The following is a 56,819-nucleotide window of genomic DNA, read 5'->3' as shown; positions in this document are numbered from 1 at the left end:
ACTTGACCTCGACCTTGTCCTGGAACCAGCGGCGCTGCTCCGGATCCTGGATGTGCATGTACTCGATGCCGATCGTGCGGCAGTAGGAGTCGCGGAGCACACCGAGGATCTCGCGCAGCTTCAGCTGACGGTGACCACCGAAGCCGTTCGTGACGAACTCGCGGTCCAGATCCCAGAACGTCAGTCCGTGGGTCTCGATCTCGAGGTCGGGGTGTGTGCGCTGCACGTACTCGAGCGGGTCGATGTCGGCCATGAGGTGGCCGCGCACGCGGTAGGAGTTGATCAACTCCTGCACGCGGGCGGTCTTGTCGATGCGCTCGGCGAGGTCGACCGCGATGTCCTTGTTCCAGTGGATCGGGGCGTACGGGATCCGGAGGGCACGGAAGATGCCCTCGTAGAAGCCGCGCTCGCCGATCAGCAGCTCGTGCACCTTCTTCAGGAACTCGCCCGAGCCCGCGCCCTGGATGACCCGGTGGTCATAGGTCGAGGTGAGCGTGATCGTCTTGCCGATGCCGAGCACGTCCAGCGTCTTCTGGCTGGAGCCCTGGAACTCGGCCGGGTACTCGAGGGCGCCGGCGCCGATGATGCAGCCCTGGCCCTTCATCAGGCGCGGCACGGAGTGCACGGTGCCGATGCCGCCCGGGTTCGTCAGGGACAGCGTGGTGCCCTGGAAGTCCGCGGCGGTGAGCTTGTTCCCGCGCGCGCGGCCGATGAGGTCCTCGTACGCGGAGAGGTACTCGCTGAACGTGAGCGACTCGGCACGCTTGATGCTCGGCACGAGCAGGGCGCGGGTGCCGTCGGGCTTGGGGATGTCGATGGCGATGCCGAGGTTCACGTGCGCGGGGGCGACGACGCTGGGCTTGCCGTCGACCTCGGCGTAGAACACATTCTGGCTCGGGAACTCCTTCAGCGCCTGGATCAGCGCCCAGCCGATGAGGTGCGTGAAGGAGACCTTGCCGCCGCGGGTGCGGGACATGTGGTTGTTGATGACGATGCGGTTGTCGATCATCAGCTTCGCCGGGACGGTGCGCACGCTCGTCGCGGTGGGGACGGTGAGCGACTCGTCCATGTTCGCGGCGAGGGTCTTCGGCATGCCGCGCAGCGGCGTGACGACGTCCTCGTGCTGCTCGGCGCCGGGTTCCGCGGTGGCGCGATCCTGCGCCTGGGCGGGGATCGGGGCCTGGCGGGCCGGCTTCGTCGTGGTGCGTGCCACGGGCTGCTGGCCGATCACCGGGACCGGAGCGGTCACGGGGTGCGTGTCCGGGGCGGTGGCGGGAGCGGCCGGCGGCGCGGCAGCAGCGGGGGCGGCCGGAGCCGTCGCAGGCTCGGAGGGGCGATAGTTCTCGAGGACCGGCCACCACTCCTTGTCGACGGAGTTGCGGTCGACCTTGAACTGTTCGTACAGCTCGTCGACGAGCCAGGAATTGGCCCCGAACTCTCCATCTCCAGAAGTCCCGACGCCGGTCACCTGGCTCGACACGCTCGATCGCCCTCTTTCATCGCTGAATCTGGTGGGATCCGTCCCCGGTGGTCTCCGGGTATGGCCACTCATCCGGGTGTCAAGCCTAACGTGTCACAGCCCCGGTGCGGGCCTGGATCGCAGGGCGCGGCGAGACCTTCCGCACGCGGGTCGCCCGGGGTCACGACGCCGAGTCCGGAAGGACGCGGCGCCGAGGCGTTCCGGGCGGGGGAGGCATACCCTGTGTGCATGCAGTTCTCCGGCGAAGGACCCATGGTCGACCTCACCTACTCCGACGTGTTCCTGGTGCCGCGTCACTCGGACGTGACCAGCAGGCTCCAGGTCGATCTTGCGCCGCAGGACGGCACCCCGGCGACCATCCCGCTGGTGTCCTCGAACATGAACTCGGTGACCGGCCCGCGGCTCGCCGCGACCCTCGCCCGCCGCGGCGGGATCGGCGTGCTGCCGCAGGACATGCCGCTGCAGGAGCTGGACGAGGCGATCCGCTGGGTCAAGCGCCAGCCGGTGTCCTGGGACACCCCGCTCGTGCTCTCGCCGCGAGCGACCGTGGAGGACGCGCTCCGGCTGCTGCCGGCCACCGACGGTCACGGCATCGTGGTCGCGGACGCGCCGCGCGGCCCGGACGGCCTCCACGTCGACGCGATCCACGGAATACTGCCCGCCGTCCGCCTCGCGTCCGCGTTGCGGGACGCTCAGCTCGGCGACCTGGTCCGCGCCGACTCCCCGTCGCTCGACGCCGAGGACGTCGCCGACCCGCGTGCGGCGTTCGACGCGATCACCGCCGTCGAGGCCGAGATGGTGTGCGTGCTGCAGCACGGTCACCTGGTGGGCACGCAGACCGCGCGCGGAGCGCTGCGCTCCACGCTGTACCGGCCCGCGGTCGACGCCGCAGGGCGTCTGGCCGTGGCCGCCGCGGTCGGGATCAACGGCGACGTCGCAGCCAAGGCCACCGCCCTGGCGGCGGCCGGGGTGGACGTGCTGGTGGTCGACACCGCGCACGGTCATCAGGAGGGGATGCTGCGGGCTCTGCGCACGGTCGCGGCACTCGAGCTCGGCATTCCGATCGTGGCCGGCAACATCGTCACGGCCGATGGCGTGCGGGACCTCGTCGACGCCGGCGCATCGATCCTGAAGGTCGGGGTCGGACCCGGCGCGATGTGCACCACCCGCATGATGACGGCGGTGGGGCGCCCGCAGTTCTCCGCCGTGCTGGAGACGGCGCAGGCCGCCGCCGAGCTCGGCGCGCACGTGTGGGCGGACGGGGGAGTGCGCTACCCGCGCGACGTCGCCCTCGCCCTCGCCGCGGGGGCCGCATCGGTGATGGTCGGCTCCTGGTTCGCCGGCACGATCGAGGCTCCGGGTGAGCTGCAGAGCGACGCGGAGGGGCGCATCTATAAGGAGTCGTGGGGCATGGCCTCGACCAAGGCGGTGCAGGCGCGCTTCGGCCGTCTCGGCGCGTACGAGCGTGCCCGCAAGGAGCTGTTCGCCGAAGGCATCTCGTCTTCCAGGATCTACCTGGATCCGCTCCGTCCCGGTGTCGAGGATCTGCTCGACATGATCACCTCGGGTGTGCGCTCCTCGTTCACCTACGCAGGCGCATCCTCCGTGCCGGAGTTCCACGAGCGGGCGCTTGTCGGGCTGCAATCCGCGGCAGGCTACGAAGAGGGCAAGGCGCTGCCGGTCAGCTGGTGATCACGCCGACGACCGTGCATCCGGTCGCATCACCCGCGCCGAGGGAAAGTAGAGCCGAGGGACGATAGAATCGTTCGCACCATGGACGACCCTCCCTCGTGTAGTACATCGCCCCACTGCCCGCTCTCCGCTTCGTCGGAGGTGACACCGTGATGGATTACATCTGGTTGGGCGTGGGGCTTCTGCTCATCGTGGGGACGGGCCTGTTCGTCGCCAGCGAGTTCGCCCTGGTCAACCTCGACCGCGCCGATCTGGAGGCGCGACGGGATCGCGGCGAGAGCCGTCTGGGCATGACCATCGCGGCGCTGAAGATCACCTCGACGCACCTGTCCTCGGCGCAGCTCGGCATCACGCTGACCACCCTGCTGACCGGTTTCACGATGGAGCCGGCGCTGTCGAACCTGCTCCGTCCGTTGCTCAGCTCGTGGGGGATCCCCGAGCCCGTCACCGTCACGATCGCCGTGATCGTCGCGATGACGGTCGCCACGATGCTGTCGATGATTCTCGGCGAGCTCGTGCCGAAGAACTTCGCGATGGCGCTGCCGGTCGCGACCGCCAAGGTCGTCATCCCTTTCCAGACCGTGTTCACGATGGTGTTCCGCCCCGTCGTCGCGCTGCTGAACGGCAGCGCCAATGGCGTGCTCCGTGCCATCGGCATCGAGCCCAAGGAGGAGCTCAGCGGTGCGCGCTCGGCGGAAGAGCTCAGTTCGCTGGTGCGCCGTTCCGCGAGCGCCGGTGTGCTCGAGGAGGACACCGCGACGCTGCTGGATCGCAGCCTCGGCTTCGCGCGGCTCACGGCGGGCGACGTGATGACCCCGCGCCCGAGCATGCACGCGATCTCGGCGGCGGATTCCGCCGACGGCGTGATCGGGCTGGCCCGGCGCACCGGCCACAGCCGTTTCCCGGTTTTCGACGAGGACCTCGACGACATCACCGGCGTGGTGCATCTGAAGGCGGCCGTGTCGGTGCCGCGCGACCGCCGCACCGAGGTGCCGGTGGGTGCGCTCTCCTCCGAGCCGCTGCGCGTGCCGGAGACCGTGCACCTGGATGCGCTCGTGGCCGAGCTGCGCGGCGGTGGCTACCAGCTCGCAATCGTCGTGGACGAGTACGGCGGCACCGCGGGGATCGTGACCCTCGAGGACCTCGTCGAGGAGATCGTCGGCGAGGTGTCCGACGAGCACGACCGCAGCAGGGCCGGCGTCGTGAAGAGCCGCGACGGGATCACCTTCCCCGCGGAGCTGCGCCCCGACGAACTGCGTGCGAGCACCGGCATCGAGGTGCCGGAGGGCGACGTGTACGACACGGTCGGCGGCTACGTGATGAGCGTGCTGGAGCGGCTGCCCAAGGCCGGCGACGAAGTGCCCGTGCCGGGCGGCACCCTGCACGTCGTGCGCATGCAGGGGCGAAGGGTGGATCGGATCCGCTTCATGCCCGAGGCCACGACGGAGGAGGGGGGCGAGCGATGAGCGACTGGGCCGGAATCGCATGGCTGTTCGTGCTGCTCGCCTTCAACGCGTTCTTCGTCGCGGCGGAGTTCGCGGTGATCTCCGCGCGCCGGTCGCAGATCGAGCCGCTCGCCGAACGCGGATCCCGTTCCGCGCGCACCGCGCTGTACGCGATGGAGCACGCCACGCTCATGCTGGCGACCTCGCAGCTCGGCATCACCGTGTGCTCGCTGCTGATCCTGAACGTGTCGGAGCCCGCGATGCACCACCTGCTCGCCGCGCCCCTGGGCGCACTCGGGCTGGCCGAGGGGGCGGTGGACGCCATCGCGTTCATCATCACCCTGGTCATCGTGTCGTTCCTGCACGTGGTGTTCGGCGAGATGGTGCCGAAGAACCTCGCGTTCTCGGTGCCGGACCGGGCGGTGCTGATCCTCGCGGCGCCGCTGGTGTGGATCTCCAAGGTGTTCTATCCGGTGATCCGCGCGCTGAACGCCACCGCCAATGGCGTCGTGCGGCTTTTCGGTGTGGAGCCGAAGGACGAAGCCGCATCGACGTTCACGCTCGACGAGGTCGCCACGATCGTGGATCAGTCCCGTCGTGAGGGCATGCTCACCGACTCCGCGGGCACCGTGAGCGCGGTGGTCGAGTTCACGGACAAGGACGCACGCGACGTCGCCGTGCCGCTCGCCGGCCTCGTCACGCTGCCGCTCGGCGCGACTCCGGACGATGTGGAGCGGGCCGTCGCCAAGCACGGCTTCTCGCGCTACGTCATGGTCGACACCGAAGGGGCACCGGTGGGCTACGTGCACCTGAAGGACGTGATCCGCTCGGCCGAAGGGCCGGATGCAGCGGTGCGCGCGGCTGCGCCGATCCCCGCGAAGCGCGTCCACCAGATGGTGCCGATGCAGGAGGACACCGATCTCGAGGATGCGCTCGCGATCATGCGGCGCGCGGGGCGACACCTCGCGCAGGTGCGCAACGCGGCGGGTGAGACGACGGCGATCCTGTTCCTGGAGGACATCATCGAGGAGCTCGTCGGCGAGGTGCGCGACATCACCCGTCGCGGCTTCGGGCGCTGAGTCTCGCCTCAAGGGGTCGTTGAGCGAGCGATGCGCTCGACGACCCCTTGCTGCTCAGTGCCAGCGGGCGCGCAGATACTGGTCGGGCCAGGCGACCTCTTCGCCGAGTTCGTGCGCGGCGCGCAGCCCGAAATGCGGATCGCGCAGCCACTCCCGTCCGGCGAAGATCGCGTCCGCCGCACCCTCGGCGAGCACGGACTCGGCTTGGGCGCCGCTCGTCAGCAGCCCCACGGCGGAGGAGGGGATCCTGCCGCCCTGGCGCACGGCCGCGGCGAGCGGCACCTGGTAGCCCGGGTGGACTTCGATGCGCTGGTGGGCGACGAGCCCGCCGCTGGAGACGTCGATGAGATCCGCGCCGTGCTCGACCGCCCATTCCGCCACCACGGCGGCCTCGTCCGGCGTGAAGCCGCCCGGGGCGTGGTCGGTGGCGGAGATCCGCATGAACACCGGTACCTCGTCGCCCGCGACCCGGCGCACCGCGTCGGTGACCTCGAGCAGGAGCCGGGCGCGGTTCTCGAGCGAKCCGCCRTACGCGTCSTCGCGGTGGTTGCTGAGCGGCGAGAGGAACTGGTGCAGCAGGTACCCATGCGCGCCGTGGATCTCCAGCACGTCGAAGCCCGCGTCGAGGGCGCGGCGTGCGGCCACCGCGAACGCGTCGACGACGCCGGCAATGCCCGACGCGTCGAGGGCCTCGGGCGCGTCGAAGCCTTCGAACGCGATCGCCGAGGGTGCGACCGTGGTCCAGCCGCCCTGGGCTGCGGGGACGGATCCGCGCTCCTCGGCCCACGGCCACCAGGTCGAGGCCTTGCGGCCGGCATGTGCGAGCTGCACCCCGATCCGGGCGCCGCGCGCGTGCACCGCGTCGACGATCGACGCCCAGGCGTCGCGCTGCGCGTCGTTCCACAGACCGGTGTCGCGCGGGCTGATCCGGCCCTCCGGCACGACAGCGGTGGCTTCGGCCACGATGAGGCCCGCACCGCCGGAGGCGAACTGCGCGAGATGGGCGTGGTGCCATTCCTGCGGCACGCCGTCGACGGCGCTGTACATGCACATGGGCGAGACCCACAGGCGGTTGCTCAAGGTGACGGATCGGATGGTCAGCGGGGAGAACAGGTGGCTCACGGTCCGACGCTACCGGTCGCCGGACAGGTCGGGGGGCGGATCCGCGGATCCGCATCATCCGGATCCCTCGGCGGCGCGCACAGCCGCGGCCCAGTACCGTTGACGCATGCCTTTCTTCGCCGGTCCGGTGCGCCCGTGGTCGGACGACCGCACCCGCGCACTGCTGCGCGCGCCGAGCGCCGACTCCGACAAGCGCAGCCGCGGCGTCGTCGCGCTGCGCACCGGATCCGACGCGTACCCGGGCGCGGCCGTGCTCGGCGTGGAGGGCGCGTGGCGCGCCGGCTGCGGCTACGTGCGCTACGTCGGCCCGCGGCGGGCCGCGGACCTCGTGCTCGCGCGACGCCCCGAGACCGTCGCGACCGAGCCCGGCTCCGCCGCCATCCGGGCCGAGGCCTGGGTCATCGGCTCCGGCACCGATGCCGCGACCCGCTCGGAGTCGGAGACGACCGCGCTGCGTGCGCTGCTGGACGGTGCGGCCCCCGTCGTCGTCGACGCGGGAGCGCTGGATCTGCTTCCTGCAGCGAACGCCCCGGTCATCGCCACGCCGCACGCGGAGGAGTTCGTGCGGCTGCGGGCGCAGCTGGGACTCGGCGAGCTCGTCCCTGATGCCCTGCGGGATCCGTCAGCGCGCGCGAACGCGGTGAACGAGACCGCCGAGGCGCTGGGCGGCGCGGTGCTGCTCAAGGGCGCGACCACGTTGATCGCCGACGCCACCGGCGTGTTCGCCGTCGATGCGGGGACGCCGTGGCTGGCCACGGCCGGCACCGGCGACGTGCTGGCAGGCGTGATCGGCGCGCTCGTCGCCGCCGACCGTGCGGTGGGCGGGACCACGGCGCTCGCCGAGCTGGCTGCCGCCGCGGCGTGGCTGCACGGGCTTGCCGGGCGGATCGCATCGGGCACCGCATCGGGCGGCCCCGGGCGCCCGATCGTCGCACTCCAGGTAGCGGAAGGGCTGCCGGCGGCCATCGCGCTGGTCTGCAACGGCGACGAGCGGGGGCGCGTCGACGACGAACACGACGAAGAGACCCAGGAGGACCGCTCGTGACCGGTGCCGAGCCGACGGGCGCGATCCGCGCCGAACCGAGCCGTCGCGACGATTCGCCGAAGGCGTCCGCAGTGCGTCGCGCGAGCCTGCCGCTCACCGTGCTGTGGCTGGCATTCGTCATCGCGCATCTGTACGTCTCGATGATCGGGTGGCGGATGCCCGCGCTGCCGATGGGCGACACCGTCTTCGTGTACGAGCCGTGGGCGCGCAACGCTCTCGGCGGCGGCGCGATCGTCGGCATCACGGAGAGCTGGGTCTACCCTCAGCTCGCCCTCGTGCCCATGCTCATCGCCCAAGGGCTGTCGCAGCTCATCCATCCGCTGTTCCCCGGGTCCTACGCCGTCGGATCCGCGAGCTACGTCGTCGCCTGGTCGATCCTGGTGACTGCGCTCGACGCCGTCGGATTCGCATTCCTGCTGCGCGGCACCAGGGCGCGCCGCAGCCGGATCCGCCGCGGCGCCGCCCTGCTCTGGATGGTCGCGCTCGTCCTGCTCGGCCCCATCGCGATGTTCCGGATCGACGCGATCACCGTGCCGCTCGCGATCATCGGCGGTCTGTGGCTGTTCTCCCGCCCCGCGGTGGCGAGCGCGCTGTTCACGATCGGAGCCTGGATCAAGATCTGGCCCGGTGCCCTGTTCGTCGCGGCTCTTGCACTGCTGCGTGGCCGGATTCGCATGCTCGCCTCGGCGGCGATCGTCACGTTCGCGGTCGTGCTCGGGCTCGTGCTGCTGGGCGGATCCAGGAACCTCCTCGGCTTCCTCAGCCAGATGAGCGGCCGCGGGCTGCAGATCGAGGCGGTCGGCGCGACGCCGCTGCTGTGGCTCACCCAGGTCGGGGTCACTCGGATCCAGTACGACCGCCAGATCCTCACGTTCCAGCTCGCAGGTCCCGGCGTCGACGTCGTCGCTGCGCTGCTCACCCCGCTCATGGTGCTGGGCGTGGTCGCCGTGGCGGCGCTCGCCCTATGGAAGCTGCGCGCCGGCGCCTCGGCGAGGCGTCTGCTGCCGGCGACCATGCTCGCCCTCGTCGCCGTCCTGATCGCGTGCAACAAGGTCGGTTCGCCGCAGTTCCAGGTGTGGATGCTCGCCCCGCTCGTGCTGTGGTGCCTCCTCGACGGTCCTCGCGTGCGGATCCCGGCGATCCTCGTGCTCCTCGACTACGCGCTCACCCAGGCGGTCTACCCTGTCGTGTACGACCAGCTGCTGGCGGCGCAGGCCCTGCCGATCGCGCTGCTGAGCGCCCGCAACATCCTCGTCGTCGTCATCTGCGTGATCGCGATCCGCGCGATCGTGCGCACCCCGGTGCGCCGCAGAGCGTTCCTCGTCGCCGAACTCCCCGAAACCCGGAGGTCCTGATGCTCGTCGCCTTCTCCGTCGCCCCGTCCGGTTCGCCGCAGGGCGGATCCGCACCTGATCGCCCCGAGAGCGCAGACGCCTCGGTGCACGACGCCGTCGCCGCCGCGGTGGCCGTGGTCCGCGCCTCCGGACTCGCGCACCGCACCACGAGCATGTTCACCGAGATCGAAGGCCCCGACTGGGACACCGTCATGGACGTCGTCAAGCGCGCCACCGCGGCCGTCATGCCGTTCGGATCCCGGGTSTCCCTCGTGCTCAAGGCCGACATCCGCCCCGGCTACACCGGTGAGATCGACGGCAAGATCGCGCGTCTCGAGCAGGCCATCGAGGAGTCCGGCAGCCTCTAGGCTGGACGGATGAAACCCTCGAGCCCCTCGAGGGGTGCGGCGAAGCGGGCGCTCCTCTCCCTCGCCATCGGCAGCTTCGGCATCGGCATGACCGAGTTCGTCGCGATGGGCCTGCTGCCCAACATCGCGCAGGACCTGCTGCCCGAGCTCTGGGCGCAGAACCCGGATGAGGCCATCGGCCGCGCCGGCATCCTGGTGTCGCTGTACGCGCTGGGCGTCGTGCTCGGCGCGCCCACCATCGCCGGCCTCGTCGCGCGCTTTCCCCGCCACAAGGTGATGATCGGTCTTGCGATCGCGCTGACTCTCGGCAACGGCCTCGCCGTCGTGCTGCCGACGTTCGAGACGGTCGGGCTCGCCCGCTTCATCGCGGGCCTCCCGCATGGCGCCTACTTCGGGATCGGCGCGCTCGTCGCCTCCGACGTGCTCGGCCCGGGCAAGCGCGCCAAGGGCGTGGCCTTCATCCTGACCGGTCTCACCATCGCGAACGTGGTCGGCGTGCCCGCGGGAACCTACCTCGGGCAGCACGTCGGATGGCGCAGCGCGTTCCTCGTCGTCACGATCGTGTTCGCGCTCGCCACGGTCTGCATCGCCCTCTTCGTGCCGGAGCACGAGGGCGACCCCGGACGCACGTTCCGCGCGGAGCTGCGCGTGTTCCGCCGCCCCCAGGTCTGGTTCGCACTTGCGACCGGCGCCATCGGTTTCGGCGGGTTCTTCGCGGTCTACAGCTACATCGCTCCCGTCGTCACGGAGCGGGCGGGCGCGCCGGAATGGATGGTGCCGGTCACGCTGGTGGTGTTCGGGCTCGGCATGACCATCGGCAACCTGCTCGGCGGCGTCTTCGGCGACCGCAACCTCAGGCTTACCCTGCTGGTGGGGCTCGGCGCGATGGCCGTGGTGCTCGTGCTGCTCGCGATCCTGTCCTTCTCGATCTGGCTGCTCGTGCCGCTCTCGTTCGTGATGGCGCTGCTCTCGTCGATCCTGAGCCCGGCGATCCAGACCCGCCTCATGGAGGTCGCGGGCGACAACCAATCCATCGCGGCGGCGTTGAACCACTCCGCGCTGAACATCGGCAACAGCCTGGGCGCGTTCCTCGGCGGACTCGTGATCGCGTGGGGCTGGGGCTTCGCCGCTCCGTCCTGGGTGGGGGCCGGCCTCGCCGTCGTCGGCCTCGGAATCGCGATCGCGTCCTACGCCGTGCAGCGCCGTTTCCACACCGAGACCGGATCGGTGCGCGCGCGCGACCTGGCCTGAACAAGCCCCGATCGCCGAGCCGCCAGGGGAGCGAACCCCGGCGCGTCCTAGCATGGGCGGATGAGCTCCGCCCCTGATCGTGATGCGGCCGTCGAGGACCTGCCCGTCGCAGGCACCGCGGTGATCCTCCGTGACGCAGCGGAGGGCATGGAGGTGCTGATGCTGCGCCGCCCCGACCGCGGTTCGTTCCCGGGCGCGTGGGTGTTCCCCGGCGGCATGATCGAGCCGGGTGATCGGATCCCGGGAGCCGACGAGCTCGAGGACGCCTGCCGCGCCGCCGTGCGCGAGACGGCTGAGGAGGTGGGCCTGGAGCTCGAACGGCTGGTGCCACTGTCCTGCTGGGTGCCGCCGGCCGGGATCCCGAAACGTGTGCGGACCTGGTTCTTCCTCGCGGCGGATCCGGGCGGCGTGATCCGTCCGGCTGTGCACGAGGTGGTAACGACGCGGTGGCTGGCACCGGAGGCCGCGCTCGCCGCGCGGGACGCCGGAGAGATCGCGCTGATGCCGCCGACCTGGCGCACCCTGGACGCGCTGTGCGGTGCGACCGGCGTGGAGGAGGCTCTGACCCGCATTCAGGATCCGGCCGTCTTCCGCACCCGGATGCAGGCGACCGCGGCAGGCACCCTCTTCTTCTGGGACGGCGACGAGCTCGCCGGTGCGGCGACGGGCGCCAGGGAGCGCCTGGTCGCAGAGGATCCGGTCTGGCGGTTCGAGCGCCTCTGATCGATGGCGGCGCCCGTCGACGACGCGCCCCGTCGCGGGCGCGGGCGCCGGAAATCGCCGCCGGACAGTCGCATCGCGGCTGTGTCGAGCGGGCCATGGCGTCAGGAGCCGAGCAGCCGCTCCAGGTGCCGGCCGACACCGTCGGTCTCGATGAGGAAGCCGTCATGGCCGAAGTCGCTCGCGAGGACGATCGCCTCGTTGCCGTCCAGCGTGTGCGGGATGCCCCGGGCGATGCGGTGCTGACCGTCGACCGGGAACAGCCGGTCGGTGTCGATGCCGAGCACGAGCGTCCTCGCCGTCACCCGCTTGAGGGCATCCTCGACGCCCCCGCGGTCGCGCCCGATGTCGTGCGAGTTCATCGCCTCCACGAGCGTGAGGTAGCTGTTCGCGTCGAAGCGCCGGGTGAACTTGTTGCCGTGGAAGTCGAGGTAGCTCTCCACGGCGTAGCGACCGCCCTGGCCGAGCGGCGACACATCGGACTGCCAGGAGCGCTGGAATCGCTGGTTCAGTTCGATCGGGCTGCGATAGTTCAGCAGCGCCATCCGCCGCGCCAGCGCGAGACCGCGGTGCGGGCCCTCCCCGACGGGCGCGTCGTAGTACTCGCCGCCCGCGAAGCGCGGATCCATCCGCACCGTCTCCAGCTGTACGAAGTTCAGCGCGAGCTGGTCGGCGGTCGTCACCGGGGGAGAGGACAGGATCGCGAGGCGCTCGACTCGGTCGGGCTGGCCGACCGCCCACTCCAGGGCGTGCATGCCGCCCATGGATCCGCCGATCACCGCGCCCCAGCGCTCGATGCCGAGCGCGTCCGCGAGCAGCACCTGGGCGGCGACCTGGTCGCGGATCGTGAGGTAGGGGAAGCGTGAGGCCCATTCGTAGCCGTCGGGGGCGATGCTCGCCGGCCCGGTGGAGCCCTGGCACCCGCCGAGCATGTTCGGGGCGATCACGAACCACTCGTCGGTGTCGATGGCGCAGCCCGGGCCGACGATCTCGCCCCACCAGCCGCTCGTCGCGTGTCCGCGGCCCGCCTCGCCGACGACGTGGCTGTCTCCGGTGAGCGCGTGCAGGATGAGGATCGCGTTGTCGCGCGCCTCGTTCAGCGTGCCCCAGGACTCGTACGCGATGCGGATCAGCGGAAGCTCCGCGCCTCCCTCGGTGCGGAACGGCCCGAAGGCCTCGAACCGGCGATCGCCCGCCGGATCGCCGTCGCGCCAGGCGCCGGTGGACGGCGGGCGGGCGCGCAGCAGGCGGGCGTCCGCCTCCGACACGCGTGCCGAGGGCACCGTGTCCTCCGAGGTCGTCTGCCAGTCCATGGATCCATTCTCCCGGGTGCGGCCGGGTGGGTGCGGAAGGTTACGGATCGGGGCGCGGAGGGGCGGGGTGGCGCCCCCTCTGCGCCCCTCTGCGCGTCGGCGCCTCCTTTGCGCATCCGCGCCCCCTCTGAGCATCCGCGCCCCCTTGCAGCGGCGCCCATCCGCGGGGGCGTGGATGCCACGAGGGGGCGCCGACGGTGTGTCTCACGCGGGGGGACGGACGCCGAAGGCGTTCAAGCGGGCCGAGAGCGTGTCGGGCGTGCGGATGTGGCGGTCCTCCCAGCGGGCGAATCGCCATCCAGTGACACCGCGGACGTCGTCCTCGCGGCGTTTCTCCGCAATGACCGCATCCTCGGCGGTGCGGGCGCCACGGACCTCCGGATCCATGTACTTGCCCTGACCGTCGAACTCTCCGAACACCCTGTTGCGCGGGAATCCGAAATCGAGCCAGTAGTCGTCCCCCTCCGCCCCGGTGACGTGCACCTGGAGATCAAGGCCGGAGAAGCCGATGCGGTGCAGTTGCAGGCGGCTCACGCTTTCTCCCGGCAGCTGTGCGCGGCCGTCCGCGAAGTCGAGGATCCTGCGTGCCTGGCGGACGCCGCGGGCGTGGACAGCGGCAGCGCGATGAGACATCCGTTCATGCCACGCGACGGCACGAGCCGCATCGTATCGATGCCCTTCCACGGCGACGCGCCGCAGCGCAGCGTCGGCTGCGGAGAGACTCGCGTCGGCTGTCGCCGTGCAGGCGAGGTCAAGCACGGTGCGCTCGACAGAGGTGCATCTGATCCCCCCGATCTCGACGATGTCGGAATCGTCGATCGCGACGTAGTGCTGTGCGATGCCGGATCGGGTGCGACCGTGCCGGTTCCCGAGGATGACGGTGTGCACGTTCTTCGGCGCGAGGCGGTACACCGGCAGTCCATGCACGACAGCGGCCGATGGACCCCAGAACACGGGACCCGGCGGGTCCGCGTTGAGGTGGGCGGCGATCACGGCGACGAGGTGCTTGCCTTCGTCCCAGAGGCCGTCATACCCGACGGCGTCGATGTAGCGGTCGCGCCGCACTCGGAGCACCAGACCGGTGCGGACCAGCTCACGGATTTCGCGATCGGTGCGCCCGGAGCTCAGGAGATCCGCACGGGTCTGCAGAAGGTCGTGCGCCTGCGCCAGGCCGATGGAGGTCTTCATCGTCCCAGCGTGACCGGCGTCGCACACCGGTGGGATGTGCTGCACGCATCCGGTGGCAAGACCGCATCGCCCGGGGAATGTGTGGACCGGATGCGGCTGCGTCATCCGAGGCTGTATCGGCCGCGATTCGCGGGGCGCCGTTCGCATCGGCGCCCCCGTGCAGTATCCGCACCCCCACGCAGTGGGGGCGTGGATGCCCACGGGGGCGTGGATGCCCAGCGGGGGGCGTGGACACCCGGGAGGGGGCGTGGATGCCCAGCGGGGGCGTGGACACCCGGAGGGGGCGTGGACGCCCAGCGCCGCGGGTGAGAGGGGGCACCGACGTACAAGACGATGGGATGCACAGGGCCCCGGGAACACGGGAGCGCCCCGGATCCGAAGATCCGGGGCGCTCCCGTCTCTGAGGAGGAGTCGTCAGGCGCGTGCGGCCTCGGAGACCTTGCGCGCCGCGGCGAGGGCCTGATCCAGGTCCGCCTTGAGGTCCTCGATGTTCTCGAGACCGACCGACAGGCGCACGAGGCCCGGGGTCACGCCCGTGGTGAGCTGCTGCTCGGGGGTGAGCTGGGCGTGCGTGGTGGAGGCCGGGTGGATCACCAGCGACCGGACGTCGCCGATGTTGGCGAGGTGGCTGAACAGGGTGAGGCTGTTCACGAACTCGCGGCCGGCGTCCACGCCGCCCTTCAGCTCGAACGAGAGGACCGCGCCGACGCCCTTCGGGGCGTAGGTGTTCGCGGCGGCGTACCACGGCGACGTGGGCAGCCCCGAGTAGTTCACGCTGGCGACGTCGTCGCGGCCGTCCAGCCACTCGGCGATCTCCTGGGCGTTCTGCACGTGGCGCTCGATGCGCAGCGACAGCGTCTCGATGCCCTGGATGAGGTTCCAGGCGCTCTGCGGCGCGATCGCGGATCCGAGGTCACGGAGCAGCTGCACGCGGGCCTTGATGATGTAGGCGAGGCCATCGCCGACGGCCGCCGTGTAGCTGGCGCCGTGGTACGACGGGTCCGGCTCGGTGAGACCCGGGAACTTCTCCACGTTCTGCGACCAGGCGAAGGAGCCGCCGTCGATGATCGCGCCGCCGATCGTCGTGCCGTGGCCGCCGAGGAACTTGGTGACCGAGTGCACGACGATGTCGGCGCCGTGCTCGAACGGGCGGATCAGGTACGGGGTTGCGATCGTGTTGTCGACGATGAGCGGCACGCCCGCCTCGTGCGCGGCGCCGGCGACGCCCTTGATGTCGAGGACGTTGATCTGCGGGTTGCCGATGGTCTCCGCGAAGAACAGCTTGGTGTTGGGACGGACCGCGCGGCGCCACTCTTCGATGTCGTCCTGGTTCTCGACGAACGTGACCTCGATGCCGAGCTTGGCGAGCGTGTACTTGAAGAGGTTGTAGGTGCCGCCGTAGATCGAGGAACTCGAGACGAAGTGGTCACCGGCCTGGGCGATGTTGAGGATCGCGAAGGTCGAGGCGGCCTGACCCGACGCGAGCACGAGGGCGCCGGTGCCGCCCTCGAGAGCGGCGAGGCGCTGCTCGAGCACATCCTGCGTCGGGTTCTGGATGCGGGTGTAGATGTTGCCGAACTCGGCCAGTGCGAACAGGTTCGCCGCGTGGTCCGCGTTGTCGAACACGTACGACGTGGTCTGGTAGATCGGCGTGGCGCGGGCCTTGGTGACGGGATCCGGGGCAGCGCCGGAGTGGATCTGCTTGGTCTCGAAGCGCCAGTTCTCTGCAGCGGTCATGAGTGTCTCCTTCAGGATCAGCGACACCGAACCGCGTCGCAGGGCAGTGGGCCGTGGCTTCGACGGGCGCGAGAACCGGTGGCGTTGTATCGAGAGTACGAACCCGCGGCCGCTGTCAACAAGGCCGCGGAAATGTGACGTAACAGGGATCGGCCGCATGATTCCGCGGATCCGGAGGTCGCATCGACGATGGGCTGTCGTCGATGCGCGCGCGTGGATCCCGTAGCGTTGACGCATGGCGAACAGCGCGATGAACGACAGTCCCCACAACAGCAGACGTGCGGTGGTGACGGGGGCGAGCACCGGGATCGGCGAAGCGACGGTGCGGGCGCTGCGGGCGAGTGGCTGGGACGTCGTCGGCGTCGCGCGCCGCGAGGACCGCCTGCAGGCGCTCGCCGCGGAGACCGGATCGACGGCGTACGCCGCCGACCTCACCGACGCGGAACAGATCGCGGGTCTCGCGGAGCACCTGGCGCAGACCGGACCGCTGCACGCGGTCGTGCACGTCGCGGGTGGCGCCCGCGGCACGGAGCGGGTCGAGGACGGATCCGCGGAGAAGTGGCGGTGGATGTTCGAGGCGAACGTGCTCGCGGTGCAGCAGCTCACCGCGGCCCTGCTGCCGCAACTGCGTGCCGCCGCGTCGCACGGCGGTCACGCCGACCTGCTGTTCCTCACCTCGACCGCGGCCCGCCAGTCGTATCCGGGCGGATCCGGATACAACGCGGCGAAGGCGGCGGAGTCGATGATCCCGCAGGTGCTGCGCCAGGAGCTCAACGGCGAGCCGATCCGGGTCACCGAGATCGCACCGGGTCTCGTGCACACCGAGGAGTTCGCCCTGCGCCGCCTCGGCGGCGATGAGGTCGCCGCGGAGGCCGTCTATTCGGGCGTCGAGGCGCCGCTGGTCGCTGCGGATGTGGCCGACCTGATCGCCTACGCCTTGAACGCGCCGGGGCACGTGAACCTCGACCTCGTCGTGATCCGCCCGGTGGCCCAGGCCGCGGCGCACCTGCTCGCGCGCGGGCCGCTGCGCCCGCGCGGGGAGGACTGACCATGGGCGTGCACCTGATCGGCGGCGGCTTCGGCCGCGCCGCCTTCGCGCCGTTCACCGCCGAGGTGCAGGCCGTCGCGGCCGCGAAGGGGGTCGACGTGCCGCGCGTGGCCGTCGTCACCGTGCGCGAGGACGCTCATCCGGGTCACGCCGGTGATCTCGTCGAAGCGCTCACCGGCGACGGCGCGATCGCTCTCGACACCCGCGTGACGACCGTCGGACTGACGGATCTGGTGGATCCGGGTGTCTTCGACGATGTCGACGCGATCGTGATCGGGGGCGGGCTGACCCCGGCCTACCACGCGGCCCTCGAAGCCGGATATGACGTGATCCGCACCGCGGTGCAGGGCGGCACACCGTATCTCGGCTTTTCGGCCGGTGCCATGATCGCCGCCGAGCGCGCGATCCTCGGCGGCTGGCGGATCGGAGAGGTCGCGATCGCCCCGGAGGAGACCGCCGAGGATCTCGACGAGATCACCGTCGTGCCTGGGATCGGCCTGGTCGACGTGTCGATCGACGTGCACGTCGCGCAGTGGGGCACGCTCAGTCGCCTCATCGCCGCCACCGAGGCCGGCGCCGTCGACGGCGGGCTGGGGATCGACGAGAGCACCGTGCTCATCGCCGACGCGGAGGGCCTGCGGATCGCGGGGGAGGGCAGCGTCTGGCGGGTGTTCCCCGGAACCGAGGGCGTGACCGTCTCGAGCGATCGGGCGGCGCTCTGATGCCCAGGACGCTCGCCGATCTCGCCGCGGACGGCCAGCTCGATGCCGGCTGGGCCGAGGCCCTGGCACCTGTCGCCCCGCTCGTCGCCGAGCTCGGAGACCGGCTGCGCGCTGAGACGGCCGCCGGACGTGGCTATCTCCCGGCCGGGCAGAACGTGCTGCGCGCGTTCGCCMGCCCGCTGGCCGATGTCAAGGTGCTGATCGTGGGTCAGGATCCGTATCCCACCCCCGGGCATCCGATCGGCCTGTCCTTCGCCGTGGACAAGGCGGTGCGCCCGTTGCCGCGCAGCCTCGGCAACATCTACCGCGAGCTGGAGACCGACCTCGGAATCGCGCCGGCCGTGCACGGCGATCTCTCTGCGTGGAGCGATCAGGGCGTCATGCTGCTGAACAGGGTGCTCACGGTGCGCCCCGGCACACCCGCCTCGCACCGCGGCTGGGGCTGGGAGAAGGTCACCGAGCTCGCGATCCGCAGCCTCGTCGCCCGCGACGCCCCGCTCGTTGCGGTGCTCTGGGGCCGCGATGCCGAAGGGCTGCGCCCCCTGCTGGGTTCGACCCCGGTCATCGCCTCCGCGCACCCGTCGCCGCTGTCCGCGAGCCGCGGGTTCTTCGGATCCCGGCCGTTCTCGCGGGTCAACACCTTGCTCGAGGAGCAGGGCGCGGACCCCGTCGACTGGAGGATCGCATGAGCGACACCCCGGCCGCGCCGCAGGCCCGCACGGATGCGTCGAGCGCGCCCGCGCGGATCCGGCCGGTGCAGGATTCGAATCTCCCCGCGATCAGGGACATCTACAACCACTACGTGCGCACGAGCACCGTCACCTTCGACGAGGAGGAGACGGATCTGGCGGTCTGGGAGCACAAGCGCGAGCTCCTCGCGGAGACGGGGCTGCCGTTCCTCGTCGCGGCGGACGCCGACGGCGGGGTGCTCGGCTTCGCATACGCCCAGCACTGGCGCGCGAAATCCGCCTATCGGTTCAGCGCCGAGAACACGATCTACCTGAGCCCGGACGCTGCAGGACGCGGATTGGGCAAGGCGCTGCTGGAGGCTCTGCTGGACGCGTCAGCCCGGGCCGGGCTGCACGAGCTCATCGCCGTGATCGAGCCCACGGCGGCCGGGGCGTCGATCGCGCTGCACCGTCGCTACGGGTTCGTGGATGCCGGGCACCTGAAGGGCGTCGGCGTGAAGTTCGGCCGCACCCTGGACGTGCTGTTCCTGCAGAAGTCGCTCTAGGGCCGCGGATCAGCTCAGCAGTTCGCCCTCGCGCATGCGCTCCCACAGGGCGAGACGCGTGTGCGCCGGCTCGCCGATCCTGTYGAGCACCAGATTGAGCAGCTGCTCGTTCAGCATGAACGCCGCCGAGTCGCTCTGAAAGGCGTGATCGGTCGAGCCCGCGACGTCGAGCACGACGTCGGCGCGGGGTGCGATCGGGCACTCGAGGCCGTCGGTGACGAGCAGGAGCGCGACCCCGCGGCGCTTCGCGGCCGCAGCGAGGTCGGCCGCGCTGCGCTGGTAGCGGTGGAAGTCGAACAGCACCAGAACGTCGCGCGGGGTCATGTCGACGACGGCACCGAGGTCGTGCCCCGAGGGGTCGTTGAACATGCGCACCCCCGCGCGCAGCTCCTGCAGGTGCGTGCCGAGGTGGAACGCGGCGAGATACGTGAAACGGCCGCCAGTGAGCAGAATGCGCCGAGCGGGATCCGCGAGCAGGTCGACGGCGGCCGCGTACGAGGCATCGGGGATCCGAGCGAACGACTCGAGGGTGCGCTCGGCCTGCACGGTCGCATCACGCACCACGACCTCGCGCGGCGTGCCGGCCTCGGCCGGGGCGCTCAGCCGCACGAGCGGACCGGAGGAGCGTCGGGTCAGCTCGTCGCGCAGCGCACGCTGGAACTCCGTGAATCCGCCGAAGCCCAGGCTCTGCGCGAAGCGCAGCACCGTGGGAGGGCTCACTCCGGCACGCTCCGCCAGGTCGGCCAAGGTGGACAGGCCCGCACTCGGGTAGTCGGCGAGCAGCACGCGGCCGACCTGGCGCCCCGCACGGCTGAGCGCGGGCAAGGATGCGGCGACCAGGTCGGAGAGGGTCTCGTCGTCGGCCATAGGGCTCAGTCTGTCACGCGGGGCTCGCGTGCCGGGCGTCGAGGGACTCCGTGCGCATCGTCCCGTCGGCCAGCCGCACCGTCGTGACCGATTCGGCGGGCAGGGGCGTCCAGCCGGTGCCGGCCACGCCGGTCGAACTGATCAGCACGGCGCCGTCGGCGGAGCGCTTCCATCGCAACGCGAAGTAGTCCTCGTTGTGCTCGTCGGGCAGGCCCCCGAGCTGGGCGATCTCGTCGAGGTCGTCGTCGGGCAGCACGCTGCGGGCGCTCGCGTGGACCACCACGAGCTGCTCGCGGTCGAGCAGGATCGCGTTGAGGCTGGACAGGGGGAACGCCTCGCGCAAGCGCCGCACCACCCGCAGGGTGGCGCCGGGCAGGTCGAGGCCGGCATCGAGCTGTTCCTGGATGAGCACGAAGTACATCTCGCTGTCGGTGTCGCCGGTCATGCGGGCGAGGGCCTCGGGCGAGAGCATCGCGCGGGCCCGGCCGATCGGCTTGAGGGATCCGTTGTGCTCGAAGGAGACGTCACCGAGCCGGAACGGGTGGGCGTTGCACAGCTCGACGGGCAGGCCGAGGGTCGCCCAGCGCAGGTGCATCATCGCGGCGTGGCCGGCCGTGCCGATCGTGCGCCGGAAATCGGGGTCGGCGGCGGCGGACAGAGGAGACTTGCGGACGACGGGTGCGTCGCCGAGGTGCTCCACACCGGCCCAGCCCCAGCCGTCTCCGTGCAGCCGCGCCAGAGAGAGGAAACTCTCGATGCCGTCCTCGCCGAGCTCGCGGTCGGCGGTGGACGTGCCGGGGGACACGTACGCGAACAGGCGACACATGGGAGACCTCCGCTCCGGGCGGTCGCCCTCATCGCTGCGACCGCGTCGTTCCGAGTGATTCTGGTTCAAACGTAACAGAATCTGTAAAGTGTGCAACACTGTAACAGGCATGACATCAGCTCGTAACAGGCTGCTGCCACGATGCCTCACAACGAAGTGAACCCCGAAGAAGGGATGTCCCCGTGACCGACGGCGACCCGAACGACCGAGATCCGGCAGCCGCCGCGCTCGAAGACAGCGCGCTCGATGACACGGTCCGCGCCCTCCGCGACCATGGTGTCGAGTTGCTCGTCGGCACGGCCCTCGACTTCGCGGGCGTGACCCGCAGCAAGGCCGTCCCGCTGCGCCGGCTGCCGAGCTTCGTGAACTCCGGGATGGGGGCCTCGCCCTCCTGGGTGGTGTTCTGCGCCGACAACGGCATCGCGTTCACCGGCGACATCGGCGTCTCCGGCGACCTGCGTCTGCGCCTCGACGCCGCCGCCGTCCGTCCGATCGGTGACGGGATGGCGTGGGGTCCCACCTGCTATCACGAGCAGAGCGGCGCGCGATCCGCGCTGTGCGCCCGCGGCCGCCTCATCGACCAGGAGCAGCGGGTCGCCGCCGCAGGACTGACTGCGCTCATGGGCGCCGAGCTCGAGTTCACCCTCGTGAACGTCGACGGCTCGCAGCTCGAGGACGGATCCTGGGCCGCGTACGGGATGCGTTCGGTCGTGGCCCGCCGCGCCTTCCTCACCGACCTCACCCGCACGCTCGAGGACGCGAACGTGGGCACCGAGCAGATCCACGCCGAGTACGGCACCGACCAGTTCGAGGTCTCCCTCGCGCCGCTGCCGCCCGTGCAGATGGCCGACACCGCTGTGCTCACCCGGATCCTGATCGGCCTCGTCGCCGCCCGGCACGGACTTGCGCCGTCGTTCTCGCCGCTCACGTTCGTCGGCGGATCCGGCAACGGCATGCACCTGCACCTCTCGCTCGCCCGCGATGGGCGGAACCTGTTCGGCACCGGCGACGGCCCGCACGGCATCTCCGATGAGGGCGGCAGCGCGATCGGCGGMGTGCTCGACGGGCTGTCCGAGCTGCTCGCGGTCTACGCCGGATCCGTCGTCTCGTCGCTGCGACTCAAGCCCGGATCCTGGTCGGGAGCTGCGGTGTGCTGGGGCCTGGAGAACCGCGAGGCCGCACTGCGGTTCCTCGCCGGCACTCCGGGCAACCCGCACGGCGCGAACATCGAGCTCAAGATCGTCGACCCGAGCGCGAATCTCTACCTCGCTGCCGCGGCCTTCCTCGGATCCGCCCTGGGCGGCATCGAGCGCGAGCTGCCGCTGCCCGAGGAGGTCGTCGGCAACCCCGCCGAGACGCCCGAGTCCGCTCGGCTCCGGCTCGACGCCGAGCCGTCTGCCGCACTCGACCGGCTCGCTTCCTCCGCGCTCGCCGAGGAGCTCTTCGGCCCCGGCATCGTCGAGGGCGCGGTCGCCGTGCGGCGGCACGAGCTCTCCGCTTACGCCGACGCCTCGCCCGAGGAGATCACGGCGGCCTTCCGCCTCGCCTGGAGCTGAGCCTCCGCCTCGGTCCCTGAGCCTGTCGAAGGGACTCCCACCTGATCGGCCACTTCGACAGGTTCAGCGACCGAAGACACCCGACCCGCGGCCCGAACCGCACCATCCCTCATCCATCCCCCACGGAGGAGACCCGAATGTCCGCCACCGAACCCGGCTCCGCGCCCGCCGCGGCGCCTGAATCCGCGCCGCGCCGCGCCCTGCCGCTCTGGGCCGCACTCGCCCTGTCGCTCGCCACCGTCGGTCCGACCCTCGCCATGTCCGGCAACGGCCAGGGTCTGGTCGCGATCGTCGGCAAGTCCGTGCCGCTCGTCTTCGTGATCGGCGCGATCGGCGTCGCGCTCGTCGGCTACGGCTTCATGCGCCTGACCCGCCACCTCAACCACGCCGGATCCGCCTACGGGCTGATCGGCGGCACCGTCGGTCCCCGCACCGGCTTCTTCTCCGGCTGGGCCATGCTCGGCGCCTACGTCGGCTTCTCGATCGGCACGCTCGCCCTCACCGCGGCGTTCGTGAACGCGCTGATCGCGGCGTTCCAGCCCGGCGTCGAGCACCCGATCCAGCTGCCGTGGCCACTCATCATGATCGTCGGAGCCGCACTCTCCTTCCTCCTCGCGGGGCGCGATGTGGCGCTCATCGCCAAGGTGCTGCTGATCATCGAGGGTGTCGGCATCATCGCGATGATCATCCTCGTGATCGCGATCTTCGGGCACGGCGGCGCGCACACCACCGGCATCGACTTCTCCAGCTTCAGCTTCACCGGCATCGACGTCGGCCAGGTGCTCTCGGGCGTCGTCGCGGCGTTCCTGTCCTGGGCCGGATTCGAGGCCTGCGCGTCGCTCGGCGAGGAGACGAACAACCCCAAGCGCAACATCCCGCGAGCGCTGTTCGGCACCCTGATCATCACCGGCGTGCTCTTCGTCGTGGTGATGTTCGCCCAGACCATCGGCTTCGGCACCGACGAGGCTGGTCTCAAGGCCTTCGGCACCTCCGGCAACACCCTGGGCGACCTCGGCACGCAGTACATCGGGCCGTGGTTCGGCGTGATCGCGATCTTCACCGCGACCTGTGCCGCGTTCGGCTCACACATGGCGACGGTCGCGACCGCGAGCCGCATGCTCTACGCGTTCGCCCGCGACGGCTTCGGCCCGCGCTCGCTCGGCGTGCTGCACCCCAAGGGCGGCCCGCGTCGCGCGGCCTGGCTCGTGCTCGCCGTGGTCGTCGTCACGCTGCTGATCTGCGCCGCGACCGGCTGGCCCGTGATGGGCACCGGCAACGCCGCGATCGACGCGTACTTCTACTTCGCGGTCGCCGGCACGGTCTGCCTCATGGTCGCGTACCTGATGGTCGAGGTCGCCGCGGTGTACTTCGTCAACCACGGCCGGTTCCAGGCCGTGCACGGCGGCGGCGGACGCGTGCTCGGTACGGTGCTGCCGGTGCTCGGCGCGATCGTGATCGTCATCGTGATCTGGTTCAACGTGAAGGACTCGGCGGATCCGTCCGCGGCCGGCGTCGTCGCGCTGCTCTGGTGCGCGCTCGGGCTGATCCTCGCGCTCGCTGCGTCGAAGATCGCCAAGCAGGTCGGCGCCTCGCTCGCCCGCGAGCTCGAACTGCCCGGCCTGGGCAAGGAGCTCGACCCGATCCACCTCACCGGCCCCGCCGAGGACAGATGACGCTCTCCCTGCTCGCGCGCGACGCCCGGGCGATCGCGGGCGTCGAGAAGCTGCACTTCTTCCCGCTCGAGGTCGTCAGCGGCCACGGCTCGGTCCTGGTGGACCCGGCCGGGCGCGGACTGATCGATCTGTCCGCGACCTGGACCGCGAACGGCCTCGGCCACGGCCATCCCGCCGTGGTCGAGGCGGTGTCCCGCGCCGTGCGGACCGCGCCCGGCGCGGGCGGGCTGTCGGCCATCCACCCCGACTCGGTCGGCCTCGCGGAGGACCTGCTCGCGCTCGTCCCCGCTTCGGGCGATGGYGAGCGCCGCGTCTACCTCGGCCATGCCGGATCCGACGCCAACGACGTGGTGCTGCGTTCCTGTCGTTACGCGTCCGGACGCCGCACCGTCGTCGCGTTCGAGCACGGCTACCACGGCGGCCTGGGGCTCGCGATGGGGGTGTCCGGGCAGCAGATCGAGGCCGGGCACGTCGGCGATCCGGATCTCGTGCTCGTGCCGTACCCGAACCCGTTCCGCCCCGGCCCGGCCGGGATCGACGCCGACGTCGCCGCATCCCTGGCCGCGATCCGCAACGCCCTGGCCACGGATCGCGTCGCCTGCCTGATCGTCGAGCCGATCCTCTCCGACGGCGGGCTCGTCGTCCCGCCGGACGGGTTCCTGCGGTCCGTGCACGAGGCCTGCCGCGCAGCCGGCGTGCCGCTCGTGGTCGACGAGGTCAAGGTCGGACTTGCCCGCACCGGCACGCTGCACGCGTTCCAGCACGACGGCATCGTGCCCGAGATCGTCACGTTCGGCAAGGCGCTCGGCGCCGGGATCCCGCTCTCCGCGGCGGTGGGACCGGCCGCGATCCTGGACCGCCCGGCCGGATCCGCCCTGCTGACCACTGCAGGCAACCCCGTGTCGACCGCGGCGGGCCGCGCCGTGCTGCGGACGATCGCCGAGGAGGGGCTCGTCGAACGGGCCGCTCAGGCCGGCGACCGGTTCGCGGCGGCGCTGCGGCGCCTGGCCGCGGGCGAGGGCCTCGAGGGCGGGCTGTCGGCCGAGCGGATCGGCGATGTACGCGGACGCGGGCTCACGATCGGGCTCGAGCTGGTCCGCGATCGCGACGGGCTGCAGCCGGACGGCGAGCTCGCACGCCGCGTCGTCTACCGGGCCTGGCAGCTCGGCGCGGTCGTCTATTACGTGGGCGGCAACGTCCTGGAGATCACGCCGCCGCTCGTCATCACGGATGATGAGATCGACCGCGCGGCGGACATCCTCGACCGGGCGATCGCCGATGCGATCGCGGGTCGGGTCAGCGACGAGGAGGTGCAGGAATATGCCGGTTGGTGAGCACGCGTTCGGGGAGAACGGGATCCTGGAGGGTCTCGAGGGCATCCCACCCCGCCTGGCCGAGACGGCGCAGTCGCTCGCGCTGATCGACCATCACGTGCACGGCTGCTACATGGACCCGGTCGACCGTGCCGCGTTCGAGGAGTCGTTCAACGAGGCGTCGACGGATCCGATCCCCGCGTTCATGACGCAGTTCGACTCGCAGCCCGGCTTCGCGTTCCGGCGCTGGTGCGCCCCGCTGCTGGGCATCGAGCGGCACGCGCCCGCCGAGGAGTACTGGGCGGCGCGCAGCGCGCTCGCCCCCGCCGAGCTGGACCGGGTGCTGCTGCGCCCCGCCGGCGTCGAGCACTGGGTCATGGACACCGGCTTCAGCCTGCGCCCGATCACGGACCCGACGGCGATGGCCGAGGAGTCGGGCGGTGCGACCAGCGAGATCGTGCGGCTCGAGCTCGTCGCCGAGGGGCTGGTCGCCGGCGGCGTCGCTGCGGCCGACTTTGCCGAGGCGTTCCGCGCGGCGATCACCGAGGCCGCGGTCGAGGCCACCGGCTTCAAGACCATCGTCGCGTACCGCGTCGGCTTCGACATCGACTGGGAGCCGCCGGCCGACGCCGCCGTGGCGGCAGCCGTGGAGCGCTGGGCCGCGCTCGGCCAGGAGAAGCCGCGGTTGTCGGATCCTGTGCTCGAAGCGTTCGTCGTACACGCGGCAGTCGCGCTCGGCCTGCCGCTGCAGGTGCATGTCGGCTTCGGCGACCGCGACCTCGACCTGCACCGCACGAACCCGATGCTGCTGCTGCCGCTGCTCCGTCGCGCCGACGTGCAGCGCACGCCGATCATGCTGCTGCACTGCTACCCGTACCACCGTGAGGCGGCGTACCTGGCGCAGGGCTTCGACAACGTCTACTTCGACATCGGCCTCGGCGTGAACTACCTCGGCGCGCAGAGCCGGCAGCTCGTCGCGGAGGCGCTCGAGCTCGCCCCGTTCGCGAAGCAGCTCTACTCCTCGGACGCGTTCGGCCTGCCCGAACTGCACCTGGTGGGATCGATCCTGTGGCGGCGCGGAATGGCGGTCGCTCTGGGCCGTTGGGTGCGCGAGGGGGAATGGAGCGAGGCCGACGCCTGCCGCGTGCTGGAGATGATCGGCGCCGAGAACGCCCGCCGGGTGTACCGGCTCTGAACGCGTTCCCGGGGATCAGCGCCCGGGGACGACCGGGATCGCCGCGAGCAGACGCTTGGTGTAGTCCTTCTCGGGGTGGTGCAGCACACGCGCGGTGGACCCGTGCTCGACGATGCGTCCGTCCTTCATCACGGCGACGTCGTCGCACAGGTTCTGCACCACGCCGATGTCGTGGGACACCAGCACAAGGGTCATGCCGTCACGGCTGAGCTCGCGGAGCAGGTCGAGGATCTGTGCGCGCACGGTGACGTCCAGAGCGGACATCGGTTCGTCGCCGATCAGGATCCGGGGTCGATGCGCGATCGCGCGGGCCAGGGCCACGCGCTGACGCTGGCCACCGGAGAACTCGTGCGGGTAGCGCGATGCCATCTCGGGATCCAGGCCGACGCGGTCGAGCACCTCGGCGACTCTGGCGCGGTGAACGCCGTCGATGCCCAGCGCGCGCAGAGGCTCCGACACGATCCGGCCGACCGACTGGCGCGGATCGAGAGAGGCGTACGGATCCTGGAAGACCAGACCCGTCTCGCGGCGCAGCCAGTGCAGCGCCCGCGCCGACGCACGTGCGTCCACCGGGCGTCCGTCGACGTGCACGGTGCCCGCCGTCGGGCGGTCGAGCCCCAGCAGCAGCCGGATCAGGGTGGATTTGCCGGATCCTGATTCGCCGATGATGCCGAGCGCGCGACCTGCCATGACATCGAGGTCCACGTCGTCCAGAGCGACTGAGCGGGCCCGCCGCGCGAACGGTTCCTTCCGGGCTGCGAGGTACTCGCGGCGCAGCCTTCGCGCGCGGATCAACGGCTCGTCGTGCGCGGCGTCCGGCACCGTGATCGGGTCGCTCATCCCTCCTCCTCCCCGCGCCACAGGGTCGCCGTCGCGTCGCGCAGCAGGCCCTGCGTGATCGGCGATTCCGGCGCGGTCAGCAGCGTCTCGAGCGGTCCGGAYTCGAYSACCCKGCCGTCGGCGAGCACGACGGCGTGCGTSGCGACCTGMGCGAGCACGGCGAGGTCGTGYGTGATGAACACGAGCGACATCCCGTCCGATTCCACGAGCGACAGCAGCAGGCGCAGCACCCCGGCCTGGATGGTCACGTCCAGCGCGGTCGTCGGTTCGTCGGCGATGAGCAGTCGCGGCCTCGCAGCGAGGGCGATGGCGATCGCGGCGCGCTGGCGCTGGCCGCCGCTCAGCTGATGCGGATAGCGGTCCACGATGCGCTCGGGATCCGGCAGAGCGACGCGGGCCGCCTCGCCGATCGCTCGAACCCTGGCGGCGCGCCGGCCGATGCGCTCGTGTATCCGGATCGTCTCCGCGATCTGGCGGCCGATCGTGCGGATCGGATTCAGAGCGGTGCGCGGCTCCTGGAACACCATGCCGATCTCGTCGCCGCGGATCCCGGCGAGCTCGCGGTCGGGCAGGTTCAGGATCTCCCGGCCGTTCCAGCGCACGCTGCCGAACGCCGTGGCGCCGTCCGGCAGCAGCCCCATGATCGCGAGCGCGGTGAGCGACTTGCCGGATCCGGACTCGCCGATGAGCCCCAGGCGCGTGCCATCCCGCACGGCGAACGAGATGCCGTCCACGACCCGGCGGCCGTCGATCTCGATGACGAGGTCGGTCACCTCGAGGCTCATGCGGTCACCTCCGGCAGGCGCGGCTGGCCGGCCCGTGCGCGGTTCGCCGGGCGCCGTCCGGTGCGCAGCGTGGGATCCGTCGCGTCGCGCATCGCGTCGCCGAGCAGGTTGAACGCGAGCACCGTGATCGTGATCGCGAGCCCGGGCCACACCACGGTGAGCGGGTGGATCTGGATGTAGCGCTGCAGGTCGGCCAGCAGGATGCCCCAGGACGGGTCGACGACCGATGCACCGAAGCCGAGGTACGACAGCCCGGCCTCGGCGAGCACCGCCGTGGCCATGGCCCAGCTCAGCTGCACGATGAAGACCGGGGCGATGTTGGGCAGCAGATGCTGCACGAGGTTCTGCAGCGGGGTGAGGCCGGAGGCGCGTCCGGCCACCACGAAGTCGCTGTGCTGCACCCGCCGCAGCTCGGGGCGGGTGACCCGGGCGACGTTCACGCCGAATCCGATCCCGACGGCCCAGACGACGACCCAGAGGGATCCGCCGTGCACCGTGGAGATCAGCATCGCGATGATCAGCACGGGGAACGCGATGAGGACGTCGACGAGCACCGCCACGGTCTCGCGCATCCAGCGTGCCGTGAGCGCGCCCAGCGCACCGAGGGCGAGGCCGATGAGGGTGGCGATCGCACCCGCACCGACCGCCACGAGCACCGTCGTGCGGGATCCGGCCATGATCAGGCTCAGGATGTCGCGCCCGGTCAGGTCGGTGCCGAGCAGGTGCGGCCAGCTCGGGGCCAGCCAGCGGGAGGCGACATCGGTGGCGCGCGGGTCGAACGGCGTCCAGAACAGCGAGACGACGGCAGTGACGAGGATCGCGGCCACGACGATGAGGCCGAACAGCCCGGCGGCGGAGGAGCGGAGGCGGCGCAGCGTGGTCATTCGTCGGCCTCCCGCTGCCGGGGGTCGAGCGCGCGGTGCAGCAGATCCACGACGAAGCCGATGATGAGCACCATGCCGGTGAGCACGAGCAGCTCGCCCTGCACCTTCACGAGGTCGCGCGTGCCGACGTCGGCCACGAGCATGCGCCCGATCCCCGGCAGCGTGAAGAGCTGCTCGACGACGACGGATCCGACGATGATGCCGGCCACCTGGATGCCGAGCACGGTGATGATCGAGAGCCCGACCGCCGGCAGTCCGTGCTGGAGGAGGGCGCGGTTGCGAGTGAGCCCCTTCGCCGCCGCGGTGCGCACGAAGTCCTGTCCTGCGGCCTGCAGGGTCGCGCTGCGCACGAAGCGCAGCAGCAGCGCCCCCTCGATCGTGCCGATCGTGAACGCGGGCAGGATCAGCGCCTGCAGCGCCGCGCCGGGATCCGCCCAGCCCCCACGGGGGAAGCCCTGCGCGGGCAGCCAGCCCAGCCACACCGCGAACACCACGACCAGCATCATGCCCGCCCAGACGACCGGGACGGCGGCGACCGCCTGGGCCGCCGTGTTCAGCGCCGTGCCGGCCGCGCGTCCGCGCAGCAGGGCCGATCCGATGCCCAGGGGAATGGCGATGATCAGGGCGACGAGCAGCGACAGCGTCGCGAGCGGCACCGTCACCTGGGCCTTCTGGGCGAGCTCGGCGGCGACCGAGGCGCCGTTGAGCTGCGACGTGCCCAGGTCGCCGTGCAGCACGCCCCCGATCCAGCCGAGGTACTGCAGCACGAGCGGCTGATCGAGACCGAGGCCCTTGCGGATCGCGTCGACCTGCTCCGGCGTGGCCTTGTTCCCCGCGAGTAGCTGCGCCACGTCGCCCGGGAACACCCGCAGTGCGAGGAAGATCAGCGCGCTCGCGACGAGGAGCCCCGCGATGAGCAGGGCTCCCCGGGTGAGCGCGTAGCGGAGCACAGGGCTGAGGCTACTTGGTGACGGTGACGCCGCGCAGATCCAGCCGCGAGTTGATCGAGTCCTTCGGGAAGCCGTTCACCCCGGGACGCACCGCGGTCAGGGTCTGATCCTCGTACAGCCAGTCGGCCGCGGCGTCCTTCGCGACGATCTCGGCGGCCTGGGAGAGCAGGTCGGCCGACTTCTTCGCGTCCAGCTCGGTCTGCGACTGCGCGTAGAGCTTCTGCACCTCGGGGTTGTTGTAGCCGAAGTAGTAGTCCGGATTGGCGAAGTTGCCGAAGTCGCGCGGCTCGACGTGCAGCACGAAGCTGAGGTCGTAGTCGTGCTTGGTGTAGACGGAGTCCAGCCACGCGGGGAACTCGACCGAGTTCACCGTGAGCGTGACGCCGACCTTCTTGAAGTCGCTGGTGAGCAGCTGCGGAACCGTCGTGCCGTAGAACGAGGGGGTCGTGAGGGTGAGGGCGAGATTCTCCTGGCCCGCCTCCTTGAGCAGCGACTTGGCCTTCTCCGGGTCGTACGGCGCCGTGCTGGACAGATCCTTGTACCCGGGGTCGAGCTGGGGGATCGGACCGTACAGGGTCGTCCCGACGCCGCGCGCCTCGATCAGCGCCTTGTGGTCGATCGCCAGGCGCAGCGCCTCGCGGACGCGCTGGTCGTTCAGCGGGGCCTTGGCGTTGTTGAACGCGAGGGTCCCCTTGTCGGTGGTACGGCCCTTCGTGATGGTGAAGGTCCCGTTCTTATCGAGCTGCGGCGCGAGGTTCGCGTCCACCGCGGTGAGCACGTCCAGCGTGCCGCTCTGCGCGGCGTTCACGCCGGCGGTGAAATCGGGGATGTAGTCGAAGACGACGCTCTTCACGCCGGCCTTGGCGCCCCAGTACGTGTCGTTGCGGGCGAAGGAGAGCGAATCGCCCTTCTTCCACTGCGTGAGGGTGAACGGCCCCGTGCCGTTCTCGGCGGCCTGCAGGTCGGTCGTGTCGCCCTTCTGGAACACGAGGCCCGCGGCGCCGGTGAGGCTGAACAGGAAGTTCTGACTGGGTTGCGTGAGCGTGATGACGACCGTCTTGTCATCCTTGGCTTCGATCGACGCGACGTCGGCGAGGTCGGCGTGCCCCTGGACGGTCTTGTCGTCCTTGGCGGTCTGCAGCGAGGCGACGACGTCGGATGATGTGAGCTTCGTGCCGTTGTGGAAGGTGATGCCGTCGTTCAGCACGAAGGTGTACGTCAGGCCGTCGGATGAGATGTCGTGGCTCTTCGCGAGCCGGTCGATGATCTTGTTGTCCTGCGTGCGGCTGACCAGCCCCTCGTAGATGTTGTCGACGAGCACCTGCTCGAGCGCGGCGCCGCTGGTGTGCCGGATGTCGAGGTTCGACGGTTCGAGCACGAGGCCCACCGTGAGCGTGGCGTTCGCGTCGGCGGCTCCCGAGGCGCTGCTTCCCGACGGAGCGGGGGATCCGGTGCAGGCGGACAGCATGAGGGCGGCGGCCGTCAGGCCGGTGAGCAGGGCGACGGCGGCGCGGCGCGGCGCGCGGCGGCGCGAGGCGAGGGCAGCGCGGGTGCGGTGCATGCGGGGGATCCTCTCGGGCGGTGCTGTGGGGTGCTGTGCGGGTGTGCGATGTGCGGTGCGTGCGGGTCTTGCGGTGTGCGGTCGAGCCTAGGGCGGCCGTTCAGCGCCGGGCTTCGGCGGCGGAACGCGGCGTCACAATCCGGGCTCCTCGACGGGCTCAGGGCCGATGCTGTCTGCGGCGGTGCGGATGATCTCGGCGAGGGCTGCCGGGGCCGTCTCCTGCAGGTTGTGGCTGCCTTCGAGGTGCAGGACTCGTGCGCGGGGAGCACGTGCGCGGAACTCCTGTTCGGCGTCGTCCGAGACGAACCCGTGACCGGCGCGGACCAGGGAGAGCGGGGCGACGACGGCATCGAGATCCGCCCAGCCGTGCTCGCCGAGGATCGCGGACGGCGCTCCGGTCGATGCCGTCGCGGGCGGCGCGTCCAGCAGCCGAGCCGCGATGTGCGCGAAGTGGTGCTTCCACTCCACGCGGCCGTCGGGGCGGACTCTCGTGTTCAGGAACACGCCGCGTGCGGTGTCGTCCCGGGATCCGCCGAAGCCGAACTGCTGGGCGCGTTCGACGAGCTCGTCGCGGGAGGCGGCGTCGACCACGCGGTAGAACTCGCGCAGGGCCGCGGGGCCGACGCTCTGGTCGACGCCGGGGGTGATGTCGACGACGAGGAGCTCGCGCACGAGCTCCGGGGCGCGGGCGGCGATCGCTGCCGCGGTGAGCCCGCCCAGCGACTGGCCGACGAGCACCTGCGGGCGGTCGGTCCAGGTGCGCAGTGCCTCGATCACGTCGGCGGCCAGGGTGCGGCCGGTGTAGTCGGCGTCGTCGCGCCAGGAGGAGTCGCCATGGCCCGCGAGGTCGATCGCCAGGGCGGGCCGGCCGAGGGCGAGCACCGTGGTGTCCCAGGTGTGCGCATTCAGGCCCGCGCCGTGCAGCAGGGTGACCTCGACCGGTTCGTCGCCGTAGCGCAGCGCGCTCAGCGTGCGACCGTCGGCGAGGGTCAGGCTCAGGCGTTCGACCGGTGGGATCGGGACGCCGAGCGCCGCGGCCTGACCGGCGAGGAAGGAGAACTCGGTGATCTCTTCTGGGGTGACGTGGGACACGCCCTCATTGTGCTCCCGCGCAGTCGCCGACGTGAAATGAGGGATCAAAGTGCGCGCTCGGAGCGTCACAGGAGGTAACTTGCAGTAATTCAGAGCGAGCCTATGCAGGCGGAATGCTCTAACCTCATCGGAAGCCTCGGGTCAGAGTCGAGATCCCAGATCAGAACGCGCTCAATCCGGTGAGGGCTCGACCGATCACCAGCTGGTGGATCTCATCGGTGCCTTCGTAGGTGCGCACCGACTCGAGGTTGGCCGCGTGCCGCATCACGGGATAGGCGTTCGTGATGCCATCGCCCGCAAGGATCGTGCGCGCCTGGTGCGCGATCTCGAGCGCCTCGCGCACGCTGTTCAGCTTGCCGACGGAGATCTGCGCGGCGGTGAGCGCGCCGCGCTCCTTGAGGCGCCCGAGATGCAAGGCGAGCAGCACGCCCTTCTCGACCTCGACGAGCATGTCGGCGAGCTTGGCCTGTGTGAGCTGGTTGGCCCCGATCGGCTTGCCGAACACCTCCCGGCTTGTCGAGCGATCCAGCGCCGCCTCGAGGCAGCTGCGCGCCGCCCCCATCGCACCCCAGATGATGCCGTAGCGCGCCTCGTTCAGGCATCCGAACGGGCCGGAGAGCCCCTCGGCGCCGGGAAGCATCGCATCCGCGGGAAGGCGGACGCCCTCGAGGGCGACATCGCACTGCACGGATGCGCGCATGGACAGCTTGCCCGTGATCGGAGTCGCGGTGAACCCCGGTGTCGTGGTCGGCACGAGGAAGCCCCGTACCGCCCGCCCGCCTTCGCCGAACGCCGGATCGTCCACGCGCGCCCAGACCACGGCGACATCGGCGAGGGAGGCGAGCCCGATCCAGCGTTTGGCGCCGTCGAGCACCCAGCCGTCGCCCTCCCGGCGCGCCGTGGTGATCATGGCCGCAGGGTCGCTGCCGCCCTGCGGCTCTGTGAGCGCGAAGCAGCCGACGGCATCGCCCGTGGCCATGCGCGGCAGCCAGGCCTGCTTCTGCTGTTCAGAGCCGTACTTCGCGATCGCGCTCATCGCCAGCGATCCCTGCACCGAGACGAAGGTCCGCCACCCGCTGTCCGCCGCCTCCAGCTCGAGGCAGGCGAGGCCGTAGGACACCGCGCCGGCGCCGGCACACCCGTAGCCGGTCAGGTGCATGCCGAGGAATCCGCCGGCGCCGAGCTCGGCGATGAGCTCGCGGCGGAAATGCGCGTTCTCGAAGTCCTCCTCGATGACCGGCAGGATCCGCTCCTGCGCGAACGCCCGCGCGCGCAGCTGCCAGTCGCGCTCCTCCGGGGTGAGCAGAGCGTCGAGGTCGAAAACGGCGTCGATGCGGGGAGCAGTCGTCATCTCAGGTCCTTTCGGTGCGCCAGGCGGCGGGCGCGGAGTCGTTCAGAGCGGGCGGCGGTGTGCGATAGGCGGCCGGGGCGTCGCCGAGCCGGATCGGGTTCGCGATCGTGCGGGAGGCCCCGAGCGCGACCACCGGATCGAGCCCCAATCCTTCGGCGAAGGCGAGCGCCTCCGCCACGTCGTGCACGAGGCCGGCGGGGATCCCTGCCGCACGGAACCGGTCGATCCAGTGCGCGGCTTCGGCGTGCGCGAGCTCCTGCTCGATCAGCGTCGTGAGCGCATCCCGATGGGCGACGCGGTCGGCGTTGCGGAGGAAGCGCGGATCGGTCGCGAGCGCCGCCTGTCCCAGCACGACGGCTAGCGCGCGGAACTGCTTGTCGTTGCCGACGGCGATGACCAGGTCCCGGTCTGCGGCGCGGAACAGGGCGTAGGGGGCGATCGACGGATGCTGGTTGCCCAGACGCCGGGGCGCGACCCCGGTGGCGAGCGTCGAGGCCGCCTGGTTCGTCAGCGCCGAAAGGAGGCTCTGCAGCAGATTGACGTCGACGCGCTGGCCGAGGCCCGTGCGCTCACGCTCGCGCAGGGCCAGCAGGATGCCGGCCACGGCGTTCTGCCCGCACAGCACGTCGACCAGCGCGACCCCGGCCTTCGCTGCGGATCCTTCCGGATCGCCGGTGATCGACATCAGCCCGCCCACGGCCTGCACGAGCAGGTCGTACCCCGCGAGCGAGGCGCCCGTGCCGGTACCGAACCCGGTGATCGAGCAGTACACGATGCCGGGATTGACGGCGCGGATGGCGTCGAAGCCGAGACCGAACCGCTCCATCACCCCGGGACGGAAGTTCTCGATCAGCACGTCCGCGGTACCGGCGAGTCRCAGCGCCTGGGCGCGATCGGCGTCCAGGGTCAGATCCAGCGCGATGGAGCGCTTGTTGCGGTTGACGCTGCCGAAGTAGGTGGCGGTGCCGTCGGCGTCGACGGGTGGATGCCAGTGCCGGGTGTCGTCACCGGTCGGCGGCTCGATCTTCAGAACGTCGGCGCCGAAGTCAGCGAGGGTCATGGTCGCGTACGGGCCGGCCAGCACACGGGAGAAGTCCGCCACGCGGATGTCGTCGAGGACGCCGCGCCGCCCGATCTCCACGCTCATCGTCAGCCCCTTCGCCGCCCGTCACGCACCTGCTCCATCCTAGGGATGCCCCGAGTCCCTGCCGCTCGCCGGCCGGCTCGGAGGGCGCCCGGTACCGGGCCCGACGCGGCGGACACACCCTAGGCTGGAGGCATGCGGCAGCGGCGAACGGTGAGGAGGCGCGGATGATCCTGCTCGACGTACCCGGCATCACGAATCTGCGCGACGTGGGCGGCATTCCAGCCGGCACCTCCCGTATTCGCGAGGGGGTGCTGTTCCGCTCCGGGAACCTCGCGCACGTCGGGCCGGAGGCGCACTCGTTCCTCACCGAGCGGGTCGCGCGCGTCGTCGACCTCCGCGATGACAGCGAGGCGAGTGCCGAGCCGTGTGCGCTGCCCGGGCTGCGCATCGATCGCATTCCTCTGTTCGCGGGGTCCGTCGCCTCGTTCCTGCTGGGCGATGTGAGTCTCGCGGGCCTGTACCGGCACATCGTCGAGGACGGTGCGGACCGCATCGTCCAGGTGGTCCGGATCCTGTCCGAGGGGGAGCCCACGCTGGTGCACTGCACGCTCGGCAAGGATCGCACCGGCGTCAGCGTCGCGCTCGCGCTCGCCGCCGTCGGCGCGGATCGCGATGCGATCGTGGACGACTACGCGCTGACCGCCTCGCAGCTCCCGGAATCACGCAACCGAGCGATCGCGAAGTGGCTCGAGGAGCGGCTGCCGATCGCCCACGACGCGATCGCGGTGGCGACTCAGTCGCCGGCGCCGGTGATGCGCGATCTGCTGAAGAGCATCGACGAACGACACGGCTCGGCGGCGGACTATCTGCTCGGCGCCGGGCTGAGCCGTGCCGAGCTGGACGCTCTGGGAGCCGCGCTGGTCGACTGACGGGCGCTCAGCGGCGGTCTCGGGGTAGGTTAGGCAACCCTTCATCCGGTGATATCGTGGAGACATCATGACCACCGCGATCCGCACCACCGCACGCGCCGAACGCCGTGCCCAGCGTCGCTCCACGAAGGCCCAGCATCTGATCGTCGCCGACGAGGGATCCTTGGCCGAACTGGAGGCGGCTCTGGCGACGCTGCCGCTGTGCGCGACCGGCCGCGTGTTCATCGAGGTGCCCGACCCCGACTCCATCTCCACGGTCGCTGCACCTCCGCGGATGACCGTCACCTGGCTGCCGAGGAGCTCGCGTACGGGCGAGCCCGGCACCGGGCGTCGCTGCGCGCGCGGCACCGCCGCAGCTCGTGCCGCGATCGCCTGGTCCGACGAGATGCTGTGCGAYGGCGCGGRGGAGCACACCACGGTGACGCTGCTCTGCGGCTTCCTCGGCACGGCCGACATCGCCGAGCACCTTCGGGAGCGGCTGGGCATGGCCGCCGAGCGGATCACCGCACCGGAGCGCTTCGGGCTGTCCTGAGTCACCGCCTCGGCAGGTAGTGCCCGTCCTCCAGACCCGCCTCGATCTCGAAGCGGTTGCGCAGCGGGTCCCGTCCCGCGAACAGGTAAAGGAACGGCATCAGAAGGCCGTAGCGCAGCCACTGCTGCTTGTGCACGGCCTCATGTCGCAGGACGCGGTCGTCCGGCACGTCGTCGCCGGTGAGGTAGCAGCCCGCGACGCAGACGCCCCCTCGCGCGAAGGTCCACGCGGGCATTCCGCGGAAGATCCACAGCCCCTCGCGACGTTCGATCTCGCCGGTGCTCCACAGCCCGCCCCAGATCCAGCCCACGGCCATGCCCCAGGCGTATCCGAGCCGGCTGATCGGGGAGCGCAGCAGCACCGAGGGCAGACGCAGGTCGCGACGCCGGGACCGCTCCAGGATCTCGGCGGCCTCGGCTTCGATCGCGGCGATGCGGGCGGCGTCGCCCGCGATCACGCGAGGGCGCCGATCAGACGCAGGATCGCGCCCAGGTCCTGCACCGCGTCGCCGGGGGAGCGCGGGGCGAAGCCGGCGATGGTCGCGCCTGCCAGGGGCAGTTGCTCGCGCAGCGCCTTCACCGCGCCGACGACATCGGCCGTGCGCAGGCCGAACGGCACGGCGGACGAGACTCCGACGAGCTCGGACGGATCCAGCACGTCGACATCGATGTGCACGTACACGCGCGATGCGCCCGTGGCGACGACGGCATCCGCCAGGGCCCGTGCGTCCTCGAGGTCGTCGAGTCGGATGATCCCGGACTCCGCCAGGTACGCGCTCTCGGCGTCGTCCTCGGATCGCGCGCCCACGAGCACCGTGCGCTCCGCGCTGAGCCCCGCGGGGCCGTCGATCGGGAACGAGTCGTGGCCGAGCAGCGCGCGCAGCGCCATGCCCGCGTAGGCACCGGAGGTCGACGACTCCGGGGTGTGCAGGTCGGGGTGCGCGTCGAACCAGACGATCGCGACGTCGTGCAGTGCGCCAGGGAGGGCGGCGACCGCGGCCACGCTGACGCCGCAGTCACCGCCCACCACGAGCGTGGGCTCGGCATGCGCCGTGATCGCTTCCTCGATGAGCTCCCTCGTGCGGCGCAGGCTGCTGAGCCTGTGCACGCCCGTACCCTCGGCGTCGCCGGCCTCGAGCGGGACCTCCAGCACCGTCGTGCGGGCGCTCGGGAGGTCGCCGGCGATGGCCGACGCCCCCTCGGTGAGCAGCATCGCCCGCGGGGCAGGGGAGCCCTGCCACTGCGGGACGAYGAGGAAGCGGGTCATTTCAGCCCTCGAGCGCTTCCTGGGGCTTGGTCGATCCGGCCTTCAGCTCTGCCAGACGGGCCTCGACCTCGGTCAGCTGGCCGATGTCCTCGAGGCTCTCGAACTGCGCGTCCAGGCTGGACGCAGCAAGCTCCGCCTTGCCCTGGGCCAGCGCCTCCTGGCGACGGACCTTGTCCTCGAACCGGCCCAGCTCGCTGGTGGGGTCGAGCACGTTGATCGACGACACGGCGTCCTGCACCTTGGTCTGCGCCTCGGCCACCTTGGCGCGGGCGAGCAGTTCGCTGCGCTTGTTCTTCAGCTCGACGAGCTTGTCCTTCATGCCGTTGAGGCCGGTCTTGAGCTTGTCGACGATCTCGGTCTGGGAGGCGATCTGCGGCTCGGCCGTCTTCGCCTCCTGCTCGGAGCTGATCTGACGCTGCAGGGCGACCTTCGCGAGGTTGTCGAACTTGTCGGCGTCGGSGGTGTTGCCSGCYCCGCGCAGGTCATCGGCCTTGCGGCTGGCGGCGAGGGCCTTGTTGCCCCACTCCGCGGCGGACTGCACGTCCTCCTGGTGGTCGCGCTCGAGCAGACGCAGATTGCCGATGGTCTCGGCGATGGCCGACTCGGCGTCCGCGATGTTGTTGGTGTAGTCGCGGACGAGCTGGTCGATCATCTTCTGCGGATCCTCGGCGGAGTCGAGGAGGGCGTTGATGTTGGCCTTCATCAGGGTGGAGATGCGGCCGAAGATGGACTGCTTGGTCATGGGATGTCCTTTCCAGATTTCCGGTCGTGATGGTCGTGCACGTGAGGAGAAGTCGAGCTAGGGGGTATCAGAAGCGGCCGCCCGATCCGCCGCGGCTGCCGCCGCCGAAGCTGGAGGGGCTGAACCCGCCGCCTCCGCCACTGGAGCGCCAACCGCCGCCCCAGCCTCCGCTGCTTCGGCCGCCACCGCCACCGCCGGACAGGATGCCGCCGATGATGCCGCCGAGGATCGCGTCGCCCATGCCGCTGCGGCTTCCGCCGCCTCCGCCGCCCCAGCCGCCTCCGCCGTCGCTCCACGAGTCGATGGAGCCCGCGGCGAGCTGGGTGGCTTCGCGGGCGAGGGCGATCGCCCGCTGCGCGTGCTGCAGTGCGGCGTTCGGATCCGCGACACGCGCAGCTTCGGCCTGGTCGTACTCCGCGGATGCCTGTGCGGCCCTGGTTCGCGCATCGGGGCCGATCGCGCCGCGGTGCGTCGTGATGTAGCTGTTCGCCGTGGAGATCTCCGCGCGCGCCTGCGTGAGCGTCTGCTCCAGCACCTGCTGGGCGCGCTCGGCCTGCTGCTGAGCGTTGCGGATCGCGTCCACGGTGCTGTCGATCCGGGTGTTGGCCGCCGTCAGCGATTCCAGCACCGCCTGGGGCCGGCGTCCTGTGCCGGTGGCGTCGGTGCGGGCCTGATCCAGCGCGGTGCGGGTCGCCGCCATCGTGGCGTTCAGCTCGGGAGATGCGGGCAGCGCTGCGGCTCCCGCAAGGTCTTGCTCGAGATTCGCGATGAGCGTCTGCGCCTGTGTCTCGGTCGCGGCAAGGTCGGTCTGCAGGGTCGTGATCGCGGCCGCCAACTGCGACGCCTGCAGCACGCCTTCTTCGCCGGTGCGGATCGCGAAGGCGGCCTCACCGCGCTTCCCCTGCCCGATGAGGTCGGCGGCCTGAGCGATGTTGGAGTCGGCCAGCTCCAGCCGGCTTGCGGCCTCGGCGGGGTTGCCGACGACCGTCTGCAGAGCGGAAGCGTCGTATTCGGCGGCCAGCGCCTGCAGCGCGGCAGGGGCCGCAGCCACTGCCGAAGCCGCGGCTTCGCGATGCGCCTTCAGCTGGGCGAGGGCCTGCTCCGCGTTCTGCTCCAGCTTGCGGAGCTCATCGAACGCCGCGACGTTCGCGTCCAGCGTGGTGTCGGCCGACTCGCACAGTCGGATGATCTGCAGGTGCCAGTCGCGACGCTGCTGGTCGGTGTCGGGCACCTCGTCGTCGAGCTTCTGCTTGAGGGAGAACGCCTCATCGAGCTTGCTCTTGGCCTTGGCGACCACGTCGGTGAACGTGCTGGTCGCAGTGTCGCCGAACTGCGCCGTGGCGAATCCGAGGTCCTCGGTGGAGGACGTGATCGCGTCATCGGTGTGGACGAGGGCGAGSCCSGCGCGCTTGGCCAGCTCCTCRTYGCTGATGGCATCGAGCGGATCSCCGACCGGATCGGTCGCGACCGACTTCACCCGGGCGGCGGCGCGACGGCGCATCACCACCAGAACGATGATCGCGGCGACGATGGCGAGGACGCAGAGGACGATCAACAGGATCCCGCCCAGATCCGTCCCCGAGGATCCGGATCCCTGGAACCCTGCCGCGGCTGTGCGTACGGCGGCGGCCCAGTCCTGCGTGCGCAGATCATTCACGAGCGACTGGGAGATCTGGTCCACGCGGGACAGCGGGATCGGACCCGCCTTGTCGGCGGACAGATAGTACTGCCGTGACTGCGTGGCGACAGCCAGCAGATACTGCTGCTGGCCGAGACCGTTGTCGACCGCGACCTGGTTCGTCCACTCCTGGCTGTTGTCCGGGTTGGAGAACGTGTCGACGAACACCACGAACAGCTGGATGTTCTGCGACCGGCTGAGGTCCTCGAGCCGGCCGTTGAGCTCTTCCGTCTCTGAGGAGCCCAGCGCGCCGACCTCATCGGTGATGAACTGCGAGCCCAACGTCACCGGCGCCGAGGCCGGGGCGGGCGCCGTCGCGTCCGTGCTCGCGAGCGCCGATGCGGATCCGAGCGACATGCCGAGCGCACCCAGGACCACACCTACGACGACAGCCCAGCGCGCGCGCATCTTCGCTCCTCCCGGGGTCCGGCAGGCCCCAGGAGCGAGTCTAGGCTGTGTCTCCCTTTGTTTCTCCTGCCCGTGCCGGCCGTAGGACTCCGAAAGGAGAGGGGTGCTCTCGGTAGGCTGGAGACGATGGATGACAGGTACGGATCCGATGTGCTCGCGAGCGGTTGGCGCGAGCGCGGTGCGAAGGTCGCCGTGGACGTCGCGGCGGAGAAGGACCTCGTGGTCGAGGTCGCGGTGGACGGGTTCTGCGGTGCGGTGACCCGGATCGAGGGCGGACAGGTCGAGCTCGAGGATTACCGGGGACGCCGCCGGCTGTTCCCGATGGGCGCGGGCTTCATGATCGATGGCGAGCCCGTGCGGCTGGTGCACCCTGCTCGCGCGGCGGGGGCGGCCTCAGGCGGGACCAAGCGCACCGCTTCCGGATCCTTCGCGGTCGGGGACTCCCGTGCGCGCACCGCGCTGCCGAGCCGGATCCTCGTCGAGGGCCGGCACGACGCGGAGCTCGTGGAGAAGGTCTGGGGCGACGATCTGCGCGCGGAGGGCGTCGTCGTGGAGTACCTGCAGGGTGTCGATCTGCTGGAGGAGCTGCTCGCCGCGGCCCCGCCGCGSCGCGACCGTCGCTACGGTGTGCTCGTGGACCACCTCGTGCCCGGCTCTAAGGAGACCCGCATCGTGGAGCAGATCATGCGCGGCCCGCACGGGGCGCACCTGCGCATCGTCGGGCACCCGTACATCGACGTGTGGCAATGCGTCACGCCCGCAGCGATGGGGATCCGCGCCTGGCCCGAGATCCCGCGCGGCATCGACTGGAAGACCGGGATCTGCACGGCCTTCGGATGGCCGACCGCGTCGCAGGCCGACTTCGCGCACGCATGGAAGCGCATCCTCTCGCGGGTGAACAGCTATCGCGACCTCGAGCCGTCGCTGCTCGGCCGCGTCGAGGAGCTCATCGACTTCGTGACGGAACCCGTCGCGGGGCCGGCCTCGGGCGGCGCACGATGAGCGGCCGCTCCGCCCGCGGGGCAGGACGGGCGGGCGCGACGCCGGACGGCGGATACCCTGGAGAGATGCCCGAACCGCGTACCTTCCGTGACGAGCCGGTCTCGTTCGTCCGCCGCAGCGGCCGCATGTCCGAGGCGCAGGAGCGCGCCTTCGCCGAACTGGCCGAGTTCTTCGTGCTGGATGTGCCGCGCAACGTGGCTTGGACCTCGGTGCACCCCGAAGCGCGGCTCGACGTCGCCGCGGCGTACCGGCGCGAGGCGCCGCTGACCGTCGAGGTCGGATCCGGCCAGGGGCACGCGATCGTCTCCGCCTCGGCAGCACACCCCGAGCGGGACTTCCTGGCGGTCGAGGTGTTCCGTGCGGGGCTCGCCAGGACGATGCTCGATGCCGAGCGCGAGGGCGTGCGAAACCTGCGGCTGATCGAGGCGAACGCGCCCGAAGTGCTCGCCACGTACCTTCCCGCGGGCTCCGCCGATGAGGTGTGGATCTTCTTCCCCGACCCCTGGCACAAGAAGCGGCACACCAAGCGCCGCCTGGTGCGGCCGGGCTTCGGCGCCACCGCGGGCGCAGCTCTGCGCGACGGGGGACTGCTGCGACTCGCCACGGACTGGGAGGACTACGCGCTGCAGATGCGTGAGGTGCTCGACGAGGCGCCCGAGTTCGAGCGCGCGTTCGAGGGGGAGTGGGCGCAGCGCTTCGACGGGCGCGTGATGACCGCGTTCGAGCGCAAGGGCATCGCGAAGGGCCGCGAGATCCGCGATCTGACCTACCGCCGCGTGCCGCGGGGCTGATCCGCCGGCTGCGACGGATCGGCCCCGTCGGAGCGCGCACCGTTCAACCGGTGTGAGACGCCGCCGAGCGGATGACCTCGACGAGGTCGCGAGGACGACTCCACATGGGCCAGTGACCGGTCGGGAGGTCGACGACGTCGAGGTGCTCGAGGTTCGTGACCTCGGCGAACATGGGATGGCCCCCTCGCGCCAGGTCCAGCAGCTGCGCGCTCGGGATCGAGCAGCACACCAGTGTGGTCGGGATCCCGTTGCGGGCGCCGTTCACGAGATCGACGTGCTGGCGCAGCACGGGGCCGGGCTCGGGGACGGCTCGGGCTCGGAAGCGTGCAAGGACCTCGGCGCTGAGTCCCTCGAGGCTCGCCTGCTGCGCGAGGACGTCGAACGCGGGGAGTGGAAGGTCCTGCACGTCCTCCGGGAGGTCAGCGGCGAAAGCGCTCCCTGCGGCCACCGGTCCGGAATCGACCCAGACCACCCGACGGACGAGCTCGGGGTGCCGGTCGAGGAGGAGGGAGACGGGGAAGTTCGCCCCGCTGTGAGCGACGACGATCGCGGGCTTGCTCGCGGAGACGCCGTTTCGAGCCAGGACGTCGAGGATCGCCGTGACCTGGTCGTCGAGAGTCCTCTCGGCCCGTTGGGGGTCGTCGGGGTCGAGACCCGGCGGCGTCATCGCGACGGCGTGAGAGCCGGCGGAGTCCAGGTGCTCGCGCACGTCGTCCCATGCCCAGGCGCCCAGCCAATGGCCGGCGATGAGAAGGATGGTGGGGCTTTCCGTCTTCTGTGTCATGCCACCAGCTTCGGGCGTACCGCAGGCACGTGTATGTCACTATTTATGTCATGAAATATTCGGCGGCGACGCGGTGAAGCGCGCAGAGCGACTCCACGCCCTGTCTGAGACGCTGCGCCGCAGCGGATCCCGGGGCCGCTCCGCTGAGCGGCTGGCACGAGAGTTCGGCGTGTCGGTTCGCACCGTCAAGAGAGATCTCGCTGCGCTCGAGAGCAGTGGTGCGCCCATCTGGTCGCGTCCGGGCCCCGGGGGCGGCTACGGAATGGCGATGGGTGCGTCGCTGCCGCCGGTCAGCCTGTCTCCCGCGCAGGCGGTCGCGCTCATGGCGGCCGTGTCGGCGGCCTCCGATGCCCCCTACGCGGATCTGGCGGCAGCCGGGATCCGGAAGATCATGGACGTCCTCGATCCCCGGACCCGCGCACGGGCGGACGCCTTGGCCGAGCGCGTCTGGGTGGACGCGGTTCTCGCGCCTTCGCGTGCGATCAGGTCGGCGCTGGAGGAGGCGATGGCGGATCAGCGTGTCGTCCGCATCCGCTACACGGCGGGGGACGGGGCGACAACCGCACGTGACGTCGAACCCGTCCTGTTCGCATCCACGCAAGGCCAGTGGTACCTCGTCGGATGGTGCCGATTGCGTGACGCTATGCGGTGGTTCACGGTCTCTCGCATCGAGCGGGCCAGCGTGACCGCGATGCCGTGCGCTGGGCACACCGTCGACGAGGTCGGGGAGCCTCCCGCGACCGCCGCTCCGGTGCATTCAGGTCATCGCTAGCGCGCGCCTCTCGCGTTGGTGCGCGGCGCGCGGCAGAATCGGCCCATGCTCCTGCTGATCGGATCCGTGTTCGCCGCGCTCGCCGCGCTCATCCACGTCTACATCTTCGTGCTGGAGTCGGTGCGCTGGACGCATCCGTCGACGCGGCGGATCTTCGGCACATCCGCCGAGGATGCCGAGACGACACGACCGCTCGCGTTCAATCAGGGCTTCTACAACCTGTTCCTCGCGATCACGGTGGTGATCGGAATCGTCTTCGTCGGCGCGGGATCGGCCGGTGTCGGAATCGCGCTCATGCTCGCGGGAGCCGGATCGATGCTCGCCGCGGCGCTCGTGCTCATCCTGTCCGACCGCTCAAAGTCCCGCGCTGCGGTCGTGCAGGGAGCGACCCCGCTGATCGCGGTCGTGCTGCTGGTGGTCACGCTGTTCTGATCCGGCTCGCGCCGACGGCGCGGTCAGGCGATCGTGCCCAGCCCGGCGCGCATGGCGTCGAACATCGCGAACATCAGCCAGAACGACCATCCGATGGTGAGCAGGAAGCTCGCAGCAGTCGCGGCAAGGGCGATCCACATCGTGGCCGAGCCCATTCCCGCCTGCCGGCGCACCACGACGGCGCGGCCGATCGGATACACCGGCGAGAGGAAGCTCCACGCCCAGTGGAAGCGCTTCGGGTAGCCGAGCCGGCCGAGCTGCACGTAATCGCGGTACCCGGCGACGATCGCGAGCGCATAGAGCGCCCAGCCCAGAAGCGTGCCGACCATCGAGGCCGCAACGATCCCCGGCATGAGGTCGAAGATGATCCCGGACACGACGCCCGGCTGCACTCTCGTCCCAGAGGCGGCCATGCTGCTCACTTCGGCGACGCGTCGCACGTAGCTGAGCATCGGGCCGGTCATCAGCCACAGTGAGACGGCCGAGACGGCGACCCCGGCGACGGTGGTCCAGGCACTCACCCATCCCCAGGCGGTGTAGACCGGCGTTCCTCGGGGGACGCGGGGCTCTTCCACGGCCGTGTGCGGCCAGGGTGCCGGGGGAACGGAAGCACTCATCGGGTCCTCATCGATCGGTCGGTTTCTCGCGACACTACCGGGATCCTGCGCGGTCGGAGAGGAGGCGGATCCGATGCTAGGCTCGTTCGGTACGCCTCCGTAGCTCAGCGGATAGAGCGCCGGTTTCCGGTACCGTAGGTCGCAGGTTCGATTCCTGTCGGGGGCACGCATTTCGACGAAGGGCCGCCCGGATGGGCGGCTCTTCGTCGTGTGGGCAGCGAAGCTGGCGTGATCGTCGCCGTAGGATCAGCGCCCGGGCGCCCACGGGGTCGTGCGCGGCGCAGCGACGGACTCGCGCTCGACGAGGCGCGTCCCGACGATGATCTCGCCGTCGGCATGGCGGCCGAAGGCGTCGTCGGTGCGGCTCAGGGCGAGGCGCACGCTCTCGCGCCCCATGTCCTCGAGCGGCACGTGCACGGTGGTGAGCTTGGGGGTGAGCTCGCTGGACTGCGGGATGTCGTCGTWGCCGACGAGCGAGATGTCCTCCGGCACGCGCACGCCGCGTGCGGTCATCGCGTCCAGTGCGCCGGCGGCGACCAGGTCGTTCGCCGCGAACACCGCCGTGATCCCCGGGTTCCCGTCCAGGATTTCGCCCATCGTGGCGTGGCCGAAACGGCGTCCGAACGCCCCCTGGTGCACGAGCTCCGGGGGCACCTCGTAGCCGTGGGACTGCATCGCGCGACGGAAGCCGGCCAGACGCGCGACACTGGTGGAGAGGCCGATCGGACCGCCGAGGTAGAGGATCCGGCGGTGTCCCTGGGCGATGAGGTGCTGCGTCACCGCGAAGGCGCCGCCCTCGTTGTCGTAGCCGACGATCTTCGTCGGTGCCTGCTCGCCGACCGAGGGGCGGCCGCACAGCACGAGCGTCGATCCGATGCCGGCCAGGGTCCGCGCGCGCTCGGCCATCCGGCGTCGGGCGCGGGGATCGTCGTACCCCCCGCCGACGACGATCACGGCGTCGGCGCGCTGGCTGATCATGCGGTCGATGAGCTCGATCTCGCGATCGACGTCGCCCTGCGAGGCGGCCACGATGCAGAGCCGGCGCGTGGCGGCGGCCTCCTGCTCGACGCCGCGCACGATGTAGGAGAAGAACGGATCGACCAGGTCGTTCACGATGATGCCGACGCTGTGCGTCGCCGAGCTTGCGAGCGCTCTGGCGTGCGCGTTGGCCGTGTAGCCGAGGTCATCGATGGCCCGGTTGACGGCGTCGCGCGTCGCCTGCGCCACCGGGTAGTTGCCGTTGAGCACCCGGGAGACGGTGGCCGAGGAGACGCCCGCGCGCTCGGCGACATCGGACATGGTCACGGTGTGCATGGCTCCCACCGTGGCGCGATCGTCCTGCGTCGTCATCCCATCCTCCGTTCGTGGGCCGGCGGCCCGCTCTCTCGCGTCGTGCTCTGCTTCGATCAGGCGGTGTACGCCAGCTCGTCGGCACGGAGTTCGTGCGCGAGGATCCCTCGACCAACGTACTGCTCGACCTCGCGCACGGCCGAGTCGCCCAGCCGGTGGATCTCGTTGCCGAGCGCGCCGGCGATGTGCGGCGTGATCACCACGTTCGGCAGGGCGTAAAGCGGCGAGTCCGCCGGCAGCGGCTCCGGATCCGTCACATCCAGATACGCGTCGAGGCGTCCGCTCACGAGCTCCGCGGACAGGGCGTCCGTGTCGATGAGGGCGCCCCGCGCGGTGTTCACGATCAGGGCGCCGTCGTGCAGCAGCCCGAGTTCGCGAGCGCCGATGATGCGGCGTGTGTCCGGCGTGCTGGGAGCGTGCAGCGTGAGCACGTCGCTGCGACGGCACAGCTCAGGAAGGGAGACGACTTCGACGCCGAGCCGCGCGGCCTCCGACGCGGTCAGATATGGATCGCAGACCAGGATCCGCGCATCCAGCCGGGACAGCAGGGCGATGACCTCACGCCCGACCCTCGAGGCGCCGAGGATCCCGATCGTGACCCCGTTGGTCCCGATCGGGGGGATCCCGTCGACGATGCGATGTCGCCGCGTGGTGCGCAGCTGATGTGCGAACCGGCTCGCACGCTTGAGCCCGAACACGATCGCGGCGAGTGTGAACTCCGCCACCGGTGTGGCATTGGCCGCCGCGGCCGTGCTCACCCTGATCCCGCGGCGGAACGCCTCGGCGTCGAGGAAGGTCTTCACGGTGCCGGCGGTGTGCACCACCGCCTCGAGTCGAGGGGCGAGGTCGAGCACGTGCGCATCGATGCGCGGGGCGCCCCAGCCCGTCAGCATGACGCGAGTCTCGCGGAGAGCTTCTCGGGCGGCGGGCGCCGCGAAATCCGTGATCGGAAGCGGCCCCGCGATCTCGACCGTGTTCCGCAGTCGCGCGAGCGCCTCCCTGGAGAACACCTCCGCGAAGGAGTCCTCCGCCATGACGATCACGGCGGCGGGGTGGGCGGTCGAGGGGTTGTGATCCACGGCGATCCTTTCTTTCTGCATCCAGATAGTAAGCGCATACTATGCGTTCGGTCCAGCCCGCGGTGAATCCCACAGGCTCAGAACCCATGAAAATCAATGTTTCGCCGAAACATGGTCGCATCGTTGACACTCGCAGATCCGTCGGGTACGTTCGCAGCACAGCAAGCGCTTTCTAGCTCTTGCCGAGGACGATGAAGTTTCCCTGTGGCAGGTCGAGGTCGAAGATGAGCAGTTACAGCGAGCGGCTCGTGCAGAGCACGACGCCTCCCGTCAGTGGCGCCGCGGATGCGCCCTCCGCGCGTCCCGCGTCGAAAGGGCGCCGTCGGGCAGCGACGACCGACGCCCCCGCGCACCGCAAGCGCAGCCTCTGGGCGCGGATCAAGCGCGACCGGATGATGCTGCTGCTGATCGCCCCGGGGTTCCTCTACTTCGTGGTGTTCCACTGGCTGCCGCTGCCGGGCAACATCGTCGCCTTCGAGGACTACCAGCCATACCTCGGCTTCATCGACAGCGCCTGGGTCGGCTTCGACAACTTCGTGAAGATCTTCGCGGATCCGACGTTCTGGCAGGCGCTGCGCAACACCCTCGTGATCACCGGCCTGCAGCTCGTGCTGTTCTTCCCGATCCCGATCGTGCTGGCCCTGCTGCTGAACAGCATCATGTCGAACCGGATCCGCAAGTTCGTGCAGAGCGTCGTCTACCTGCCGCACTTCCTCGGCTGGGTCATCATCGTCTCGATCTTCGGCCAGGTGCTGGGTGCGACCGGCGTCGTGCCGCATCTCATGGAGGCGCTCGGGATGAAGCCGTTCCAGGCGATGACCACCCCGTGGTTCTTCCCGTTCCTCGTCTCGATCCAATCCGCCTGGAAGGACGCGGGCTGGGGCACGATCATCTTCCTCGCTGCGCTCATGAACATCGACCAGGAACTGTACGAGGCCGCGGCCGTCGACGGCGCCGGTCCCTGGCAGCGCATGAAGACCATCACCATTCCCGGGATCATGCCGGTCATCATCCTGCTGCTCATCCTGAACCTGGGCAGCATCCTCTCGGTCGGCTTCGAGCAGATCGTGCTGCAGCGCGACAACGTCGGCGCGGGAGCAGGCGAGGTGCTCGACACCTGGGTCTACTACCACGGCATCCAGAACGGGCAATGGGGCCCGGCTGCGGCCGTCGGTCTCGTGAAGGGCGTCGTGGGCCTCGCGCTCGTGCTCGGCGCGAACAAGGTCGCTCATCTGTTCGGCCAGGAAGGGGTGTACTCCAGTGGCAAGTGACGTGCAGCTGACGACCAGAGCGGTCGTCATGCCCCGTACCCGACGCAAGAACCGCAGCGTTGAATCGGCGCGGTCGGCCTGGATGGAGAAGCCCAGCCGTCTCGGCAGCACGGGCAAGGCCGTCGTGGTGACGCTGATCTGCGTGGCGACGATCTACCCGTTCCTCACAGTGCTCTCCACGAGCCTCTCGGACAGCACCGACATCGCGAACGCCAACGGCCTGGTGCTGTTCCCGCTGCACCCGACATTCGCTGCTTACGAGACGATCTTGTCCGGCGGCATCGTGACCGCCGCCCTCGTGCGCAGCATGCTCATCACCGTGATCGGCACGCTGTGCTCGCTCGCCGCGACCGTCGGCATGGCTTACGGCTTGTCCCGGCGCGATCTGGCCTTCGGCAAATTCATCCTGCTCACGGCGCTGTTCACGATGCTGTTCACGCCGGGCATCATCCCCAGCTTCCTCATGGTCAAGCAGCTCGGCCTGCTCGGCAGCTACGCGGCGCTGGTGCTTCCCACCCTCATCTCGGCGTTCAATCTCGTCGTGGTCCGGTCGTTCTTCATGGGGCTGCCGCAGGAGCTGTTCGAGGCGGCGCGGATCGACGGCGCCGGCGACTTCCGGATCCTGGTCAAGATCGTGCTGCCACTGTCGAAGGGTGTGCTCGCCGTGGTCGGGCTGTTCTACGCGGTCGCCTACTGGAACGCGTTCTTCAACGCGATGCTCTACCTGAACAGCGACCAGTGGCCGCTGTCGATGATCCTCCGCCAGTACGTGCTGCTCGGATCGCCGCTCGACACCGCCTCGGTCGGCGAGATCTCCGCGCCGTCCCAGGCGATCCAGATGGCCGTCGTCGTCATCAGCGTCATCCCGATCCTGCTCGTCTACCCCTTCCTGCAGAAGTACTTCACCAAGGGCGTCCTCACCGGCGCCGTCAAGGGCTGAGGCCCGCTCCACCCGATCGATCCACCTCCCTGTACAGAAAGGAGCCCAACGTGGCTCTCGAAACGAACCGGCGGACCTTCCTGTCCTTCGCCGCCCTCAGCGTCCTCGGCGTCGTCACCGCGGGCTCCCTCGCCGGCTGCGGCACCAAGGGCGCACTGAACGCCTCCGCGGCCTCGGCGTCGGTGCTGCCGAAGTACATCCCGCTGAAGGGGGCCACGCCCGACCTCGCGGGAACCGCCGAGGGCGTTCCAGCGGCCTTCTTCAACTACCCGGCCAAGCCGTTCCGCGCGGTGCCGGCGCCCTTCCTCAAGGGACAGAAGATCACGGCGATCACGAACATCTTCGGCCCGCCGCCGACGCCTGCCGCCTCCAACCCGGCCTGGCAGGAGATCAACAAGCGTCTCGGCGGCACGGTCGACATCACCGCGGTCTCGAGTGACGACTACGACACCAAGCTCAACACCGTGATCGCCGGTGGGGACATGCCGGACCTGATGCTCAATGACGGCGCGGCCATCGCCGACATCATCGGCTTCCTGGAATCCGCGTGTCAGGACCTTACCCCGTTCCTCGCGGGCGACAAGTCCAAGGACTATCCGAACCTCGCCAACATCCCGCAGGCGTTCTGGAAGCCGGCGGTGCAGAACGGCAAGCTCTACGGCATCCCGATCCCGCGCGGCATGACCGGCGGATCCGGTTTCATCAACCAGACCTTCTTCGAGGCCGCGGGCGTCACCGACACCTCGACCATCAAGAACGCGGACGACTACCTCGCCCTCGCCAAGCAGCTCACCGGAGCGAACCGCTGGGCCCTCGGCAGCACCAAGTTCGGCCTCATCCCGTTCGAGCACATCTTCCACGTCCCCTACAACTGGACGATGAAGAGCGGCAAGCTCGTGAAGGACATCGAGACGCCGGAGTACCTGGAGATGGTGTCCTTCGTGCAGAAGCTCTACGTCGCGGGATGCTTCGCCCCCGGCAGCGAGGGCTGGACCAAGTCGCAGATGTCGAACGCGTTCATCTCCGGCCAGGTCGCGCAGATCTACGACGGGCTGCCGGCATTCGGCAAACCGGGCGGATACCAGCAGACCGTCCCCGCGGCGAACCCCGCGAACGAGGTCGCCCCGTTCATCCCGTTCAGCGCCACGGGCGGCAAGGCCACGGTGTGGCTGGACAACATCGACTTCGCCTGGACCATGGTCAAGAAGGGCAGTGCGGATCACATCAAGCAGGTCCTGCAAGTCGCGAACTTCCTCGCCGCGCCGTTCGGCAGCGAGGAGTATCTCCTGATGAACTACGGTGCCGAGGGCACGGACTACACCCGAGACGGCAAGGGCAACCCGATCCCGACGCCTGCGGCGGCGCTGAACACGGCCGTGCCGTGGAAGTACCTGGCGGCCGGCCCCAACACGCTGTACTCGCCGCAGTTCCCCGACGCCATCAAGGTGCTTCACGACGCGTACTCGAAGCTCGTCCCGATCGGCGTCCCGGATCCGACCGTCGGCCTGTTCAGTCCCACCAACGCGAAGCAGGGGCTCACGATCGCCAAGCCCGTCTCGGACGCGGTGACCAACTTCATCGCCGGGCGTGGTTCGCTGAACGACGTGAAGAGCGCGATCTCGACATGGAAGAGTGCGGGCGGAGACACGATCCGCGCTGAGTTCCAGAAGGCGCTGAGCGGCGCGACGGCCAGTCCGTCCCCGAGCGCCTGAGACGCAGCGGATCCGTGAACGTGGGAGAGGGCAGCGGGGGAGAGGGAACCGTGAGGGAAGACATCTCGACGAGAATCGCGATGGATCCTGTCCTCTCCCCGTTCACGGGCTGGGGCAGGGCGCAGTGGGAGGCGGTGGCGGACGACTGGCTGAGCCAGGTGCGCCGCTATGCCAGCCCGGAGGGCGCCCTGCCGCGCCTGCCAGGAAGGATCACCGGCGACGGAGTGCGGCGGGAGGGGATGGAGACCGTGGGCCGGTCGTTCCTGCTCGCGGCGCCGCGGATCGCGGGCGCCGGCGACGCCGCGGATCCGGCCGTCCAGGCGCACCTGGACTACTACTCCCGGGCGTTGCTGGCCGGCACCCGGGCGGGTGGTGAGGAGGAGTGGCCCCGCGGAGTCAGCTGCCGGCTGCCGCTGACGGGGATCACGAACTCGATCGTGGAGGCCGCGAACATCGCGTTCTCCCTGCACATCAGCCGCGATCGGCTGTGGTCGGGCCTCACCCGGCCGGAGCAGCTCCAGATCGGGAACTGGCTGCGTCATCACGCCCGCTGCGAGGTGTGGCAGAACAACTGGCAGCTGTTCCCCGCCATGGCGGAAGGCTTCCTGCGTGCGGTCGGCGAAGACGTGCGCGGTCTGCACGCGACGCGCAACGTGGCGCGGGTGGAGAGCTGGTACCTCGGCGACGGGTGGTACACGGACGGGCCGGAGCATGCGGTCGACTACTACAACGCCTGGGCCATCCATCCCTACCTGTGGGCCTGGTACCGCATGACGGACACCGTGCACACCGCGGAGGGGCAGCGGTATCTCGAGCGACTGCACGACTTCACCGCGTCGCAGGCCCACATGGTCGCCGCCGACGGCTCGCTCCTGCATCAGGGCCGCTCGCTGACCTACCGCACGGCGGCGCTGGCCGCTCTCTGGTGTGCCGAGGCGTCGGGCGTGAGCGCGCTCAGCCCCGGCCAGACCCGCCGCATCGCATCGGGAGTGCTCTCGCGCTTCACCGCGCAGGGAGTCGGTGCCGACGGCCCGCTCACGCTCGGGTGGTACCGCGAGTTCGAGCCGATGTGCCAGGACTACAGCGGCTTCGGATCCCCGTATCTGGCAGGCATCGGATTCCTCGGGCTGGCCCAGCCCGAGACGGCTCCCGTCTGGACTGCGATCGAGGAGGCCCAGCCCTCCGATCACGGCTCCTTCACCGCCCCGATCGAGCCCGTGGGGTGGGTGCTCCGCGGAGCCTCGGACGGCATCGTGCGGATGGCGAACCACGGCTCGGATCACGCCACGCTGCCCGTCGGCGAGGACGAGGACCGCGACGACCCGCACTACGCGAAGTTCGCGTACTCGACGCACACCGCACCGGGCACGGGGCCGGCTTGGGTCGACGCGATCGACTCGCACTTCGCGCTGCTCGACGACGAGGGCGCCGGCAGCAGGCGCAGTTCCCTGCGGGCCACGCGAGTCGAGGGGGATCTCGCCGGATCCGTGCACGTACCGCAATTGCATCGCCGTGCGCTGCCCGGGACCGCAGTGACCACGGTGACCGCGGGCGACGGCACCGCCGAGGTGCGTGCGCATCTCGTTCAGACGGATCGGCCGTGGCCGATGCGCGAGGGCGGCTGGGCGGTCGCCGACGACGCCGAGCTGGCCACCGGCGTCTTCGAGGACGGCGCCTGGGTGCAGGGCCGCGACGGCCTGCTCTCCGCGGTGATCGGGTTGCACGGGTGGGACGCTCCTCGGCCCGCCGTCGCCGACGATGCAAGCCGTCGCCCCGAGCGGGCGCGCGTGTTCGCCTACCGCGATGCCAACGCGATGGGCTCGCACTCCGCGACTCCAGCCCTGCAGGGCCGCACCAGCACGAGGAACACGGTCGTGGCCACCCTGCACGTGCTCGAACGCGGCGGCGCGGTCGACCCGCAGGAGTGGCGCGATCGGGTGCGGGTGGACGTCGATGGCACCCTCGTGCGCCTGACGTGGGCCTCGGGCGCGACCTCCGAGTTCGACCTGGCGACGTTCGTCCCATGGGACGAGCACCCGGGCCTCACCGGTCCTCGGGGGGAGGCCCGATGATCGAGCTGCGCTACGGCGCGGGACCGGAGGGGCGCCGACAGGACCCGACGATGCGGGCGTTCCGTGCCGATCGGTTCGGGCAGTTCGTGCACTGGGGGTTGTATGCGATCCCCGCGGGGACGTGGCAGGGGCGCACGATCGAGTTCGCCGCGGAGTTCCTCATGCACTCGGCGCACGTGAGCCGGGAGGAGTGGGGTGCGCTCGCCGCCGACTTCACGCTGGAGGGATTCGACCCGGCGGAGTGGGCCCGCACGGCGAAGCGCATGGGCGCGCGCTATGTCACGATCACCACGAAGCACCACGACGGCTTCTGCCTGTGGCCGAGCGCGTACACCGACTTCAGCGTCGCCGCCACGCCCTCGGGGCGCGACGTGCTCGGCGAGATCCTCGACGCGTATCGCGCCGAAGGTCTCGCCACGCACCTCTACTACTCGGTGCTGGACTGGCATCACCCGGACTGGCGATACGCCATCGAGTCCGATGACGATCGCGTGGCGTTCGACCGCTATCTCGACTTCGCGACGAACCAGCTGCTCGAGCTGGCGGAGAGATACCCGCAGGTGCGCGGATTCTGGTTCGACGGCACCTGGGACGAGTCCGTGAAGGCGAACGGGCGCTGGACCCACGAGATCGAGCAGCGGCTCAAGCAACGGATCCCCGGCGCGATCGTGAACAGCCGTCTCCGCGCCGATGACAGGGGCGCACGGCATTTCGACTCCAACGGCGCCCTGATGGGCGACTACGAGAGCGGTTACGAGCGCCGGCTCCCCGCGCCGTGGGACCGGTCGGTCGCCGTGCACGACTGGGAGGCCTGCGCCACCCTCACCCAGGCGAGCTGGGGCTTCCATGACTCCGCCTGGGCGGAGCGAGGGCGCAAGACGCCGGCCCAGGTCGTGGAGCAGCTCGCGCAGACCGTGAGCCTGGGAGGCAACCTCCTCCTGAACTTCGGGCCGCGCGGCGACGGCTCGCTCGCCCCCGTCGAGGTCGCCCTGGCCGACGAGGTCGGCGCCTGGATGGCCGTGAACGGGGCAGCCGTGCACGGCAGCGGGCCGGCTGAAGGGTGGGACTACCCCGGATGGGGCCTTTACACGATGCCCCTGCAGGCGGAGGAGTCAGCCGAACGATCCGCCCTTGTGCACGCGATCGTCACCCGGATCCCGGTCTCCGGCATCCTCACGATCGCGCTGCCGCCCGGCGTCGCGTTGCGCGGGGTGCGCGCACTCGATGACGACACCGCCGTGTCGTTCACCGAGCTGGACGCCCACACCGCCCAGCTCGCGGCCCCCGCCGCCACGGGCATGCCGACCGTGCTCGCCCTCGAGATCGCGCCTGCGGACCCGGAGAGCGGCCTGCGCGAGCCCAACCCCGACGTCGCGCTCGTGTGAACGCATGAGCGGGCGCCTTCCCGTTCCGCGCTTGCGACGTGGGGAACGGGAAGGACACACCCAAACCCTCCGCTTCGAAGAGGAACAGGAAAGGGCACCACCATGAAACAACACCGCACCGCGCAAAGCAAAGCGCGCTGGCGACGGCTGACCCCGGCACTCGCCGCGGGTGCCGTCCTCGCGTTCGCCCTGCCCGCCACCGCGCAGGCCGGCACCACCCCGGCTCCGCCGCAGTACGTCGCGGCCGGCACCACCACGATGAAGGGCGGTCTGACCAGCGACATCGCCGGCTCGGCGTATCTCGGCAAGGACGGCCAATTCCACTGGAGCAATGCGCTCACGTCCTACAACACGAACCCTGGCAACGCGTGGGCGCGCACGTTCACGAACACCGACATGGGCGCCGTGTCCGCAGGGATGGGCACCACGACGCAGAAGGTTCAGGCGCCCGCGTACTATGCCGACGCGGGCACCATCTGCTACCAGCTAGACAAGGATCCGACCTTCCCGATCCCGTCGCCGCAGCAGGACGACCACTGCGACGTCATCGRCGTCTGGGTGGATCCGCAGGGCACGTGGCACGCGCTGCTCAACGACGAGTTCCAGTTCGATCCCTGGCAGACCAAGGGTGCAGACGCGACGGTCGATCAGAAGATCTCGACCGGGCACCACAACAACCGGATCCTGCTCGCGACCTCGAAGGACGAAGGCGCCTCCTGGCAGTACCAGGGGCCGGCGCTCACCTCGGCGTGGGATGACGATCAGGTGATCGACAGCGCTGCCTCACCCGGTCAGTCGTATCCGTTCGGGAACTCCGGCTGCCGGCTGTTCATCGATTACTCGACGGGCTACTTCTACATCACGTACAACGTGAAGATCTACAAGAAGCCGGCTTCCTCGACCCTCGCCAGCTGGACCGAGATGGCCCGCGCGCCGATCAGCGGCGGCATGGCCAGCGGCACCTGGCAGAAGTGGTACAACGGCTCGTGGTCGCAGCCGGGCATCGGCGGCATCGACGGCAACGTCAACTCCGTCGGCGGGCTGAACGTCGTGTACGACCCGGCGACCGACCTCATCGCCTGGCAGGGATCCGGCGACAACGCCACCGCGTCGTACCAGGCCGCGAAGGTCGCCGCCGATCACCTCATCGTGTTCTCCGACGCGTCCGGAAACACCTACACGGCGAACACGCTGACGCACACGATCGTGAACAACGCGACAGCGGAGTCTGCGCCGGACCGGACCGTGTCGTACCACGACGACGTGACCGGCCAGGACCTGACGCTCAAGGCGGTCGACGACAAGTACGAGAACGGCGTCAAGGTCGTCACTGGCGGCATCTACGTGACGCAGACGGATCCGGCCACCGGTGCCTCCCAGACCGTGGATCTCATCACGAACAGTGCGTATTACAAGGATCCGAACACCGGTCATCTGTACCTGCCGTCGGCGAACAACGAGTCGGCTATCTCGTACAACGCGTTCTCCGGGCTGTACCGCATCGTCGGCTACGACGGGAACGTCTATGAGACGGCTGATCTCGGCGACCCGAACTCCTGGAAGGTCGTGGGCCTCATGCCCGCCGGATCCAATGGCGGTTACCTCACCTCTCTGGACAACGGCAGCCTGACGAACCAGAACGTCACCGGACGTTCGTTCCTGACGATCTCGGATCTGACCGCCAAGGTGTTCGACATCGCGCAGACCGCCGGCGACGGATCCGCGGCGGTGAGCACCGAGTACACTCCGCGGGACACGGCCGGCAAAGCGGTGTCCGGAGATTCCGCCTACGTGCTGCGGGTCGGCGGCAAGGCCGTGACGGCGAACCGCGGACCCGGCCTGGACGGCGGGGACGGAGCGGCCACGGGCGTGTCCACCTGGAAGCTCCAGCCGGTGAAGGACGTGCGCGACGGCAGCCAGAACAGCGGCTTCTACCGCATCGTCGACGCCGCGACCGGCAAGGACCTCCGGGTTTCCGGATCCGCTCCGGCCGAGCAGCGCGCCGTCGACGCGGTCGTCACGGTCCGGGCGCCGCAGGCCGATGCCCAGCCTCTGACCTCGGCCGGCCTCGGCACGCCGGGTGGCAGCGATCAGTGGTACCTGCAGCGCGTCGCGACCGACGGCACGTCGCTGGACGGATCCACCACCTACCGCCTGGTCAACCGCAACAGCGGCCTGACCCTGCAGTACGTGAACGAGAGGATGCGCCTCGAGCAGCAGGCTCCGGGCAACGCCTCGCAGTACGTGACGCTGACCGTGCGGTAGGGGATAAGGCGAGTGACGGCGCCGGGTCGGGTGC

The 56,819-nt window shown here is 70.4% G+C and carries 51 protein-coding genes and 1 tRNA gene (1 of these 52 running past the window's edge); 29 read left to right on the top strand and 23 right to left on the bottom strand.

Annotation, left to right across the window (positions count from 1 at the left end):
- Positions 1-1,480: the beginning of a multifunctional oxoglutarate decarboxylase/oxoglutarate dehydrogenase thiamine pyrophosphate-binding subunit/dihydrolipoyllysine-residue succinyltransferase subunit gene (locus AC1DMN_RS11920; RefSeq protein WP_440732279.1), read on the bottom strand. The gene continues 2,219 nt to the left of window position 1, outside the view; 1,480 of the gene's 3,699 nt are visible here — the first part of the coding sequence; it begins with the start codon at positions 1,478-1,480; the stop codon falls past the left edge of the window.
- A gap of 228 nt (positions 1,481-1,708) precedes the next feature.
- Here AC1DMN_RS11920 and guaB1 point away from each other — a divergent pair, with 228 nt between their 5' ends.
- The 3 genes from guaB1 to AC1DMN_RS11905 all read left to right on the top strand — a co-directional run bounded on the left by guaB1 (position 1,709) and on the right by AC1DMN_RS11905 (position 5,696).
- Positions 1,709-3,172: a GMP reductase gene (guaB1, locus tag AC1DMN_RS11915; protein WP_477230743.1), complete on the top strand. Its 1,464-nt coding sequence runs from the start codon at positions 1,709-1,711 to the stop codon at positions 3,170-3,172.
- Positions 3,173-3,324: 152 nt separating this feature from the next.
- Complete coding sequence (locus AC1DMN_RS11910) at positions 3,325-4,638, top strand: hemolysin family protein (RefSeq protein ID WP_440732448.1); 1,314 nt, start codon at positions 3,325-3,327, stop codon at positions 4,636-4,638.
- Entirely contained in the window at positions 4,635-5,696 is a 1,062-nt protein-coding gene (locus AC1DMN_RS11905) for a hemolysin family protein (RefSeq protein WP_440732277.1), read from the top strand. The genes AC1DMN_RS11910 and AC1DMN_RS11905 overlap by 4 nt, the downstream gene beginning before the upstream one ends.
- Before the next feature lie 54 nt (positions 5,697-5,750).
- On the opposite strand, the gene AC1DMN_RS11900 is transcribed toward AC1DMN_RS11905, so the two are convergent.
- Positions 5,751-6,818, bottom strand: a complete 1,068-nt coding sequence (locus AC1DMN_RS11900) for an NADH:flavin oxidoreductase/NADH oxidase (protein WP_477384282.1) — start codon at positions 6,816-6,818, stop codon at positions 5,751-5,753.
- Between the two features lie 106 nt (positions 6,819-6,924).
- On the opposite strand from AC1DMN_RS11900, the gene AC1DMN_RS11895 reads away from it, so the two are divergent.
- Genes AC1DMN_RS11895 through AC1DMN_RS11875 form a run of 5 tightly spaced genes read left to right on the top strand, consistent with a single transcriptional unit; the run spans position 6,925 to position 11,539 of the window.
- Positions 6,925-7,863, top strand: coding sequence for an ADP-dependent NAD(P)H-hydrate dehydratase (locus tag AC1DMN_RS11895; RefSeq protein ID WP_477230741.1), 939 nt, complete (start codon positions 6,925-6,927; stop codon positions 7,861-7,863).
- Positions 7,860-9,218 (top strand): hypothetical protein, encoded by a 1,359-nt coding sequence (locus AC1DMN_RS11890; RefSeq protein WP_477230740.1) that lies wholly within the window; start codon positions 7,860-7,862, stop codon positions 9,216-9,218. The genes AC1DMN_RS11895 and AC1DMN_RS11890 overlap by 4 nt, the downstream gene beginning before the upstream one ends.
- Complete coding sequence (locus AC1DMN_RS11885) at positions 9,218-9,565, top strand: thiamine-binding protein (protein WP_477230739.1); 348 nt, start codon at positions 9,218-9,220, stop codon at positions 9,563-9,565. Before AC1DMN_RS11890 ends, AC1DMN_RS11885 begins: the two co-directional genes overlap by 1 nt.
- A 9-nt stretch (positions 9,566-9,574) precedes the next feature.
- Positions 9,575-10,816 carry an MFS transporter gene (locus tag AC1DMN_RS11880; RefSeq protein WP_477230738.1) on the top strand — a complete coding sequence of 414 codons (1,242 nt, stop codon included), beginning with the start codon at positions 9,575-9,577 and terminating at the stop codon, positions 10,814-10,816.
- A gap of 60 nt (positions 10,817-10,876) precedes the next feature.
- Entirely contained in the window at positions 10,877-11,539 is a 663-nt protein-coding gene (locus AC1DMN_RS11875; protein WP_441976739.1) for an NUDIX hydrolase, read from the top strand.
- A 101-nt stretch (positions 11,540-11,640) separates the two neighbouring features.
- On the opposite strand, the gene metX is transcribed toward AC1DMN_RS11875, so the two are convergent.
- The 3 genes from metX to AC1DMN_RS11860 all read right to left on the bottom strand — a co-directional run bounded on the left by metX (position 11,641) and on the right by AC1DMN_RS11860 (position 15,774).
- A complete protein-coding gene (gene metX / locus AC1DMN_RS11870; RefSeq protein WP_477230737.1) occupies positions 11,641-12,849 on the bottom strand; it encodes a homoserine O-acetyltransferase MetX in 1,209 nt (402 codons plus the stop codon).
- 204 nt (positions 12,850-13,053) lie between these two features.
- The gene (locus tag AC1DMN_RS11865; RefSeq protein WP_477230736.1) at positions 13,054-14,037 is read right to left on the bottom strand and encodes a hypothetical protein; all 984 of its coding nucleotides are present in this window, start codon (positions 14,035-14,037) and stop codon (positions 13,054-13,056) included.
- Between the two features lie 414 nt (positions 14,038-14,451).
- Positions 14,452-15,774, bottom strand: a complete 1,323-nt coding sequence (locus AC1DMN_RS11860) for a bifunctional o-acetylhomoserine/o-acetylserine sulfhydrylase (protein WP_440732268.1) — start codon at positions 15,772-15,774, stop codon at positions 14,452-14,454.
- A gap of 235 nt (positions 15,775-16,009) precedes the next feature.
- On the opposite strand from AC1DMN_RS11860, the gene AC1DMN_RS11855 reads away from it, so the two are divergent.
- From AC1DMN_RS11855 to AC1DMN_RS11840, 4 genes are read left to right on the top strand one after another with little or no spacing between them, the layout of a single operon-like run.
- A complete protein-coding gene (locus tag AC1DMN_RS11855) occupies positions 16,010-16,822 on the top strand; it encodes an SDR family oxidoreductase (RefSeq protein WP_441976742.1) in 813 nt (270 codons plus the stop codon).
- A gap of 2 nt (positions 16,823-16,824) precedes the next feature.
- Complete coding sequence (locus AC1DMN_RS11850; RefSeq protein ID WP_441976743.1) at positions 16,825-17,544, top strand: Type 1 glutamine amidotransferase-like domain-containing protein; 720 nt, start codon at positions 16,825-16,827, stop codon at positions 17,542-17,544.
- On the top strand, positions 17,544-18,233 hold the full coding sequence (locus tag AC1DMN_RS11845; RefSeq protein WP_477384280.1) for a uracil-DNA glycosylase: 690 nt from the start codon (positions 17,544-17,546) through the stop codon (positions 18,231-18,233). The genes AC1DMN_RS11850 and AC1DMN_RS11845 overlap by 1 nt, the downstream gene beginning before the upstream one ends.
- Complete coding sequence (locus tag AC1DMN_RS11840) at positions 18,230-18,778, top strand: GNAT family N-acetyltransferase (RefSeq protein ID WP_441976745.1); 549 nt, start codon at positions 18,230-18,232, stop codon at positions 18,776-18,778. The genes AC1DMN_RS11845 and AC1DMN_RS11840 overlap by 4 nt, the downstream gene beginning before the upstream one ends.
- Positions 18,779-18,787: 9 nt before the next feature.
- On the opposite strand, the gene AC1DMN_RS11835 is transcribed toward AC1DMN_RS11840, so the two are convergent.
- On the bottom strand, positions 18,788-19,645 hold the full coding sequence (locus AC1DMN_RS11835; protein WP_477384278.1) for a MurR/RpiR family transcriptional regulator: 858 nt from the start codon (positions 19,643-19,645) through the stop codon (positions 18,788-18,790).
- Between the two features lie 13 nt (positions 19,646-19,658).
- Entirely contained in the window at positions 19,659-20,471 is an 813-nt protein-coding gene (locus tag AC1DMN_RS11830; RefSeq protein WP_477230734.1) for a class II glutamine amidotransferase, read from the bottom strand.
- A gap of 182 nt (positions 20,472-20,653) precedes the next feature.
- Between AC1DMN_RS11830 and AC1DMN_RS11825 the strand changes: the two genes are divergently transcribed.
- The 4 genes from AC1DMN_RS11825 to AC1DMN_RS11810 all read left to right on the top strand — a co-directional run bounded on the left by AC1DMN_RS11825 (position 20,654) and on the right by AC1DMN_RS11810 (position 26,208).
- Positions 20,654-22,027 carry a type I glutamate--ammonia ligase gene (locus AC1DMN_RS11825; RefSeq protein ID WP_441976748.1) on the top strand — a complete coding sequence of 458 codons (1,374 nt, stop codon included), beginning with the start codon at positions 20,654-20,656 and terminating at the stop codon, positions 22,025-22,027.
- Between the two features lie 137 nt (positions 22,028-22,164).
- Positions 22,165-23,700 (top strand): APC family permease, encoded by a 1,536-nt coding sequence (locus tag AC1DMN_RS11820; RefSeq protein WP_440732258.1) that lies wholly within the window; start codon positions 22,165-22,167, stop codon positions 23,698-23,700.
- Positions 23,697-25,034: an aspartate aminotransferase family protein gene (locus AC1DMN_RS11815; protein ID WP_477230733.1), complete on the top strand. Its 1,338-nt coding sequence runs from the start codon at positions 23,697-23,699 to the stop codon at positions 25,032-25,034. Before AC1DMN_RS11820 ends, AC1DMN_RS11815 begins: the two co-directional genes overlap by 4 nt.
- Positions 25,021-26,208: an amidohydrolase family protein gene (locus AC1DMN_RS11810; protein WP_441976750.1), complete on the top strand. Its 1,188-nt coding sequence runs from the start codon at positions 25,021-25,023 to the stop codon at positions 26,206-26,208. Before AC1DMN_RS11815 ends, AC1DMN_RS11810 begins: the two co-directional genes overlap by 14 nt.
- A gap of 15 nt (positions 26,209-26,223) precedes the next feature.
- Here the strand turns inward: AC1DMN_RS11810 and AC1DMN_RS11805 are convergent, their stop codons facing one another.
- The 8 genes from AC1DMN_RS11805 to AC1DMN_RS11770 all read right to left on the bottom strand — a co-directional run bounded on the left by AC1DMN_RS11805 (position 26,224) and on the right by AC1DMN_RS11770 (position 34,818).
- Complete coding sequence (locus AC1DMN_RS11805; protein WP_477230732.1) at positions 26,224-27,048, bottom strand: ABC transporter ATP-binding protein; 825 nt, start codon at positions 27,046-27,048, stop codon at positions 26,224-26,226.
- The gene (locus AC1DMN_RS11800) at positions 27,045-27,833 is read right to left on the bottom strand and encodes an ATP-binding cassette domain-containing protein (RefSeq protein ID WP_477384276.1); all 789 of its coding nucleotides are present in this window, start codon (positions 27,831-27,833) and stop codon (positions 27,045-27,047) included. The genes AC1DMN_RS11805 and AC1DMN_RS11800 overlap by 4 nt, the downstream gene beginning before the upstream one ends.
- Positions 27,830-28,717, bottom strand: coding sequence for an ABC transporter permease (locus AC1DMN_RS11795; protein ID WP_477230730.1), 888 nt, complete (start codon positions 28,715-28,717; stop codon positions 27,830-27,832). Before AC1DMN_RS11795 ends, AC1DMN_RS11800 begins: the two co-directional genes overlap by 4 nt.
- Positions 28,714-29,667, bottom strand: a complete 954-nt coding sequence (locus tag AC1DMN_RS11790) for an ABC transporter permease (RefSeq protein ID WP_477230729.1) — start codon at positions 29,665-29,667, stop codon at positions 28,714-28,716. The genes AC1DMN_RS11795 and AC1DMN_RS11790 overlap by 4 nt, the downstream gene beginning before the upstream one ends.
- Positions 29,668-29,677: 10 nt before the next feature.
- Positions 29,678-31,228, bottom strand: a complete 1,551-nt coding sequence (locus tag AC1DMN_RS11785; RefSeq protein WP_477230728.1) for an ABC transporter substrate-binding protein — start codon at positions 31,226-31,228, stop codon at positions 29,678-29,680.
- A 132-nt stretch (positions 31,229-31,360) separates the two neighbouring features.
- The gene (locus AC1DMN_RS11780) at positions 31,361-32,320 is read right to left on the bottom strand and encodes an alpha/beta fold hydrolase (protein ID WP_477230727.1); all 960 of its coding nucleotides are present in this window, start codon (positions 32,318-32,320) and stop codon (positions 31,361-31,363) included.
- 160 nt (positions 32,321-32,480) lie between these two features.
- A complete protein-coding gene (locus tag AC1DMN_RS11775; protein WP_477230726.1) occupies positions 32,481-33,671 on the bottom strand; it encodes an acyl-CoA dehydrogenase family protein in 1,191 nt (396 codons plus the stop codon).
- A gap of 1 nt (position 33,672) precedes the next feature.
- The gene (locus AC1DMN_RS11770) at positions 33,673-34,818 is read right to left on the bottom strand and encodes a CaiB/BaiF CoA transferase family protein (RefSeq protein ID WP_477384274.1); all 1,146 of its coding nucleotides are present in this window, start codon (positions 34,816-34,818) and stop codon (positions 33,673-33,675) included.
- 164 nt (positions 34,819-34,982) lie between these two features.
- Between AC1DMN_RS11770 and AC1DMN_RS11765 the strand changes: the two genes are divergently transcribed.
- The gene (locus tag AC1DMN_RS11765; protein ID WP_440732247.1) at positions 34,983-35,687 is read left to right on the top strand and encodes a tyrosine-protein phosphatase; all 705 of its coding nucleotides are present in this window, start codon (positions 34,983-34,985) and stop codon (positions 35,685-35,687) included.
- Between the two features lie 67 nt (positions 35,688-35,754).
- The gene (locus tag AC1DMN_RS11760; protein ID WP_477384272.1) at positions 35,755-36,219 is read left to right on the top strand and encodes an SIP domain-containing protein; all 465 of its coding nucleotides are present in this window, start codon (positions 35,755-35,757) and stop codon (positions 36,217-36,219) included.
- 1 nt (position 36,220) lies between these two features.
- On the opposite strand, the gene AC1DMN_RS11755 is transcribed toward AC1DMN_RS11760, so the two are convergent.
- The 4 genes from AC1DMN_RS11755 to AC1DMN_RS11740 form a co-directional block, all read right to left on the bottom strand.
- The gene (locus AC1DMN_RS11755; RefSeq protein ID WP_440732447.1) at positions 36,221-36,589 is read right to left on the bottom strand and encodes a Fe-S oxidoreductase; all 369 of its coding nucleotides are present in this window, start codon (positions 36,587-36,589) and stop codon (positions 36,221-36,223) included.
- 83 nt (positions 36,590-36,672) lie between these two features.
- Positions 36,673-37,485: an arginase family protein gene (locus tag AC1DMN_RS11750; protein WP_477384270.1), complete on the bottom strand. Its 813-nt coding sequence runs from the start codon at positions 37,483-37,485 to the stop codon at positions 36,673-36,675.
- A 1-nt stretch (position 37,486) separates the two neighbouring features.
- Positions 37,487-38,227 (bottom strand): PspA/IM30 family protein, encoded by a 741-nt coding sequence (locus tag AC1DMN_RS11745; RefSeq protein ID WP_477384268.1) that lies wholly within the window; start codon positions 38,225-38,227, stop codon positions 37,487-37,489.
- 67 nt (positions 38,228-38,294) lie between these two features.
- Positions 38,295-40,313: a TPM domain-containing protein gene (locus AC1DMN_RS11740; RefSeq protein ID WP_477384266.1), complete on the bottom strand. Its 2,019-nt coding sequence runs from the start codon at positions 40,311-40,313 to the stop codon at positions 38,295-38,297.
- A gap of 126 nt (positions 40,314-40,439) precedes the next feature.
- Between AC1DMN_RS11740 and AC1DMN_RS11735 the strand changes: the two genes are divergently transcribed.
- Positions 40,440-41,315, top strand: a complete 876-nt coding sequence (locus tag AC1DMN_RS11735; protein WP_477230720.1) for a DUF3097 domain-containing protein — start codon at positions 40,440-40,442, stop codon at positions 41,313-41,315.
- 65 nt (positions 41,316-41,380) lie between these two features.
- Positions 41,381-42,106 (top strand): tRNA (guanosine(46)-N7)-methyltransferase TrmB, encoded by a 726-nt coding sequence (gene trmB / locus AC1DMN_RS11730; protein WP_440732241.1) that lies wholly within the window; start codon positions 41,381-41,383, stop codon positions 42,104-42,106.
- 43 nt (positions 42,107-42,149) lie between these two features.
- Here the strand turns inward: trmB and AC1DMN_RS11725 are convergent, their stop codons facing one another.
- A complete protein-coding gene (locus AC1DMN_RS11725; protein WP_441976764.1) occupies positions 42,150-42,890 on the bottom strand; it encodes an alpha/beta fold hydrolase in 741 nt (246 codons plus the stop codon).
- A gap of 73 nt (positions 42,891-42,963) precedes the next feature.
- On the opposite strand from AC1DMN_RS11725, the gene AC1DMN_RS11720 reads away from it, so the two are divergent.
- Positions 42,964-43,662 carry a helix-turn-helix transcriptional regulator gene (locus AC1DMN_RS11720; RefSeq protein ID WP_477230847.1) on the top strand — a complete coding sequence of 233 codons (699 nt, stop codon included), beginning with the start codon at positions 42,964-42,966 and terminating at the stop codon, positions 43,660-43,662.
- Between the two features lie 45 nt (positions 43,663-43,707).
- Positions 43,708-44,094 (top strand): DUF1304 domain-containing protein, encoded by a 387-nt coding sequence (locus AC1DMN_RS11715; RefSeq protein WP_477230719.1) that lies wholly within the window; start codon positions 43,708-43,710, stop codon positions 44,092-44,094.
- A 23-nt stretch (positions 44,095-44,117) separates the two neighbouring features.
- On the opposite strand, the gene AC1DMN_RS11710 is transcribed toward AC1DMN_RS11715, so the two are convergent.
- Positions 44,118-44,711 carry a hypothetical protein gene (locus tag AC1DMN_RS11710; RefSeq protein ID WP_477230718.1) on the bottom strand — a complete coding sequence of 198 codons (594 nt, stop codon included), beginning with the start codon at positions 44,709-44,711 and terminating at the stop codon, positions 44,118-44,120.
- 93 nt (positions 44,712-44,804) lie between these two features.
- Between AC1DMN_RS11710 and AC1DMN_RS11705 the strand changes: the two genes are divergently transcribed.
- Positions 44,805-44,877: transfer RNA gene (locus AC1DMN_RS11705), tRNA-Arg, on the top strand.
- Between the two features lie 80 nt (positions 44,878-44,957).
- On the opposite strand, the gene AC1DMN_RS11700 is transcribed toward AC1DMN_RS11705, so the two are convergent.
- Both AC1DMN_RS11700 and AC1DMN_RS11695 read right to left on the bottom strand, forming a co-directional pair.
- A complete protein-coding gene (locus AC1DMN_RS11700; RefSeq protein ID WP_477384264.1) occupies positions 44,958-46,061 on the bottom strand; it encodes a LacI family DNA-binding transcriptional regulator in 1,104 nt (367 codons plus the stop codon).
- A gap of 56 nt (positions 46,062-46,117) precedes the next feature.
- The gene (locus AC1DMN_RS11695; RefSeq protein WP_441976768.1) at positions 46,118-47,140 is read right to left on the bottom strand and encodes a hydroxyacid dehydrogenase; all 1,023 of its coding nucleotides are present in this window, start codon (positions 47,138-47,140) and stop codon (positions 46,118-46,120) included.
- Positions 47,141-47,364: 224 nt separating this feature from the next.
- On the opposite strand from AC1DMN_RS11695, the gene AC1DMN_RS11690 reads away from it, so the two are divergent.
- From AC1DMN_RS11690 to AC1DMN_RS11665, 6 genes are all read left to right on the top strand, one after another.
- The gene (locus AC1DMN_RS11690; protein ID WP_477230715.1) at positions 47,365-48,411 is read left to right on the top strand and encodes an ABC transporter permease; all 1,047 of its coding nucleotides are present in this window, start codon (positions 47,365-47,367) and stop codon (positions 48,409-48,411) included.
- Complete coding sequence (locus tag AC1DMN_RS11685) at positions 48,401-49,351, top strand: carbohydrate ABC transporter permease (protein WP_477384262.1); 951 nt, start codon at positions 48,401-48,403, stop codon at positions 49,349-49,351. The genes AC1DMN_RS11690 and AC1DMN_RS11685 overlap by 11 nt, the downstream gene beginning before the upstream one ends.
- A gap of 50 nt (positions 49,352-49,401) precedes the next feature.
- Complete coding sequence (locus AC1DMN_RS11680; RefSeq protein WP_477384260.1) at positions 49,402-51,063, top strand: extracellular solute-binding protein; 1,662 nt, start codon at positions 49,402-49,404, stop codon at positions 51,061-51,063.
- A gap of 80 nt (positions 51,064-51,143) precedes the next feature.
- Positions 51,144-53,135 (top strand): DUF2264 domain-containing protein, encoded by a 1,992-nt coding sequence (locus AC1DMN_RS11675; RefSeq protein WP_477230712.1) that lies wholly within the window; start codon positions 51,144-51,146, stop codon positions 53,133-53,135.
- Entirely contained in the window at positions 53,132-54,520 is a 1,389-nt protein-coding gene (locus AC1DMN_RS11670; protein ID WP_477230711.1) for an alpha-L-fucosidase, read from the top strand. The genes AC1DMN_RS11675 and AC1DMN_RS11670 overlap by 4 nt, the downstream gene beginning before the upstream one ends.
- A 102-nt stretch (positions 54,521-54,622) precedes the next feature.
- Complete coding sequence (locus AC1DMN_RS11665; RefSeq protein ID WP_477384258.1) at positions 54,623-56,785, top strand: hypothetical protein; 2,163 nt, start codon at positions 54,623-54,625, stop codon at positions 56,783-56,785.
- The last annotated feature ends 34 nt before the right edge of the window (positions 56,786-56,819 follow it).

Source organism: Microbacterium sp. 01T413_2 (assembly GCF_056398985.1).
The sequence above is the reverse complement of the archived record's forward strand: the minus strand, read 5'-3'. Positions and strand labels throughout refer to the sequence as shown.

Excerpts from the sequence above, each read along its gene's own strand:
- guaB1 (WP_477230743.1), top strand. The coding sequence starts at position 1,709 with ATGCAGTTCTCCGGCGAAGGACCCATGGTCGACCTCACCTACTCCGAC.
- AC1DMN_RS11910 (WP_440732448.1), top strand. The coding sequence starts at position 3,325 with ATGGATTACATCTGGTTGGGCGTGGGGCTTCTGCTCATCGTGGGGACG.
- AC1DMN_RS11905 (WP_440732277.1), top strand. The coding sequence starts at position 4,635 with ATGAGCGACTGGGCCGGAATCGCATGGCTGTTCGTGCTGCTCGCCTTC.
- AC1DMN_RS11895 (WP_477230741.1), top strand. The coding sequence starts at position 6,925 with ATGCCTTTCTTCGCCGGTCCGGTGCGCCCGTGGTCGGACGACCGCACC.
- AC1DMN_RS11880 (WP_477230738.1), top strand. The coding sequence starts at position 9,575 with ATGAAACCCTCGAGCCCCTCGAGGGGTGCGGCGAAGCGGGCGCTCCTC.
- AC1DMN_RS11875 (WP_441976739.1), top strand. The coding sequence starts at position 10,877 with ATGAGCTCCGCCCCTGATCGTGATGCGGCCGTCGAGGACCTGCCCGTC.
- metX (WP_477230737.1), bottom strand. The coding sequence starts at position 12,849 with ATGGACTGGCAGACGACCTCGGAGGACACGGTGCCCTCGGCACGCGTG.
- AC1DMN_RS11865 (WP_477230736.1), bottom strand. The coding sequence starts at position 14,037 with ATGAAGACCTCCATCGGCCTGGCGCAGGCGCACGACCTTCTGCAGACC.
- AC1DMN_RS11860 (WP_440732268.1), bottom strand. The coding sequence starts at position 15,774 with ATGACCGCTGCAGAGAACTGGCGCTTCGAGACCAAGCAGATCCACTCC.
- AC1DMN_RS11855 (WP_441976742.1), top strand. The coding sequence starts at position 16,010 with ATGGCGAACAGCGCGATGAACGACAGTCCCCACAACAGCAGACGTGCG.
- AC1DMN_RS11850 (WP_441976743.1), top strand. The coding sequence starts at position 16,825 with ATGGGCGTGCACCTGATCGGCGGCGGCTTCGGCCGCGCCGCCTTCGCG.
- AC1DMN_RS11840 (WP_441976745.1), top strand. The coding sequence starts at position 18,230 with ATGAGCGACACCCCGGCCGCGCCGCAGGCCCGCACGGATGCGTCGAGC.
- AC1DMN_RS11830 (WP_477230734.1), bottom strand. The coding sequence starts at position 20,471 with ATGTGTCGCCTGTTCGCGTACGTGTCCCCCGGCACGTCCACCGCCGAC.
- AC1DMN_RS11820 (WP_440732258.1), top strand. The coding sequence starts at position 22,165 with ATGTCCGCCACCGAACCCGGCTCCGCGCCCGCCGCGGCGCCTGAATCC.
- AC1DMN_RS11810 (WP_441976750.1), top strand. The coding sequence starts at position 25,021 with ATGCCGGTTGGTGAGCACGCGTTCGGGGAGAACGGGATCCTGGAGGGT.
- AC1DMN_RS11805 (WP_477230732.1), bottom strand. The coding sequence starts at position 27,048 with ATGAGCGACCCGATCACGGTGCCGGACGCCGCGCACGACGAGCCGTTG.
- AC1DMN_RS11795 (WP_477230730.1), bottom strand. The coding sequence starts at position 28,717 with ATGACCACGCTGCGCCGCCTCCGCTCCTCCGCCGCCGGGCTGTTCGGC.
- AC1DMN_RS11785 (WP_477230728.1), bottom strand. The coding sequence starts at position 31,228 with ATGCACCGCACCCGCGCTGCCCTCGCCTCGCGCCGCCGCGCGCCGCGC.
- AC1DMN_RS11775 (WP_477230726.1), bottom strand. The coding sequence starts at position 33,671 with ATGACGACTGCTCCCCGCATCGACGCCGTTTTCGACCTCGACGCTCTG.
- AC1DMN_RS11765 (WP_440732247.1), top strand. The coding sequence starts at position 34,983 with ATGATCCTGCTCGACGTACCCGGCATCACGAATCTGCGCGACGTGGGC.
- trmB (WP_440732241.1), top strand. The coding sequence starts at position 41,381 with ATGCCCGAACCGCGTACCTTCCGTGACGAGCCGGTCTCGTTCGTCCGC.
- AC1DMN_RS11725 (WP_441976764.1), bottom strand. The coding sequence starts at position 42,890 with ATGACACAGAAGACGGAAAGCCCCACCATCCTTCTCATCGCCGGCCAT.
- AC1DMN_RS11715 (WP_477230719.1), top strand. The coding sequence starts at position 43,708 with ATGCTCCTGCTGATCGGATCCGTGTTCGCCGCGCTCGCCGCGCTCATC.
- AC1DMN_RS11710 (WP_477230718.1), bottom strand. The coding sequence starts at position 44,711 with ATGAGTGCTTCCGTTCCCCCGGCACCCTGGCCGCACACGGCCGTGGAA.
- AC1DMN_RS11690 (WP_477230715.1), top strand. The coding sequence starts at position 47,365 with ATGAGCAGTTACAGCGAGCGGCTCGTGCAGAGCACGACGCCTCCCGTC.
- AC1DMN_RS11675 (WP_477230712.1), top strand. The coding sequence starts at position 51,144 with ATGGATCCTGTCCTCTCCCCGTTCACGGGCTGGGGCAGGGCGCAGTGG.
- AC1DMN_RS11670 (WP_477230711.1), top strand. The coding sequence starts at position 53,132 with ATGATCGAGCTGCGCTACGGCGCGGGACCGGAGGGGCGCCGACAGGAC.